We start from the raw sequence: 43,931 nt of genomic DNA, 5'->3' as shown, positions 1-43,931 counted from the left end.
TTCAGCCAGCTCCGCGGTCAATTTGAGTGATTGAATCAACGCCTGGCGTTCGCTAAGAGGCACAATTTTGTTTTCAGAAACAGCATAGGCACCAGTTTTCCGAATTGACGGTAATACCTCACGTTTAATCCAACGTTTGAACTCTTTTGCTTCTTGTTTTTTGCTTCCAAGCACTAACTCGTAAAGGCCAGATTCGTTTACTGCAGCCATTTCTTGAACTCCTCCAGGGGTATCAGTTGAAATGACCCCCTTTTCATCATCATCAAGGCGAACCAAAGCTTGACTTGTGTTCCCGATTTCCAAAATTGCGCACACATCGCGCGCCACAAACCATGGTTCTCCATCCTTCACGACAACCCGTACCTGCTTTTCCTGAAAGCTGAAAACATTTTGAAGTGCTTGCATAATCGCTCCTCCTATCGGGCTTGTTTTTGTTTTTGGCGAAGTTGCTCAAGCATGGCTTTTAACTCGGGATAATCATCGATCGTTTTAGGCTCTTCGGTGTTTATAGGCTGCTGTACGCTTTGTTGCTCAAGCTGCCATTGAACGGATGCTGGAAGCTTATCCTCTCTGAGAGGCACGACCTTTCGCGATTGTTTTTGCTCTTGCTGTTGATGGAATGCTTGGTTTGCCTGCTCTGCTTGCTCCGCCGTTCTTACCCCTTTTGCAAAGAGTTTCTCGATAGCTCCCTTTGCATAATCCCAAGCTTTGCCCTTTTCTGCGGCTTGACGCATTGCCCAAGCCAGCATGTCCATTTGAACTCCATCGTCTAGGTAGCTATGTAGTATCTGCCTGATGGTTTGATTCGGCTCGTAGACGAAATAATGCTTGTATTGGTCAAGCACGCTCTTGTATACGTGAAGGTCTCTACCACCGACCACGACGACTACCGATTCATGTCTTTCCCCTTTGGAGGGTAAGGGTGGTAGTAATTCTATATCTGCTTCTGTATCTAAGTCTGTATCTGTATCTGTATCTGTATCTGTATATATGGCGTGACACGGCGTGACATCGCGTGACTCAGGCGTGACATTAGCGTGACCTTTTAGACCGCCGTCTGAAAGAGTTGATTTATCAAGCTTTTGGGGGGGCTGTTCTTTTTTCTGTTGAGCTTTCTTTGCTCGTTCTTTCTGTTTCCTTTCACGTGTTTTGTCAGGCTTGTCAGAAGGTTTCTCGTACTGACGATTAATGAAATTTAGGAGTGTCACGCCACCATCCGCGTGACGTTCCATCATTTTGAGCGTGACACACATGTCGATGAATCCCTTTGCTTGCTCCCACTCGCCAGAAGGCAATCCAGCGGCTTGTGCCAGGTCTTCGTCGGTGTACTCGATGCCATCGGCGATAAATAATTTGCCGCGCTCGGACGACTGTGAAGCCTCACACATCGCCGTAATCCAGAGCCACTTCTGGACAGTTGTGAATCTGCGAATCTTGGGGTCTTTTAGAATCTCTGGATACAACCTAAACCACGGCATCATCTTTCATTTCCCTCCCCCGCCTTTCAACTAGAACTCGGTAGTTATTAATCTTGATCGGTTCCCACTCCGGGTAGTAACGCCTCATGTAAGCTGCAGCAAATCTTATTAGGGTTTCCGGATCGTCAAGAGTGCGATACAGGTCCGGCAGTGGAAACCATTGTCTCTGATTGTTCATTGATCGTTGAATAATGTTGCACTCTCATCAGTGTTTTCTTCCTGCAGTCCGTCGGTTGTATCATCCATGGGAACCGACTCTGCAGTGGAAACATTGATATCAATCGCATCACTGTACACGCTAACTGGTTCGCTTGTGATATCCTTTCGAACCACCTCGTCTTGAGTAGCCTGCTGTTGGATCTCAATACTTATCGGTAGGTATTTCCACATGTGGCGGATGACCGTTTTCTTTGCCATTTCTTCATAGTCCGTCACCCAAGGCCCATTCTTAGCAGCTTTAGAGCGAGAACGACGCTTCTCGATCTCCTCTTTGTCCATCACTTCAAACTGGTAGCCGCCGTCTTTAAAGTGTGCAACAGCGTATACGTACTTCATTTCACCTCGCCGGCCGGTTGCAGGTTTGTGATGCAGTTTTGGGCGTAAACCAAGCTCATAGTCAAACTCGTCAGCTTCGTATACGCAATGAGCGTAGATGCTTTCGATGTTGCCAGATCGGCGGGCTAGGTCGATCATTCCTTTGTAACCAATGATGAACTGTGCTTCCCGACCATAGGGGATAATGTAGCAATGGCCAATCAGGCCCGGCTCCAGACCCAGCTGAGCTGCCTGCATGACCGCACCAAGCAGCGACGGCATGTTGCATTCCAATAGCTTTGGTGTGGTGCGAATCGTTGTGAGGGCAATCCTGGCCATTCGGTCCGCATTCATATGGGACGGAAGTGCCTTTTCAATTTCCGGAGCCATTCGTTTTAGGTAAGCTGCGATCGTCTGCTCAGGTGACTGTGGTTGTTGTGCCGGTTGGCTCGCTCTGGTGGCCAACTGATTTTTGATATCTTGATTGGTAGCCATGTAGATCCTCCCTCCCTACACTGCCTTCACGCCGAACCGGCGGGAGACTGATGGTTTCAAGTACTTCTGGTAGATGTCTGGGTGGTCTTTGGCCAGAGCCGTACTGTCTAAGCGGTGCGTCGTGACGTTCTTCCAAGTGACCATATGATTGTTGGCAAGGCCCGTCTCATATTTCCCAAGCATCGCTTTCAGGCGATTTTCCAACTCCGTCACCCGTTCACTTGCGACCTTCTCTTCCTGTTTCGCCTGTTCCAGCTGTTCAAGGAGCATGTCTGCTTCCAGTGGTAGCTCTATCTCGCTTTCAGGTTCTCCTTCTGAGTACATGGTTTTGAGTAAGTCAGTGGATGCGTCAGAACCATCTATCGTCGGTGGCACTTGCTGCAAAACATGATTGTTCCAGAAATTCCCTTCTAGCTTGATCAGGTACTGGATGATTTCTTCGTCTCGTTCAATCTTCTTGTGAACGAACTTGTTCCCGCCGATCAGTACCGCAATCCACCAAGCATCATATCCGGTGACTGCCATGTAGTGCTGACACTGGATCAGGTATGGCGCTGGGATCTCTTCGCCTTCCCATTCCGATTTGAGGTATTCGCTGGCCGTCTTGCACTCCAACCCTGTCTTCTCTCCAACGATCAACCGATCGACGTTAGCTAGCATAAACGGATACTCGGGGTGCTGAAGGATTGCATTTCGCCGCTTTACTTTCTGTCCAGTCCGGCGTGTAAATTCTTGCGCGACCACATCCTCCAGGATTGTTCCAAAGTGGGCTGCCTCGCTTCGATTCTCTTCCAGTGGTGTTTGCCCGATCTTTTCTAAGTAGACAGCAACAGGTGACTTCCACTTGCTCAGACCAGCAATTGCCGCAGCGTCACTTCCTCCGATTCCCTTACGTCGGTACTGGAGCCACAATTCGCGGTCCATGTCTTTTGTTGAAACAATCGCTAATGCCATACTTATCTCTCTCCTCCCTCTTGATTTTTAGAGGCGGAATCGGTATGCTCTAATTACCAGAATCTTGCAAGGCGCATCACCAGAGACTCAGCGTTCCCGCGCTGGGTCTTTTGCTTTTATTGCCGCCTTGATGTCATCCAAGCACCAACCGGTACGGCTCTTTTCATATGACTGCCCATCCTTGCAAGTGGCAATGATTGTTGATGTGCCGTAAGCTTCCAGGGCTTCCTTTGGCGTTTCCATCGGTAGATATACAAAGCATCGTTGCCCGCAAAATTTGCAATATGGCCCCATAGTTTCCCTCCTTTCGTTTAGTCACGAGGCAGCTACCGTCCCAACCTCTACGGCAGCCGTTGCAGTTCCATGACTGCGCCACGCTCTTGCCTCGCTATGTAAGGCCTGTCTCATCAGTGCCGGGCGGCCAAGTCCGGCAGACTGAGGCGGAGAGCCCCAGTTTCGACTATTTCAAAAGACGTTTCGCCTGTTCCCGGATTTCCTCCCTAAACTCTTCCGAAGCCATCGTCGCCCGTGCGTCTATTATCAACTCCAATTCTTCTATCACGTCCCGAGCGGTCCATTCCAATTGGTCGCCGTCTTCGTCTGTATCAAAAGCTAATGGCTGGAGGTACTTCTGTCTGATCGGCTCCGTTTGTTCCACGTATGTCGGAAAATCAGGCAATTGCTGACTCATGATGTTCACCCTCTTGCAGTTTTTGTATGTCGTTCAACGTATCGTCTGTAGACATTTGCCACCAGTTCACATTCCTTTGTGCTTCTTCGATCTTCTTTTCAATCGCATCACGGACAAATTCAAGGCGTTCCAGTTCCCTAGTAGCGTCGTTGAGATTCTCTTGACACCTCTTTAACTGGCGTTGCAAATCAGCCAAAGTCATAGGGCTTGTCCTCCTTTATTCAGGTGTGCTATGCTCTTTGTAACGAATACTTGTTTTATGCCGTCTGTTGCGAGCAGGCGGTTTTTTCTTGTTTTTTTATCTGTTCAGTTAGTTCACGAGTAATTTGCCTATAAACCTCATGTGCAACCAAGTCGCCGGCCGTTTTCGCAACCATCATCATCCTTTGATAAAAGTTCAGCTTTTTCCGTAAGGTCTGTTCATTCATGCCGTTACTTCCCTCCCTCTACCTAAAATCCGCTGCATCCAGACTTCCTCTCGTTTTCGTTTAATCTCCATGACCTTCTCAGCGGTTATTTTTTTCTTTTGAGCGTCTACCAACATCCCGCACTGTTCACTCCGCCTTGCAGTATCCATGAGTGCGTCAATGATATGGATTAGCTGCTCTTCGTCCAGTCCATCCAGCATTTCCCTAACCTCTGTCATAGGAGCGTCCCCGCAAATAAGGCTTCCTGACGCTCCCGTCGCATCAGTTCGCGTGGATCACTCACGACGATCTCTTGCGCCCTGGCTTCGATCAGCCAGTTCTGTTGGTGAATAACCGGATCGATTCCGTACCTCTCGTCCATCAGGATATGTACATCGTCACCAGATTGGAAAAGGTCTTCGATTTGCTTCCCGAGATGGGTCAGCATACGCTCGTCGTCCTCTGTGAGCGGCTGCCATGGGCGCCTACTACGTTCCCACTCAATCGTTTCCTTTGCTGCCTCGATCACGTCCTCGCACTGCTTGATCAGGTTGTACAAGGCAACCGTTAGGCTTACCATCAACCGTGGGTCAGTCGGCGGCGGAGCGTCACCATACAGGTGTTTTAGCATGCGAGTTGCACGGTGATTCCCGCACACTTGGACAAATGCCTCTGCATCCTCACGCATCGGTGTAGCACGGCCGTTAATTACGTCGGAAACCCAACGGGCCGACCGGCCGATTTTCTTTCCAAGTGACTCGTGCGTCATTTGTTCCCCTGTTCTTTGGTGGCGGAATGCGTATTCGCAGATATCACTGATCCGCGACCGCGAGTAAATACTTACTGACACGTTACTGTTCCCCATGTGTTCGCCTCTCCTTTATGTGATTTTCAAAGTACTATTAGGGTGTGCTCATCTTTCAGACCCCCCCTCGTTTTCACGATGGGGCGTTCTTTTTATCTAGGTACTCTGTGTAAATCCTGATAGATCTAGCACCGATTCTATTTGTCTCAACGGGTGTGTAATGTAATCTGCTCGCCAGACATATTTGGTGGAAATGAACCAGTTCTACTTCATCAGTGAGCAACACACTTTTTATGAACAGATCGTCCGAGAGAGCTGTCACTTCATTTGCTAGCGCGACAGCTTCAATGTTTTTTGCAGTTAGGCTGTTCAAATACTCTTCGACCGCTCGGTCTAACTCAGGGAACGGCACAATTCGGTTTTCAGACATCATCTTCACCTCGCTTTCTTCGGGGAAGAAACAACTATTTTCGTACAAGATAAAAACTGAGTTGGCCAAAGTTGTTTGAGATATAGAGCACTTGCCAACCCTGTGCTAGTTTTTCATTTGCCTCCTTTGCGCATTTCGTGAGGCAAATTCCTTTGATCTCGGATACGTCCAAGCTTCACACCTCCTTTGCTTCACACAACTGCATACAGCGTCGAGTCCTGGCGGTGACCCAACCGTTTCCTTGCCTGACCATTGACCTTGTTCAGACAGCCCGGTTTGATGTATTCCGGCGCGGCTCCCTGTTCAGATCTTCGCTCGCTCCCGCTCTTCGGCGCTCTATGCAGTTGTGTGATTGTATTGTTAGGCTCGTCCATCATCCTTGGGCTCTTACAAGGCCGATCATTTGAGAGTCATTTCCCGATTGGACTGATAGCGTTTCCTGGTTCGCCATCCAACGGTCCAGGGTTTCCTTTCGAAATAGAATACGGTTGCCAGCGCGCAGATGCGGGATCTCCCCTGCTTTGCACATCATGGTCAGTTTCCAGTAGCTGATCCCGAGATAGGCGGCTGTGTCTTTGGCGGTCATCGTAATTTGGTCCATTTTGTTGCCTCCTTTCATTTGAGCCACTTCAGTTTTAGGATGACGAATGTCGAATCGACATCCAAAACTCGGAAGCATTTGTAGATAGATGTGCCGTTAGGTTCATATCGTTTGTTGGCTTAGAATTGTTTTACGACGGATAACGAGACGCCCGCTTTTTCGGTAGCTGCTTCTGCGTGCATCCTAGTTCTTTTCGCCGGTTGCGAATGAAGTCCGGAATCCTCAATATGAATCCCCCTTTTAAGCAGGCTCTGAAATTGACGTTTCGCCAACATTTTCTTCAAAAAAAACTTGTAAATCAACTCCGAGAGCATTTGCGAATGAAGGAAGCAGTTCAGCTCTGATTGCTCTAGAGTTTTTTTCATACTTGCAGAGAGTGGATGGGCTAATACCAACCTTATTAGCTACAAACCTTGCAGTAATCCCCTTTTCACTCCTGATTCTCTTTATTTTTTCGCCAAGGTTCGGTGTACGTTTCAAACAAGCACCCCCTTTCTGTGTTGGCGTATCGTCAACTTATGGTTTTATTTTACTTTGGCGTTTTGCCAATGTCAACACATTAATTGACTTTTCGCCAACTTTTATTTCCGTTCCGTCAACTTAGGCTATAATTACCTTTGAGGTGGAGTGTATGACAGACTCGAAAAAGTTGTTGGGTGAACGGCTACGTACCGCTCGCGAGAAGAAAGGCTTGAAACAGAATAGAGTCGCTCTATCTCTGGGGATTCATAACAGCACGTTGGCAAAATACGAATCTGGGGAACGGGAAGTTGACCTAGACACTCTTAATAAATTGGCTGAGATATACGAAGTCTCAGTGAACTATTTGATTACCGGAAATTACGATGACCTACTTTCCACTTCCGATAAGAAGGACAAGCCTGACGAACTCACCACCATCATGTATCACAAGTGGGATCAGTTAGATGAAAGAAGACGGAAACAAGCGCTTAAGCTGATTGAGATCCTGGAGCAAGAAGCTGACGAAGAAAACAGCAAAGATTGACATCACGAGGCATACCTTCGTTAACATATAATTGTCTTTTTGACGGAGGTTTCCCATGAGTTTCTGGAAGAAAGTATTTGGTCTAAATAACAAAGGGCAAACGGATACACTCCGCACTACATCCCAGACCTCTCATAAATCGTCAAATAACACTTTTCAATCAGATACAGAAGCACTCTCGGGTACAAGCGAAACCGTCACCGATCAGGAGCGCAAAAAAATCACAGAGCTCGTTTCCGAGTTAGAAATCCCAAAGGCCAGCATCATGGGCGTTGAGCTAGATATGAAGGAAATGTTAACAAATGCGCTCATTGAGCAACTTGAAAATGAAAGGAACGGAATTACGCCCCCTCCATTAAAGGATATAGACATTTCTGACAATTGGCTCCGAATTCAGTCCTTGGATTTCTTTGGTAAAGGGCATTATTCCAGTGATGGCACCTTATTCGTGGCGCATGGTAAGGATGGGACGATCTTGTTGGTTGATGAAGAAAAACAAGACGTCCTTCTTACTATTAAAGATGCCTCTAACATTTCATATCCCGGTCCCATCGTATCGAACAATGGATCTGTCATGTTCTTTATGAATAAAGAAGGTCTGCAGTGTCATCTGTTCATCATATCAGTAGATGGTAATATTCAAATAGACCTGGTAATAAATGCAAATGTATACAATTACGCAATTTCAGACTGCGGTAGATACGCAATCTGTCAAATGGCTAGCAATCCGAACCACGATGATGATGAGAAAGCGTTCATTTTCGATATTCAAACTGGATCTACGATCGCCTCGTGGTGTCCAGATACAGGTCGCGCTTCTTCCTATTCTTTTGAAGCCGATTCTTATATCGTGACATTTCACTATAACGACGGACATGCATACAGGTATTTGTTATCGGGAGAATTAGTCGATGAGGATAAGTGGCGTACAGAACGGCTAAAAACTGCAAGTGGATATAAACTTGAGAGTATTGGTTTTAGACGATTGGCTGAAATAGACAGCACTTCACCTTCCTCGATCTCTGATTACAAAGAAGTATTTGAACTGTTTGAAGCTGCTTGCAACAAAATGATTTCGAGCAATCACAAAGCAAATATGTATAAATCTATCGGTGAGGTTTACTTAAAATTCAACCTAAAGGTTGAGGCTATTGCTGCGTACAAAAAGGCAATTGGGTACAATCCAAAAATCGGCTTGAAGCGCGCTGTTGCATCATTAGAGAAAGAAATATCGTAATGGCTGAATATCGTTTAAAATGAGCCCTTTGGGCTTTTCTTTTCAACCATATATACGAACGTACATTCTTGTTTATGAGGAGGAAACTCATGCTGCAATGGACTTTTTACAAACCGACCGAAATCGAAAAGCGGATCAAGACACTCTACCAATCGATTGGGATTGAATCCCCTGCTGACATACAAGAGGAATTGATCGCATCATTACTTGATATCAAACTCCGCTATGCAGATGCTCCGTCACTCTCGTTTGAAAAGGGTAAGTTCCGTTGCATTGTGATCGATAATACGTTGCCGGAGGATGAGCAGCGCAAGCATTTCTTCCACGAACTCGGACACCTTTTCCGCGGTCACTCTGGAGACCAGTCTCGCTTTCCAGACCTTTTCAAGGGTCTCCTGGAAGAGCAAGCAGAACACTTTGCCAAAAACGCCATGATGCCATATCACATGATCCAGACGTTGCCGCTGCCTGAATACGAAAAAGATTTCCCTTACCTCATCGCTTGCGAATTTCATGTTTCCTACTCCCTGGCAAAGGAGCGATGGGAGCAGATCAAGCGCCGAATATCTGCAGGGAGATGGGAACAGGCTTGTATAGAACATGAACGCCATCGGTATAGAAAAGCATCCCCTGATAATTGGTGCGATCAGGCGAAGGAAATGTTTCGGCTAGCAATTGACCGAAAACTTCGAAATGGACAAGGAGTGATTATCCGATGAAAATTCGAGTGTTTTATGACTACCATGAAGGCGTACTTGTGCCACAGAAGTATATGATCGGCTTCAGAAAAGGAGAGCTCCCATGGGATCGGGAAAAGGTTTTCGTCTCCGTCTCAGCTCCATTTGAAAGTCTCGGTATCGAAGATTTTCTACCGGATTCATTAGCACTAACAGTAACTCAAGGAGACATGATCTTAAGCGCGGAAAAGCCCGGCAAGTTCGGAATTCTCCTTCCGCCACTCAGACAGCGAGCTGTTGAAGCTGGGGTCGACTATTGGGATGTCGAAAACCTTGTTATCCAGGTCGCTGATCTGGAAGAACTTTTGCAGATGAGTGTATTTATTGCTTAGGAGGAATAAACATGGCTGGATCAATAGAGAAGCGTGGGGAAAATAGTTGGCGTTTGACGGTTAGCGCGGGATTTGATGCAAATGGGAATCGTGTTAGATATAGGGAAACTGTGAAAGCGAAGAGTCGGCGGGAAGCTGAAAAAATTCTCGCCCAATTCATTGCAGAAGTAGAGGCTGGGACTTACGTGGCACCCGCAAAAATGACGTTCGCACAGTTCGCGAAGCGCTTTATGGCTGATGCGGAAAACAAACTTGCCATGCGGACCCGCATAAATTACCAACAGATGATTGACCTGGCTGTCCCAATAATTGGGCACCTAAAAATGGAAGATATCAAACCACTACACATCCAAGATTTTGCGAAGTATCTGGAGACTGTTCCGAAACGCGCTCGGGGCAATGGCACTTTATCCGCAAACACTATCCGGCTTCGTTTGCGCCTCCTTCGCAACATGTTCACTGTTGCTATTGATTGGCAAATGATCAAGGAAAACCCTTGCCGCAGGATAAAGGGACCGAAGAAAGAGAAGCCTCGACAAACTTATTACGATTTGCCGGACATCACCAGCCTTTTATCTGCGCTCCGAAATGAGCCGCTCCAGCTCCAGATTTTTGTGTGGCTAGCAATCACAACAGGAGCCAGATTGGGTGAACTATCCGCATTATCTTGGCCCGACTTTGACTACGAGACGTCCACAGTACAAATAGAACGCGCTGCTAAAACCTACACCGGACAGGGTGTAAAGATTGAGTCAACAAAGACGGCAAACAGCGTCCGAACTATATCCATCCCTCGCTTTGTCCTGGATATTCTACGTCTTTACCGTAAAGAGTGGACGGAACTTCGATTGTCGCTGGGGAGCTTATGGAAAGCAGATGAGTATTTGTTTGTAACTACTAACGGAAAACTTCGGTACCCTGAACACAATGGAGCCATTTTCCGTCGCTTTATTCGTCGGCATAATTTAAAGGAGCTAACGACTCATGGGTTACGCCACTCTTCAGCTTCTCTTCTGATTGCAGCCGACGTTCAAATGAAGGTGATTAGTGGTCGTTTGGGACACACAACCATGGCAACAACAGCTGATGTTTATAGTCATCTGCTACAGACCGTTGATCAAGTTGCAGCTGAAAAGTTAGGAGCAATCTTGGAAGCTGCCGCTGGGGACAGTTTGGGGACAAACTTTGCTTCTGGGGACACAAAATAACAGGTTCAAACCCTATTCTCCCCCTGCAAATCCTTGTCCTACCGAGCACCACAAACTCACACCAAACCCCATTTCTACTCCACGAGGTAGTAGACATCCTGAGCCTTCGCTTCAATAGGAGGTTCAACATATTCCCGAATCAAATGGAGCTTTAGTTCCTTTACATCTTTTATGCTCATCTCACGACGTGCCTGTTCCGGCGTCCACATTTTTACTTGCTCTATCGCATATCGAATGACTAGCTGAACTTTTTGTTTGCGATACTGCATATCCTCAAATTCGTACGGCGAAAAGCGCTTTTGTGCTCCACTCAGGATGCGCTTGTACCGCTCGACGATTGTTGACGGCACGGCTCACTCACTCCCACACTTTTGTAATTTGGAATTTGAATCCAAATTACCACGCAAAGGTAGGACAAAAATAACAAGATTTACAATATTGACCAATCTAAAAGTCATAAATTCCGGATTGCGAAACCCTTCGGAAGGTCACATCCGACTCTCCCCACAGATGATGCAGCTTCTGTCTAGCCTCTATTCTTACATGGTAGATTCCTTGTCCATACAAGCTTTTCCGTTCGCCCTTCTGATGCACCACGGTCGCTGACTCCGCCTGCCGCTCCACTGCCGGGCGATTCAACTCCCATAGCAGTCCGGCCTCTTCGCGAGCTCCCCGGACAATATCGGCCTCGTACCGTTTGGCCTCGCTGCTCGTCGCGACCAGTATTCTCTTCGTTTCCCCGTCCGCATCCTGATACTCCCATGCTCCCGCCGCTCGCGCCCCTTTTGACATGATGTCAGCCGTCTGCTGGACGCGCATACTCGCCAGGTTGGCCTGGCCTTGTATGAGCATGATCGACAATAATCCTCCCATACAGATGAGAAAAAAGAGCGCGGCAACCGTCATTGTCCCGCGCTCCTCAGCCAGCCGCTCTATCATCCAATTCTTCTTTTCCTCGTCCTTTCTCATCATTGGCTGCCACCCTTCTCCGCGTTTTCAACCATCAGATGATAGCTCTCTTTCAATTCAAAAGGCCTTCCGGTAGCGAGCAGATGAAATTTCATTGTCGCCTCAGCTTCAAAGTGATTTCCTTTCTTCCATCCCCCTTGCACATAAAGGCGAACTTGGCTATCCGTCATACCGATGCCCTGCTTCAGCTCTGCTTGGCCCATCTCTGCCGCGTGATAGTTGGCTAAGCCGAAATTCGGCTGGACGGCAGCGATTCTTCCCGCCTCATAAGCTGCAGCCAAAACCTTTTGCCGGTTGTACAGGATGGAAAATTGATCAAATGAAAAGATAAACACAAACCAGAGCAGCGGCAGTGCAAGGATGAGCTCCAATATTTGCGTCCCTCGCTCATTGCGGATCCAGCCGAACCAATCTCTTTTCATTTGCCTACCTCCACAAGTGCTGCACCAGATACGCACCCAAAAGGGGCACGGCATAGGGAAAAGACAGGGCGGCTTCTTTATTTTGGGGAAGCCAGATTTTCCGATGTGCGATCCAGCCCGCAAAGATCGCATGCATATTTCTTGCTAACCGCCTCCAGGTTCCAGGGAGAAAAACAACCACCGCCAGACAAACCCAGAGCGAGTGTAAAAAGAGCGGGTACACTCCCGACCAGCCCACCCACGCTCCTACCGCCATCAGCAGCTTTTGATCGCCCATCCCCATGCCGCGCAAAACAACCGGGACCACCGTCAGCAAAAAGGCTCCCGCAACTCCTGCAACGGCTGTCCACCCCATCCCCGCCTGCCATTGATAAACAAGGCCGGCAGCCAAGGCCGGAAACGTTACCGTATTTGGAATCTTGCGGCATTTCCAATCAAAGTATGCGGCGATACCCAGAAGCAAAAAGATTACAGCTTCCGTCATTTGCTGAGTTGGGTCTCCAGTTCCTGAATCCTCGCTTCCTCTGCGCTGCCCAGATTTTGCAGTGTCGGAATCAGGACGATCAGAATAATGGCGATGATGATCACCATCTCCACAATCGTCACGCCGTCTTCCTCCTTTGCAAACCGGCGGATGTAATCAGTGATCAACGTCATGGCAACCACTCCTTTTCAATTTGTACTTTTACTTTGTCAAAAGACAGAGCCCTCGGCAAAAAAACTTTACAAGCGTTCCCCAATTCCGATAAAAATAGGGCCCATGACCAGAAACAGCAACGGAACCCCCATCAGAATGATTACGAACGGAAGCAGACGCACATTAAGCCGATTCATGTGGTCGGATGCCTCGTCCTCCTGCTGACGGACCTGCTCCTCCACCTGCGCGGCGATCATCTTGGCTATGCTGACGCCCTTGCTCATCGCCTCATTTATTTCCATCGAGATCGCCGACAGAGTATCTACCTCCCATCGAAAAGCCAATTCCTCCAGCGCTTTGCGCCAGGTCCCATAGCGTCTTTCCTCCACTTCCAGCCGCGCCAACTCCCTTCCCAGTCTTCCGTCAAAACGGCGAGCCGTCTGCTTTACGGCAGCCTGGATCGGCATGCCCGCCTCAACCAGAGACTGCACAATACCAAAAAAAATCGGAACCTGCTCGCGAATCTCCGCTTTGACCCGTTTGTCAGCCACGTCCAGCAGCATCGTCGGCAGCAGAAACAATAAAACTGCGATAATCAACGGCAAATATGCCGTGGTATTCAATGGCTGCCCCCCTGTGTACGCAATCGCCAGTTGGATCACGACCGCCAGCATCACGATTCCGCCAACCGCCTTGGCCAACGCGACCTCTGCCAAGGAATAGCGCGAGTTCAGCCGGAAGAGGACATCGGCTGTATGGGTACCGTTGATTCCGGTCCACTTGCAAACAAGCTCCAATAAATCATCATGCTGCTCCAGATAGCGGGCCAGCTTCCAGGGGGAGATCGTCTTGCCGAATGCCCTCTCCAGATGTGAGTGACGTTCCTGCTCAATCCGTCCCAAAAGAGTCGGGACACCCTCCTCCCTTCTTTCCAAGCAAGCCGGCAATCCCCAGAACAATACCGCGATCCCTGCCAGTGCTCCGAGCCACAGCATGGCTTCACCCTCCTTTATGAATGCCTTTATGTGCAAGGTGGCGTACAACCTCTCCGCCAATCAAAATCGATCCGAGGGACGCCAATATCAAAAATCTCCCGGAAAGGGTGGCTGTCAGCGGGTCAAAATGGCTTGGGTTGTTCACATACAAAGCGATGATAAACACAAACGGCATCACACTGAGCAGATTCACCTGAGCCGTGATTTGGGCCATTGCGGCTCGCTGTCTTCGCAGCGACTGCTTCCTTCGGAGTATAGTCGATGAAGCAAGGTCAAGCGTTTTGGCCATGTCCCCGCCCATCTCTCGCTGGATGTAGACGATCGTCGCCAGGTAGCGGACATCTGCTGAGCCTGTTCGCTCGTAGAACATGTTCATGACTCGCTCCAATGGCACTTGAGCACGCAACAGCTCCACGATTCTGCTGTATTCCGTCGTTACGCATTTGTCCAAATAGGGACTCGCTGCCACCTGCTCAAATGCATGCAGGTAAGAAGGCGATGTCCGCAGAGAACTGGCCATCAAACGTATTGCCTTTACGTTGTCCACCTCAAATCTATCTTTTCTCCTTGCCCCCAGAATGCTCACGATCCGCTCTACGAAAAGAACACCGGCGAATAAAGCGGGCAGCGCCAGAATCCATGACTGCAGGAGCTTTTGTGTCACGCCAAAGGAAACAAGTCCCAGCACAAACGCAAGTCCAACGTACTGATTGACGCCAAATCCGGAGCCAGATTGCTGCAGCCTGACGCCAAGCCTGTCCCAGATCGTCTGTCGATCCCGCCGCAGTTGATGGACAATCTCATGCTCGTCCTGATGCTCCCGGTAAAAAAAAGAGCGCGGCACAGCCACAAGCACAATTCCTGCTCCCAGCCCTGCCGCAACCAGCGTACTCTCCAATGCCACGCGCAACCTACCTCCTACATCGGAATCGGCGTCGAAAAGAAAACCCGTTCCCACTCTTCTGGCTGCAGTCCTTTTTCCGCCCAACGCCTAACCAGTTTCTCCGGTTTATACCCTGTCCACCTATACTGTCCTACTACCCGTCCGTCCTTTATTGCCGTAGGCTCGTATACGTAAATATCCTGCAAGTAAACGCGGTCCGGATGGATTTGCCTTATGTTGCAGGCTTGGCGGATGCGGTCCTCATGTGACTGGCCTGTCCCGATCACTTCGGTAATCGCCACCACTTTGCGGCTCCCGTCTTCTTCAAATCGCTTCACCTGGACGATCAGGTCCAGCGCCGACCCGATCATCAGATTTCTTTCTGTCGTATTGTATGACTCCTCCGCCTTGGCAAACAAAATCGGCAAGGTCGAATCGATCAATGCCCGCGGAGAGTTGGCGTGAGCGGTACTCCAGCTGCCCGGGTGGTCCGTGTTCATCGCCCAAAGCATATCCACGATTTCTCCTCCCCGCGTCTCCCCGACGATGATGACATCCGGCCGTTTTCTCAGAGAAAGCCGCACGCAATCTTTAATAGAGAAGCCTCCCTTGCCCTCATAGTTGGCGGGCTTGGCCAAAAAACGCCGGACAAACGGATGCTGCAGCTTCATTTCCAGCACGTCCTCAATCGTAATGATGCTGAGGTGATGCGGGACGTACTGCGAAATCAGGTTGAGCAGGTGCGTTTTCCCTGAACCGGTACCTCCGCTTACGATGCCGGAAGCGCGAGAGAGACCGATCGCCCATTTTAAAAACGTAAGCATAGGCTCGCAGATCGAACCATATGCGAGGTAGTCCGCCTCCGTCAGCAAATCGCGGTGCTTTCGAATCGTCAGCATGTGGCCATCCGGAGAAATAGAGCGATGAGTCGCCGCTATCCTGGAACCATCCGGCAGTTGGGTATTCAGCTCTGCCTTTGTCTCGTTAAACTCGCGGCCCATAGTGGCGGCAATCTGCTCGAGAAGGCGCAGCATCTCCTCTTCATCGCGGAAGACCGGTATGTCCGGCACTTCTAAACGCCCCGTGCTCTTTCGCTCGACGACCAGGTGATCGTAGCGATGAAACATGATTTCCGTAATATCGGGGTCCTCCAGAAGCGGATCAAGCGGCCCCCAGCCAGTCAAGGAGCGGATCAGCCGCTCGACCTCCGCCTCAATTTGAACCGAAGCGAGCGGAGTTCCCGTTTCCAAAAGGAGGCGAATATCCCGTGCCAGCTCTTGGAGATAGGCTGCTTGTCCTTTTTCCTCCCACAAACGTTTTCCGTGCTTCTCCACGATCTGCGTTCGAATGGCTGCCTCTGCCTCGAAAGTCAGCCTTCTGTCTACAGGAGCATGCTGCTTCATCTGCATTCTTTCCTGCAGCGTTTGCGATTCACGAGCCGATTCTTTTGCCTTTGTTCGCAGATCAATCCGTTCCCGGGTGACAGCCTGAATTCCGAGCAAAGTCTTTTTGTCAAAGTTCATCCAGCTCTCTTCCTCCTTCCTATCTCCTCAACCACTTCCACAGGGAGGCGCGTTCCTTCTCCTTCTTTTTTCCCGAACCGTCGGCCTCTTCTTCCAGAGGCAAAAGGGCTTTGCCCAGCGCTTCAATGGCATCCTTGGCCGCCAGCTTTCCCGGATGCAGCATGACAGGATTGCCCGTGTTGATCGATTTTTTCACTTCCTGGTCATCGGGGATTGGAAATATCTTTTTGCTGGGATGCAGTTGAAAATAGGCGCGTATCTCATCGAGGGTAAACATCTCTTTTCGCTGCAAACGGTTCATGCACAGAGAAATGCGTTCTTCCGGATAATCCGCTTCCCGCAAGAGCTTTAATATACGTTGAATATTTTCAATAGAATCAACTACAGGATTCCCGACCATCACGACTTGCTCGGCAAAAAACAGTGCCTGGATCGTGGCATCCGTCGTATCTGGAGCCGTATCGATCAGGATGACATCATAGTGGCTGTTCTTGAGCGCATCCAGGATCAAATACAGATGGTAGTCTTTGATCTCAAAGCTGTGCCGGATATCGCGCGGAGAGGTCAAAACATACAAGCCGCTTGCCTCGTGGACAACGATATGCCTGTCCACTTCCTGCGGCGAAAGCTGTACACTACCGATCTGGACCTGCCACTCCTCCTGGCTCAAATCACCCGGTTCCCGGCCTTGGGAGCGAATCCAGTCATGCAGCCGTTCGTCAATATCCTGGACCCACGAATACAGATTAGGAGTACGCGGCAAATTCAATGCAGTCGCAAAGGTTCCCAGGTCCAAATTGAAGTCGACAGCCAGAACCTTCAGAGGATTTCCGCCAAGCTTCCGTTGCGCAAAATAGATGGCAAGCTCGCGGGAAAGAAAGGTTTTCCCGACGCCCCCTTTTGGACCGTACACGGTAATGAGCCGTTTTTTTGCCTGTTGGCCGCTTCCTGCAACATAGGGGTGGTGGGGCTTGGCCTCCGCGACTCCAGAAAATCCAGCCGCCTGCATACCTGCTTCCACGCCCGGAAAAGCCGCTCCGCCCATACCGTTGCTTGTCGTTCCGATACCGGTCAGACCTGTTCCCGTCCCGATCATTCCTCCCATCGCCGCACTGCCTGCCGGCATGCTGGCATGCATCGAGGACATGGCTGTCATGGAAGAGAGCTGCATCGCGAGCGCTTCCAATTGGCCAGAATGGATCGGCTTGGCGATCACCCACATGCCCAAATTGCGGAAAAATGGCTCCCATATCAGCTCCTGTTCACTGCAAGCGGCGATAAACAACAGGTGCGGAAAAGCAAGTCTGAACTGCTGGCACAAAACCCCTCTTTCCGCTTCCTGCACTCCCCCGAGCAGCACGATGTCCGGTTTGTTTTCATGAAGGGCCCGCCACGTCTCCTCTACCCCTGTCGTTTGTCCGCACACCTCCAGCCACCGGCTTCCGGCCGTCTGTGTTTGCAAGGCTGCGCCGACAGCGGGATCATCATCCACGATCAGCAATCGCTTTTTCACTTACTGCTCCTCCTCTCCCCACCGTTTTTTCGTTTTCATCAGAGCCGCTGCAAAGCTCGCGTCACCGACTCCCGCACTGTTTTCTTCCTCCAGGAAAGACGCCTTTCCCAAGCGGATCTTTCCGTAATGAAGGGCGTGGGTAAGCAAAACGGCTTCCCTCAGCTGCAGCGAAAGCGTGACCGCCTCCAGTCTGGGAATATCGCCGTCCATCTCTCTCTGCACCCCGATCACCGGCATGTTCCGCAGGAGCAATCCGGTATGCGCGCCGCTGTCGTCTTCAAACGATGCGTACACATGCACCCGCTCGCCAATCGCTACATGCGGATTAATGCCCGTGACGTTGTTAACCGGAATGCTGATGCCCGTCATCGACCGCTCCAGCTCCCGCCCTTTCGCAACTTCCCCCGCCTCCTCAACGTCTCCCGGCAAAAGCGGTCTTCCTCCTTCTACCCTGCGGGACAAAGGGCGGTTCAGATAACGCGGAGCTTCTTCCCACGGGATCAAGCCGAAAGCCTCCGCAGACTGCTCCCGGGCAAGGCCGCCCACCTGAATCTCGCCGCGCTCAAGATCGGATGCAGTCAGCTTTTCTCCGCTCTCCTTCGCCACATTTCCCCTCAGCTTGACAAAGACAAAGGTTTGCGGCTGCAAAAAGTGATATGCTCCCGCCGCCACGCAAGCAGCCAAGAGCAGGATGGCAACCAGCCGCAGAGGATGGATGGACATGCCTTTGCCTCCTTTCTCTGTTTTTGCCAGCGTACAAAGGATGGACGGGACAAAAAAAGCCGGCTTTCCAGCAATAGGGAAAGACGAGTCTATCTCCTCGGACTTTTGCTTCGCATATATGACATTAGATGTCATACCTTGGAAGCTACACTTAGTTCCATCTAGGGAATGAATGGGGGATTCAGTATGAAAAAATGGCTTCGTATTGCAAAATGGACTCTGTTATCTGTAACCTGCTTTTATTTTCTTTTCATTGGTTTCTTTAAATTAAATGGAAATCCGGACATTACACTCGCTTTTCAACAGTATGGATATCCTTATTGGTTTCAGATCATAATCGGTCCTGGCGAAGTGCTGGGGGGCCTCGGATTGTTATTTCATAAGCTTTTCCGCTACGCAGCCTTCGCATTGGCTTTTATTACGTCTGGCACCCGATACGGCTAAAGAGTTTAACAAACGGCAGCGACTGTGGGCAAAAGAGGATCTGGGCGGCTTTACGAAATCGTTTACTGCCTCCCAGCAAATAATGGAGAGTGACGTTGTTCGGAGAACGGGACACGAACATGGCCGTAAAGCTGGCTACCTTTCTTGAACAGGGAGGGAAATCCACCGCCTTTGTCGTCATTGGCGCCGGACATTTTGTTTTTGAGAACATGGTAATTGATCAATTGAAACAAGAAGGCTATTACGTGGAGTTTATTCGGTAGCTTTTTTGAAAAAAAAGGACGCATGATTTCCATGCGCCTTATACATTGCTCGCCCCACCTATTCTTTTCCAAAACGCTATAAATGTAGACATGAATAAACTCTCTAAAACTTATTTTTTCGATTCTTTTCCGTTGTCTCCCATCAATACGATGGGTTACGTTTAACCCTTTTCCAGAAAAGGAGTAGCATAAACTTGCGTATTTGGATAGATGTCGCTATAAACTGTAGCAATCACTCTATCCTCGTCCTTGGAGTTGTAAAAATGAGGGGCTTTTTCAACTGAAACTGCTTTTCTTCTCCTGGTGATAACCCCACAATTACCACATTTCCCTTGCTTTCATTCTTTGAAACTGTAGTCCAATCTATGGTTGTTTCTGTCCACATCGTTTCAAATTTGATTCTTCGCTTTTTACGTCTGTCCGCTTCTTTACTACCTAAATGCAGGTTCCCAAGTTGTTCCAACTAACTTCACCGAGTTACCGTGGCCGTGAAAATACAGATTAATTTTATCTCTGCTAAAGCATTTTTTTTTGGCTTTGTACACTTTATGCATTCTATTAGCATTCTATGTCCCGCTTTATACATTTAATGTAAAAAATGTATTTTTTATAAAGTTAATATATTACATTAATCCCATAATATTAGAAAGGAGCTTTGCTATGAAAAAAACAATTGGAAAACTTGCAGTTCTCTCTTTATGCTCTGCTTTTCTGCTCACCTCAGTACCAACCCATGGCTTTGCCGCATCATCCTTAAGTCAAGTTGCCGTTAACGATCAACAGGATAACGCATTCGTGAAAAAAGTTGACCCTTTTGTCAAATTAGACGCCAACACTATGCGTTTCTTCTTAACAAGTGATGCAAAAAAACATTTGTCTTCGAATGAGTATTCTCAAGCAGTAGCAGCCATTAATCAAACGAATGCTTTGATTAAAAAGAACAAAAGCAACTTGATAGCAAATGGTAAAAAAGTATCAATTAACCAAAAGATGGTTGCCAATTCAATTGATACTAATGCATACTGGGATTACGAACTTTTCTGGTGGGGACACCGCTTTTATCTCTCTCATGAGTTATGTCAAGACATTCGAGCTGAAGCAATGGGAATTGGTGGAGCTGGCACCATAACGGCAGGAATCCTTGTAGGTTTAGGGGTTCCGGGTTGGGTGGCTTCAATCATCGTTGGTTCTGGAGTACTAAGTCTTTACGTCGTCACCAAGATTGACAAAGGAAATGGAGTTTATATTGATACCTTTCATGTAGGGGTTCCGGGTGTTCCTAACGTGTACTCTGCTTAATAATTTCGGTTAAATGGGTAGAACACTCCGTTCTACCCTTCATACATAGAAAGGGGGTGACGGTACTTGATAGCAACCCGCTTTATCACTCATAACGTATTTGGCTTTCTTGCCATTTTGCTAATTTCTCATTTACCACTTTCCCCCTTTCTCGGAGTCCTCTTGGTAAGTATAATATGGATGGTCTCTGCTGCCTTTTTTACAATGGACTATAAAGAAACTAAACAAATTAAAGGAATAGTTCTTGCCGCACTAACACTTTATGTCATTATGGATCTATTGGTCCTTATAACGCTTTTGGAAAACTGAAGCCCATAATAGGAATGCCCTCTTGCAATATTCGCTGGAGGGCATTGGCTATTGTTTTTCTGTTATCCGGTCTAACATCGTAAACATAAGCCAAGGTGATTTGCTTTAGTATGCCTGCCGGATCGTCGGCTAATTGCTTTTTCCAACTGTCAGGATTGTTCAATAATCATTTTGTAGTAAGGCTATCGATTGCCTTCAATTTTACTTGCTCCCAGTCATCAAGCTTCAAAGTTTCTTTGTAAATCCACAATTTTATCCCCGACTTGTTGACAACATCGTATTGTATAACTCGAATTTTCTATCAGGCTGATCAGCTTTTCGGGATAATTCGGATCGTTTGCGTAGCCGCCCTTCCAGATTGCTGGCAGGCCGTCATGTAATCTGCACCAAGTACGTCATAGTAACGTATGGCTTTCCCTCGTACCGTTCAGGATTAACTCGGAGTGATCAGCGATAGACTCAGCGCAAGGTTTTGTTTTCGTAAAAGTGTTTATTACATCTATGAATAGTGTAAATAATACACCATCTTCATCATAATATATTGGGGTATAATCCCTCTGAAAGGGAGAGTATTACATGAGACTCAGTAAATGGAGTAAACTACAACGCCTACTCGCCAGCGGCTTGCTCGGCATAACCGCGATACTCGGAAGCGTATTGACCGTACAGGCGAACGAAGCGCCTGCCGCAGCGCCTGCAATCAGCCCCTGGGCCGTCCAGACCCTTCACGAAGGCGAAAAATACGGAATTTATCCGCTTGCCTGGTATCAAGACGGCACCTTTCAGCAGCCGATTACCACGGACAAATTTCAAGCTTTGCTGACCAGCACGGCAGCGAAACTGGATAAGCTGGGCTTCAGCAAGAAGACTGATTTCAGCGGCCCGAAAGCAACAGATACAATAACGAGAGAAATGGTCCTGAACTCGCTGTACGGCGTCCTCACACAGTACGAGCTGCCGGAAGCTTTCGAAATCGGCAAGCTTTCCCCGATTGATTATTTGCAAAAGAAAGGCATCGTGAGCGGAACCATTAAAAGCCTGGGACTGAACCAGCCATGCACTGTCGAGCAAGCCGCCGTCTTTGCAAGCAGGCTTGTAACCTATACATACGATACCGCCCAGGGAGGGGCAAAAGGGCTGCTCTGGAAGGCCACCAAGGGAGGCAACACGCTTTACCTGCTCGGTTCGATTCACTATGGCACTCCGGATATGTACCCGATGCAAAAAAACGTCAGGGACGCGTTCGCCGCATCCGATACCCTTTGGGTGGAGCTGAATCTCCTCTCTGACGATGAAGAGGCGTTGGAATACTTTAAAGAATCCATGATGTACACCGACGGCACAACACTGAAGGATCACGTATCCAAAGCGACGTATGAGAAGCTGCAGAAGGTTACCGACAAGCTGAAACTTCCCCGGGATGCCTTCGACTCCTACAAGCCTTGGGCCGTATCCACCGGCCTGTCCCTGAATTCCACCAGAGTCTCGCCAAGCGAGCAGCCTCAGTCTTCGGCTTTGGGGGTCGACATGTACTTCCTGCAAAGCGCGCTTCTTTCCGGGAAACCGATACACGAGTTGGAAGGCATAAAGCTGCAAGCCGATCTTTTCAACAACGCACCGCCTGACCTGCAGGAAAAAGAATTGAATGAACTGCTGGACTCGGTTTTGAATCCGGATGCCGCCTCGCAGAACACGGCGAAACAGCTTATCGAGTGGCAGCAGCTATGGGCAAAAGGGGATCTGGACGGCTTTACGAAATCATTTACTTCCTCCCCGCAAATGATGGAGAGCGCTCTTGCGAAGGGGTTGTTCGGGGAACGGGACAAGAACATGGCCGCAAAGCTGGCTGCCTTGCTTGAAAAGGAAGGGAAATCAACTGTCTTTGTCGTCATTGGCGCCGGGCATTTTGTGGTCGAGAATATGGTGATTGATCAATTGAAGCAAAAAGGCTATAAAGTGGAGTTTATTCGGTAGCTTTTTTGCGGGTAACAGAGAGGGCGCATGGATGTCATGCGCCTCTTTCATTACCGTATATAGGATCAAGCTAGTTTATATTTTCAAGGTATTTAATAAATTTCGGGTAAAAATTCAGTGTTATGTAAATCTCTGGAGTGGTCTGCGATAAGTACAATACTCGCATTTAGTTCTTTACCTGAAAAATTATAGATAAGAAAATCAGTATTTGGATATATCTCACTGTATCCTTTTGTGATTCCGCTATCTTCATTCGTCGCATTATAAAAACCAGATGAATAGGATAATGCATTTTTCCATTGGAATTTTTCTTCTATACCGGGAGAAAGCCCAACCATAACAACGATTCCTTCACTCTCATTTTTATATACTAAAGTCTTGTTGTTTTCTTGAAAAAGGCTATGCTCTGAATCGGAACTGTCTTTAAATTTACGAACGAGATTGGTAATAGCCCAGTCTTCGGTTATTTCAATATAACCATCCATTGAAAAATTAGTCTTAATATCCAGATACCTTTTGTTAAATTTGTCGATGTCTATAACTGTTGAATTACTGCTAACGTGATTACTCTGGCATGATATTAGCAGAAGGATTATGGATAAAAACATTAGGTATTTTACGTGCACTCTTTTTCCAATTTCCATACAAACCACCCTTTTTTAGAGGTTGGACACGCAAATAATAATCGAGAGACATTATAGTTTGCTTACTAAGAACATATCGCTAAAGTGCCCTTAAAACCTTACTCCGAGACCAATAGCTAGTTGGTCCTAAAGCCATCCGCAAAGTAATTGCAAACAACATCGGTTATGTCTCGCTCTCTCTTCGCAAACGGAGTCCGTAAAGGGCTTCCCCAGCCTTATGTAGTTCCTGCGTTGGAAGATCCTTCAATATTTTGCAATCGTAACATTCCCTGCCCTTCTGAGTGCTTAACAATGCTCTCGAACGCAAGCTATGCGTTCTTTATTTGTGTCGGTTTTTTGGTCACTGCTGAACCTGTATTCTTGGGAAAAATGGGTATAGAAGTAGAATATATAGCAAGCATAAGGCAAATATACCATACATTGGTAATCTCTGAATATAATTTTTAGTTTACAGAAAATGCCTATATATTTGCATTCGTCTGTCATCTATCAATAAATCTTTCACAATCTCCTTGGCGAAATTAAAAGAAGGTAGACTTGTCTTTAAAAACAAACAGACGCTTTTCTATTTTATAACAGGCTTAAATCGAACCATTCACGCATATGGACTTAACAAAGGGGGGACAGGTGAAACCAGGTGAGCAAATGAGGAAAACAAGGGGGAGACAAAATGCCTGAAGTGCTGTTCAAGGTGGATTTGACCAAACCGATGGAGGAGCAGGATTTACCCGGGCACAACCGCTGGCATCCCGACATTCCTGCCGTGGCTGCGGTAAACCCGGGGGCTGTGTTTCGCATCGAGTGCAAGGACTGGACGGATGGACAGATCCAGAACAACGACGATCCGAGCGACATCCGCGACGTCAATCTAAAGCGCGTCCACGTGCTCAGCGGACCGATCTGGGTAAACGGGGCAGAGCCGGGCGATTTGCTCGTCGTTGACATCCTCGACATCGGCCCGCTGCAGGGGGCGGAGTGGGGCTTTGCCGGCATTTTCGCCCGGGAAAACGGCGGCGGCTTTCTCACAGAGCATTATCCCGAGGCAGCCAAGTCGATTTGGGATTTCCACGGTATCTACACCACCTCGCGCCACATACCCGGAGTCAGATTTGCCGGGATTACCCACCCCGGACTGATCGGCGTTGCCCCTTCCCACGAGCTGCTTGCGAAGTGGAACAAGCGTGAGAGGGAGCTGGTCGCGACAGACCCGCATCGCGTGCCGGAGCTGGCTACTCTTCCCGATCCGACGAGCACTGTGCTCGGTTCGCTTACCGGTGCCGAGTATGAGCGAATCGCAGCCGAGGGGGCCCGTACCGTGCCGCCGCGGGAAAACGGAGGAAACTGCGATATCAAAAACCTGTCCAGAGGCTCCCGCATTTACTTCCCCGTCTTTGTCAAAGGGGCGAAGCTGTCGATGGGAGACATCCACTTTTCCCAGGGCGATGGCGAAATCTCTTTCTGCGGCGGGATCGAAATGGCGGGCTTCATCGATCTGCACGTGGACATTATCAAGGGCGGCATGGCCAAATACGGCATCGTCAACAATCCTGTTTTCAAACCAGGTCCGGTCGAGCCTCACTATTCCGAATTCCTTGTCTTTGAGGGCATTTCCGTCGACGAATTCAGCGGTAAGCAGCACTACCTTGACGCTCATCTCGCCTATCGTCGTGCCTGCCTGAACGCCATCGAGTATTTGAAAACGCTGGGATATACCGGCGAGCAGGCCTACATGCTGCTTTCCACCGCACCTGTGGAAGGGCGGATCAGCGGCATCGTCGACATTCCGAACGCGTGCTGCACGCTCGCCATACCGACGGCGATCTTTGACCGTGATATCACACCGAAATAACAAACCTTCACTTTCTTTTTAGGAGAGGATGCAGTCATGCCGACCTACTCGTTTGTATGTGAAACCTGCGGCGTCTTTGATCTGTACCGCAGCATGGCACAAGCCGGGGACCCCGGGCATTGTCCGGAATGTCAAAAGCTTGCGGTCCGGCTCTATTTGCCCACCGGGTTGATCACGTCGTCCAAAGCGCTGCGGACCCGCATCGAGCAGAGCGCGGTGCCGAAAGTGGTAAAAAGGGAGACTCCCGGCTGTTCCGGGGAAGGCCAGAGACGCGGCAGCGCTCAAGCTCACGGGCATGCTTGCGGATCGCATGGACACAGCCATGCGGGCCATGCCTCTCGTCCCGGCAAGCCGGCCTATCGTTCGCACGCACCCAGCCGTCCGTGGCAGGTGGGGCATTAATCCGTTTGAAAAGAACATCTGCGAGAATATCAAGCCCAGCACCGTGGCGTGCTGGGCTGTTTTTGCTTACGTTTGACCATGCATGTTTTCAATGATTTTATTTGATTGACTTAATTTTCATTCTGTTTTGATACTGGACAATATACTGGTCCAGACGCTGGCTCAATTCTACAACTTCCCCGTTGTCAAAGCCTTTTTCCTGAACAAGTTCAACTAATTGTCCCCGCAAGCTCTCTATAATCCTTATTAAGTCCGTCTCATTATGCCGATTTTGTTCTTGTTCACCTACCAACCGGATCATGCACCTGCCTTTAGGAGCAAGCGATTCCCCTTTTGTAGGCATTCCTTTTAACGGGCACATAAGGGGAACGTCCCATTCTAGAATTTTCACAGCGATCGGATATCACACTTCCTTATTATGTAATACAAGGGCATTTATAACTATACTAGATTCTCCAATAAATACGGCTTTGAAAAAATAAGGAAATATAAAAAGCCAGTACCCGTTTGAAGGTACTGGCCTTTTGATTATCCACCCATTCCGTGTGTGTAGGTTTGCACTGTTTGGGTGACTGTAGTAGTTGACGTTTCATTGTTTGCAATACCGATGCACAAGCTTACAATTAGCGCGAGTGATAACGAAAACAACTTTCGTTTCATTCTTTGAACCTCCCTATTATTTCTTGATATATTCGTTCATGCTGCTCCGATGCATGGTGTCGATGTTCCCAAAACAGTGCAGTACATCGTTTAAATGCTTCTTGATTCTTCAACTTATCGGCTAGGTCCAAACAACATAATATTTCTTCAAGTGCATTGGTAATGCGCCCTTTCTTTAACTCATAGACGACTTTATTATACCTGAAATTATAATGTCTGCCAATATTAACCGGATCCTCATATTTATAAAAACGTTCTATTTCTAGAGAATACTGTTCTAAAATAGGTTCGATAATAATGTCATATTTACTGGCCGCTTCCATGAGAGTCAAAAGCCCCGCTGGTATTTCCGCTGGATGATTGGCTAAAAACTCCAAATACTCAGGCAAAATATGGGTTTCCCCCATCAGCAAATTATACGTGTACAAATTGGCTTTTGCCCACGTCTTGAAATTCTCAACCTCTCTTTTTCCCATATCATCCAAGAGTTCGAACCATCCAAGATCAGCATAGCCTTGAACGTATTTTTTCGCTTCGTTATACAACCCTTGCATTTGTAATGCGACACCTTTTGCGAGAAACCCTTGTCCATAGTACACAACCAAATGGCGTTCCGTTCTTAACTGCTCACAGGTCTTGCCGTTTTTCCGTTTACGCAACTCATCCTGATAGACCTTCATGGCTAGTGATCGTAGTTCGTCTGCGTACTTCTCCACTTCCCTCCACTTTTGCTGCATAAAACACACATTCGCCAATTGCAGCAACCCGTCCAACTGAAAATTTTCCGGTAAACGCTTCCGATAAGGTTCAAACCGAATAACCGCCTTCCAGTTCTCTTCGGCATCTGTCCCTTGTGCTGCCCGGAACAACCGGTACTGACTGATCAAAAAGCGGTCGGAATGGCTGTCCTTCTCATTTTCAATTACGAACTCATAGAACGGAACAGACTCCTTCCGTTTCCCGCCCTCAAAGAGCTGCTCTGCCACTGAAAAAAGGATCCCTACATTTTTGGGGTCATCCAGCAATTTGGAAACGATCTGTTGAATACAATCCTTCAGGCCAATTTCTGCGCACCGGATCAGGTAGGGAATCACTCGCGGGCGAGATACCCTCTCTTTTGCGAAACACTCTTCTGTGTACAATTCATAGAGCCACCCTAAAGGCTTCCCAAAAACTTTAGTCAACGCATCCAATTGTCCTATCGTCATCGGGCGGTTGCCACGTAAAATATCACTAAGGTGTCCGTGATTTATACCGGACAATTCGCTGAGCTTGCTTAATGTATAACCGTTTTGCTTCTGATGCGTTTCTATCTCTGACCGCAACGACCGTTGCACCGTCTCTTGCAGCCTCATAGAAAAACACTCCCCCTACTCACAAAGTGATTACTATTCAGTACGTTAAGTCACTCTTGATAAAGAGATATCTTTTTGATATTTCTATATTTTACCATATGATACACATAGAGGTAAACTATAGAAGTATTTCTCCCAACATATCTTCTCATTTTGTTGAAGATTACCCCCGGCAGACAAAGAAAGGGTATCGAGCGCCTGTCTCTTCAGTCGAGGCGAAAACAAGAAAAGCAGTAGGACTCGATGAATCTTAAAGGCTCCCATTATAAAAGAGAGCAACCCTCCTGCCGATTTCCCTGCAAGAGAACTGCTCTCTTTTTATGAACAAGCTAACATCTCACTGATTCCGTTCGTAAATCAAACGAAGGCCCTTCAGCGTCAAGTCGCCATCAACAACATCGATGCACTCTGCTTCGTTTGCAATCAAAGGAGCCAAGCCCCCTGTCGCGACCACAGTCGGCTGTGTGCCGTACTCGGCCTTGATCCGGCGGACAATGCCCTCCACCTGACCGACAAAGCCGTAGTAAATCCCGGCCTGCATCGCTGATATCGTATTTCGCCCCACCACGGACGAAGGCTTCGCGATCTCGATGCGGGGCAGCTTGGCAGCGCGGCTTACCAGCGCCTCCGTGGAAATGCCGATCCCCGGGGCTATGGCACCGCCCCAGTACTGTCCGCGCTCGTCCACATAGCAAAAGGTGGTGGCCGTGCCAAAATCGACGACGATCAGCGGGGTTCCGTACTCGTGAATCGCGGCCACCGCATTGACGATGCGGTCTGTCCCGACCTCGCGCGGATACTCGTACTTGATGTTGAGGCCGGTCTTGATTCCGGGTCCCACGATCAAAGGCTTATGGCGCAAGTACTTCTCGCACATCCGCTCCATCATCACGTTGATCGGCGGCACGACTGAGGAAATAATGACACCGTCCACGCTGTCCAACGTCAGGCCGACACTGTCAAACAGGCTGCGGACGAGCATGCCGTATTCGTCTTCTGTTTTGTTGCGGTCCGTAGCCACGCGCCAATGATGACGCAGCGTTTCTCCCTCATACAGTCCCATCACGATGTTGGAATTTCCGATGTCCATCACCAGTAGCATAAGGCTTCTCCTACCGTTTCCGGGTGTTTAAATCGAGACTGATATCGAGCGCTTTTACCGAGTGCGTCAGCGCTCCGACCGAGATGACGTCCACCCCAGTTTGGGCAATGCCCCCGATCGTCTCCAGCGTGACGCCGCCGGAGGCTTCCACGACAGCCCGGCCGCCGATCATGGCGACGGCTTCACGCATCGTCTCGTTTGGCATGTTGTCCAGCATGATGATATCGGCTCCGGCAGCCAGTGCCTCCTGCACCTGCCCCAGCGACTCCGCCTCCACTTCGATTTTCATCGTATGCGGAATGGCGGCACGGGCCGCCGCGACTGCCTGAGCAATTCCGCCCGCTCCCTTGATGTGGTTATCCTTGATCATCACGGCATCGTACAGTCCGTAGCGGTGGTTGTGTCCGCCCCCGACGCGGACTGCGTATTTTTCCAGCATTCTCAGGCCCGGGGTGGTTTTTCGCGTATCCACCACCCGCGCCTTCGTTCCTGCGACTGCGTCGGCATACTGCCTGGTCAGCGTCGCGATGCCGGACATGCGCTGAAGCAGATTGAGCGCCAGACGCTCACCGCTCAAGATCGAGCGAACCGAACCGCTGACGTCTGCGATTTGCTCTCCTTTTTCGACACGCGCCCCTTCCTGGACGCGGCTTGTAAAGGACAAGGCTGGATCTACGGTCGCAAACACCTGCTCCGCCACGGACAATCCGGCAATAATCCCTGCTTCCTTGGCGTACAGAATGCCCGTCCCTGTCTCCGTCCCGGGAATCGTGCTCATTGTCGTCACGTCTCCGAAGCCGATGTCCTCTTGCAGCCACTCTTCAATTTTGCGTTGCAATTCCCGCTTATTCCACATCGTACTGGTCACTCTCCTCACGTACACCCTCATCCATCGACTGGATGATGTGCTTGCGCCAAATCAAATCGTCTTTGTTCGGGAAATCATTGCGATAGTGTCCGCCCCGGCTTTCCTCCCGCCGCAATGCCGCGCGTGTCGTCAGCACGGCCGTACCGAGCAGGTTGAGGAATTCGAATGCCTCGATTTCATGGTGCTCGCAGGCGTAAAACCGCTGCATGCGCTCCAGCTCTTCCAACGCCTTTTGTAGTCCCTTTTCCTGCCGCTTTACGCCGACGTGGCGCAGCATCAGCTTTTGCAGCTTGACCCGCTGCTCTCTCGTGTTGACGGTCCGATTCCCCCGTTTTTCTGCCTTTGCCTGCAACGGACGTATTTCGGGCAACGGCGGAAGCTCCCGGATGCGATGAACAATCCGGTGGCCAAACACAACCGCTTCCGACAGCGAGTTGCTCGCCAGGCGGTTCGCTCCGTGCACACCCGTGCAGGATACCTCGCCGCAGGCAAACAGGCGCTTGGTAGAGGTCTCTCCGTTCAGATCGGTCTGAACTCCGCCCATGATATAGTGGCAGGCAGGCGCGACCGGAATCCAGTCGGTTACCATGTCCAGCCCGTATTGGAGGCAGAACTGGTAAATGTTTGGGAAGCGATGCTTGATCAGCTCCTCCGACTCATGCGTGATATCCAGATAAACATAAGCCGAATGCGTGCGCTCCATCTCGGAAACGATCGCCCGGGCTACGACGTCGCGCGGCGCCAATTCCTTTTGCGGATGGTACTTTTCCATGAAGCGCTCCCCGCTCGTATTGCGGAGAATCGCCCCTTCCCCGCGTACTGCTTCCGAGATGAGAAAGCGCGGCGCACCCGGATAATACAGCGCTGTCGGGTGAAACTGGATAAACTCCACATCCTTGATCCGCGCTCCGGCCCGATACGCGATCGCGATTCCGTCCGCTGTCGCGATCTCCGGGTTGGTCGTGTAGCGGTAGAGCTGACCCGCTCCCCCGGTCGCCAGCACCGTGGCCTTTGCTTCCAGGAAAAAGCGTTCACCGTCCGGCTTCATGGCGATCACTCCGACGCATTCGCCGTCCTGTGTCACAACATCAATCGCAAAGTGGTCTTCCAGTACGGTGATGTTGGACTTCTCCCGAACGCGTGCGGACAAGGCGCGGACGATTTCCGCTCCCGTTGCGTCCCCGTGGGCATGCAAAATACGACGCTTGCTGTGCGCCCCTTCTTTGGTCAGCTCGTACCGACCCTCGGCGTCCTTGTCAAACTCTGTGCCGTAGGCGATCAGTTCTTTTAAGCGTTCAGGCCCTTCGTGGACGAGGACTTCCACCGCTTCGTACGAGCACAGGCCCGCACCTGCAATCAAGGTGTCTTGACGGTGCAGCGCAGGCGAATCGGACTTGGCCGTGACCGCGGCAATCCCGCCCTGCGCCCAGCGCGTATTGCTGTCGTCGAGTTTCTTTTTGCTGATCAATACCACTTCATTTTGTTCACTGGCTTGCAGGGCCGTATACAGCCCGGCGATGCCAGCGCCGATGACCGCCACTTCCGTTTTCATCCGCGGCAATGTTTGCAAATCAAAGTCAGCAATATAGCGGGGGATCATTCCCTGTGTCCCTTCTCTCATCCGTGATCAAATCTATGTTTCACCCATTATAACAAATACGTCTTGGTAGCAAAATGAGTTGGCGCAGCTCTTTTGTAAGCCTGAAGCTTTGCGAGTCTTAGCAAGCTTTACGAGGCTTTCGGGTTTTGGGCGGCGTTGTCCGGGCTGCGGTGGCGGAGATGAAACAGGAGAAAAAGGCTCCAGGTTCGGTGGGACACTTGCTTGGAAGCTTATACTGTCCGGCTCCATTCCAAAAGGGAAACCGCGTCCAAAAGCAGCCTGCCCGAGGATGCGTCTCAGAGGTTGGACGCGAAAAGCGTGTTCCCCTTTTTCCATTCCTCCTGGGCCGGTGTCCCAAAGACCTTCGCCTTTTTCTCCTGTTTCATCTCTACAGCGATTGTTTTCGCCCGGTCTTCCTAAAAGCAAAAGATAAAAAAGCCTTTGCTTCGATGAACTTGTCATCGCTGCAAAGGCTGAAAGGAAATCTGCGGAATCTTTATGAATGAGACGGCACGGACGCACAGTCGGAGCAGGTGCCGTATACTTCGAATTTGTGGCCGGTGACCTGGAAGTCCTCGGGGATCGACGACATGATGTTCATCGGGCAACCGGGGAGTGAGGAGGTCTTGCCGCATTCGGTGCAGATGACGTGGTGGTGATGGTGGCCGTCTGCCGAACAAGCGAGCCTGTATTTTCCTTCCCCATCCAGCTCCGTCTCCTCCAGAATGCCCAGATCGACGAATGTCGAGATGTTGCGATAAACGGTGTCAAAGCTGAGATTGGGGTAGTCGTCCTTGATCCGTTCCATGATATCCTTGGCTGACAGGTACCGTCTCTCTGCCGCGCAGATGCGGATCAGCTTTTCCCGTTTACCCGTGTATTTATATCCTTTTTCCTTCAATATCTGCAACGCTTCTTCTACCTTCATCATCCTTGCTCCTTCCCGCATTGGTCACATGCTATCGCAGAGCCGCTTTGATTTTCTTCACACCGAGCACGATCAACAAGATGCTTACGGCTACCAATACAATTGTACCACCAGATGCCCAATCTAGCAGATAGGCAAAATAGAGTCCGGCCAAAACGGATGTTTCGGCGAAGACGATCGCGTACAAAATCGTTTGGCGGAAGCTTCCGGCAATCTGCAGACTGGCTGCTACCGGCAGCGTAATCAGGGCGGAGATCAACAGCACGCCCACGATCCGCATGGAGGCGGCAATCGTCAGCGCCACCAGAACCATAAACCAGAGGTTGATCGAGCGGCGTGCCACTCCGGAGACGCGGGCGAATTCCTCGTCAAACGATACGGCAAACAGCTCCTTGTAAATGAGGAAAACGGTGCCGAGAACGACTGCCGCCACGCCGATCAGGGCGTACAAATCTTCCTTGCTGACCGTCACGATTTTACCGAACAAGTACGAATACAGGTCGGTGTTAAAGCCTTTGGCGATGCTGATCAAAACAGTAAACAGCCCGAGTCCGGTCGAAAGGATGATCGGAATCGCCAAATCCTGATACGATTTGTACACCTTGCGCAGCCGCTCGATAAACAGAGAGCCGATCACCGAGAACAGCATCCCGAAAAACAGAGGATTAACAGCCTGAAACAGCGCAATCTTTTTTGAGATCAGCATGCCTGCCGCTACACCTGAGAGCGTTACATGCGAAAGGCCGTCCGCCATCATCGACAGGCGGCGCACAATCAAAAAGGTCCCCAGAATGGGACAAATCAGTCCAATCAGTATCCCTGAAAACAGGGTATACCGCAAAAAGTCATACTGCCACCAGTCAGCCAGCATGGTTCTACTCCTTCTTTCGTTCCAAATCTACTCAATGGTGGTGAGCGAGCATTTTGATCGAATCACCGTACATCTGCTGTAAAATCTTGTCGTGATTGTGGGCAAAGTCGTGCGCGGAGCCGTGGAAGTGGAGCTTCCGCTGCAGGCAGGCTACCTTGTTGACCCACTGCGTCATCACGCCTACATCGTGGCTGACGATCATCATCGTCATGCCGTTTTCTTCTTTCAGCGAGCGAAGCAGCTCGTAAAACTGTTCAATTGACTCCTGATCCACACCGACGGTAGGCTCGTCGAGGATCAACAGCTCCGGCTCCGCCACCAATGCCCGGGCGATAAAGACCCGCTGAAGCTGCCCGCCGGACAGGTTGCCGATCCGCTGGTCCAGCTTTTCTGTCAAGCCGACGCGTTCGACGACTTCTTCGACTTTTTGGTGGTGCTTGCCTTGCAGGCGGCGGAACAAACCGACCTTTCCCACCAGACCGGAAGCAACTACCTCCCGTACGGTAGCCGGAAAGCCGCCTGCCCCGTGAGCGACCTGCTGGGCCACGTAACCGATCTTGCTCCAGTCCCGGAACTTGGACAAAGGCTGCCCAAACAGCTCCACCGTCCCCTTCGTGGCGGGAAGCAGTCCGAGCAGCAGCTTCATCAGCGTCGATTTGCCCGAGCCGTTCGGTCCGACAATGCCGACGAAGTCTCCGCGTTCCAGAGAGAAGTTTATGTTTTCCAGCACGACTTTCTCTTCATATTGAAAGAATACCGACGTCAGCTTGACTACGGCATCCTCATGTTTCGCTTTCATGACGCCATCCTTCTTCCTTTAAATCGGATTTATTCTGATTTACTACGTTACATCGTACTACGATTCGGCAAAAATCTCAAGAAGTCAAATGCGGCATTCCGCTTTTCCGCCGTCAACTCCCAGAACATCCTCTCCGCTCTTAAAGACCCGCACGTTCTGACGGCGGGTCGCAGAGCGAACGCCAAACACAGTACGGCAAGCAGGCATTAGAAGCCGCCAGAATCAACGGTCAACTGATTCGTGTTGACATATCGGAAATCGTCGATATAATGATGATTATGGAGCCAATCGAAGTGTTTAAAGCATTGTCTAACGAGTCGAGGTTGCAAATTTTGCAATGGTTAAAGGAACCGGAAAAACATTTTGTGCCCCACGAAGGGATTGATATGAGAAAAATCGGGGTTTGCGTGAGTCAGGTCACAGAGAAGCTGAAGATGACTCAATCAACGGTTTCCCAGTATTTGTCCATACTTCAACGAGCCGGTCTGATAAAAACAGAACGGATCGGCAAATTTACGTACTATAAAAGGAATGAAGAGAAAATACGTGAATTCGCTGCTTTTTTCAATAGTGAGCTCTAATTCTATAACTGAATGCCGAAAATGTATTCGGTTTTTGTTTTGTTTGTCAAATCGACATATCGCGATATGTATTATCATATAGTTTTGTCTTTTGTATCTACATTTTTCAATTTATCGATCTAAAATCGACAAAGGAGTTGTGATCTCATTGACCAGTACGTGGAAGGTTTACTTTTTGGCATTAGTCAGTTTTTTAGTCGGCACATCCGAGTATGTCATTTCAGGCATCTTGGATAAGATTTCGGAGACCCTGGGTATCTCCGTCACTTTGACTGGGCAGCTTGTGACGATCTTTTCATTTGTTTATGCTGTCTGCACGCCGCTACTCATGGCTTTGACGGCAAAATGGGAAAGGCAAAAGCTGCTGGTTTCTGCAATGGGCATCTTCGTGTTAGGGAATGTTTTGTCTTTTGTCCTGCCTGGGTTCGAGCTTTTTGTTGCAGCCCGTGTCATCATGGCTTTAGGCGCGGGAATGGTGGTTGTCACCGCCTTGGATATTGCCGCTAAAATTGCCGCCCCGGGCAAACAAGCAAGTGCCCTTGCCACAGTGGTTATGGGATTTACTGCTTCGTTGATTATCGGGGTTCCTCTTGGACGAGTTGCAGCGGCCGCGTTCGGATGGCGGTCTGTGTTCGGCTTCCTGGCACTGGCAGGCTTGCTGGCGATGTTTGTTCTCTACACAGTATTGCCTCGAGTCAAAGGAGACGATCCCGTTCCCTTGTCCAGGCAGCTTGCTTTTTTGAAAAACGGAAAAGTAGCGCTAGGGCTTGCCATTACCTTCTTCTGGTTGGGCGGATACTCCATCGCCTATACCTATATCTCGCCTTATCTTCTCGATGTCGCCGGCTTGAAGGAAGACATGCTGAGCGCAGCTTTATTGGCGTTCGGAATCGCCAGCTTGGCCGGATCCAAATTCGGCGGGTTCAGCACGGACAAGTGGGGCGTGTTCCCGACGCTGACCGGGGGCATGCTCCTGCACGCAGCAGCCCTCATCTTGCTATCCGTTTCCGTTTCCTTGCCCCATTCGTGGCTTCTTGTTGCTGGCTTACTGGTTTTGTGGTCGTTTGCGGCCTGGTCTACCGGTCCTACGCAGCAATTTAATCTGGTTCGGATTGAACCAAACTATTCGGGAATCATGCTGGGCCTTAACCAATCCATGATGCAATTGTCCATGGCGGCTGGTGCAGGAATGGGAGGCATCATTATCGATCAAGTGTCGTTGTCATCGGTTACATGGTTCGGCATGATCGGAGTGGTCCTGGCGATCCTTGCAGCGTTTCTGTTGAGGCTGCGGATGAGTGAAGGAAAGCAGATGGCTCAAGCAAACGAATAAACGAATACAACCGGAATCAGGAGGGCCGAACCGATTCCGGTTTTTTTGTGCTTGGCAGCTCTACAAGCCCATCCTTCGTGAATCAGGAAATTTTGAGGATTATTTATCTCTCTTTTGCGAAACAAACCGGTGTAATTACCGTCATACTAATTGTAAATACAGGGATAAATACCAGAATTGAGGGATTATTATCGAACAAAGGTGATTATCGTAAAAATGAACTCCCCTTTGTTTGTTATATAAAACAGGTGTTTTGGCGACAATAACCATCCGTAAAACAAAACGTAAAATTTCGAAAATACATGGGGTGAGATTTCGCTGTGAGTATATTTCGCCTATATACTCTTGGAATGCTACTGCTGGTCATATTGGTTGGATGCTCTCCCCCAAAGCCGCAAACGGAAATGCCAGATCATGCACCCCCGCATTCAACTCCTGCCGGGCAAGTCAAACAGGGCAAGCCCTCAAGCGAAGACGACGCGCTTTTCCCCATTAGACAAAGGGACCATGCAGGATATATCAACCGGAGCAGACAGGTCGTTATCGAGCCGTCATTTCTCCAAGGTTTTGCCTTTTCAGAGGGTCTCGCCATTGTAGAAAATGACGATCGGAAGCTGGGGTACATCGATAAACAAGGAAGCGTTCGAATCGATTTTCAATTTCCCGATGCACAGGATTTTTCGGAAGGGCTGGCTGCGGTACGGGTCCCGAACGGAGAAGGATGGGGTTATATTGATCGGACCGGCAAAGTCGTCATCACACCGCAATTTAAATTCGCCGGAAGCTTTCACGAGGGGCTGGCTGCTGTCCATGATCACGACTCCTTCCGCTTTATCAACCGATCTGGAGAACCGGCTTTCGAGATCCCGTTTCCGAATGTACAAGAACTGGGGGATTACTCCGAAGGCTTGGCTTTTATAAAAACAGGGAATCTATACGGCTTTTTGGACAAAAGCGGAAAGGCAGTCATCCCGCCCACCTTCCAGAGTGCACATTCTTTTCAAGAGGGATTCGCAGCGGTGAAGCTCGACGGCAAATGGGGATTTATCGATCGACAGGGTACGATGAAAATAGCCCCCGCGTACGAATTGGCCCATGCTTTTTCCGAAGGATTGGCCGAGGTCAAGACAGGGCAAGGGTGGGGATTTGTCGACAAGACGGGAAAGACAGCCATTGCCCCGCAATTTGCGGAGGTGGGTTCCTTTTCCGAGGGGCTTGCCGCAGTAAAGCTTAACGAAAAGTGGGGGTTTATCAACGCACGCGGAGAAATCGTCATTCCGGCTCAATTTGATTTTGCTTACGACTTTCATCATGGCCTGGCTAACGTGCAAACGGGTACAGCATGGGGCTATATCGATCAAAGCGGTGGAGTTGTCTGGCCCCCGCAACAGTAAAATCCGGATATAAAAGATAGAAAAAAGGAAGCTGCCCCTTTGGCTCTATGGATCGCCAAGGACAGCTTCCGTTCCTTTTTCCTATTTCAATGCCGTACGCAGCATTTCGAGGTTGTCTTTCATAATAGAGAGATAGTCTTTCCCCGCTTTCGCCTCTTCCTCCGTCAAGCCTTCCAGAGGATTAAGCGTTCCCGTTTGGACGCCTGCTTCTTTGGCAATCACTTCGGCTACCTTCGGCGACGCCAGGGTCTCAAACAGGACATACGAAATGTTGTGTTCCTTCACGTGTTCGACGAGCTCCTTCATCTCTGACGGCGACGGCTCGTCGGCTGGATCAATCCCTGAGATTGCTACCTGCTCCAGTCCGTAACGCTTGGCCAGATAGGCAAAGGCGCTGTGGGCGACCATAAACTCTTTTTTGGAGGATTTGCTTACCATATCCGCAAAGTCTTTGTCCAGCTGATCCAGATCGGCGGCCAGCTGCTGGTAGTTCTTCTCGTAGGCATCAGCATGCGCCTTGTCCTTTTCAACCAGAGCGGACTTGATTTTCTCCGCCTGTGCTTTCAGCATGGTCGGATCGAGCCACACGTGGGGATCGGTACCGCCGTGATCATGCTCGTGCTCATGGGCATGCTCCTCGGTAGAGCCAGTGGCAGCAGCCGCATCCTGCTTGTGTTCTTCGTGACCCTGGGCTTCGGAACCTTCCTTGTGTTCCTCATGTCCTTGAGCCCCGGAGCCTTCCTTGTGGTCGTCATGTCCTGCTTCGGCTGCCTCGCCCTCGTGTCCGTGATCATGGTCATGTCCCCCCGCAGCTTCCAGCAGGGAAAGTCCCTCCGTTGTATTGACCACTGTCGTCTTGTTTTTGTCCATGCCTTTTACCGCGTTGTCCACCCATGCCTCAAACCCGCTCCCGTTGTAAATGAACAGGTCGGCACTGCTCAGAGCGACCATATCCTTGGCAGTCGGCTCAAAATCATGAGGCTCCACTCCGGCTGGTACGATATTCGCCACGTCGGCATATTCGCCAGCGATCCGCTTGGCCGCATACTCCAGCGGGTAAAGCGTCGTATATACTTTTATTTTGGATGTTCCCTCATCCGTTTGCGGAGACGTATTGGCAGTATTTGCTGTGCCACAGCCAGCCATAGCCAATGCGGTCACAATCGTCAGCGTAGCCAGCATCGTTTTTTTCATCCTTCTTCCACTCCTCTTACAATTCATAATCATTCCGATTTGTATCTCAACCGTTTTTTATTATACGGGCAGCTGCCCATAAAGTAAATAGGATTTATTCCGATTTGCGCCGGTTTCTTCACAATTTCTTCATCGCATTATGATATGATACCGGTAAGGAGGTCTGTCCAGGATGAAACGGAAACATTTCTTTGTAATTGGTCTTATGGCTGCAGCCCTTGTCTCCGGCTGTGCCTCTCAAGACAAAGCCCAGGGCGATCATGCAGCGCATCAGCAGCACGCCCCAAATGGAGACCTGCAGGAGATGACCGCTTCGGTGGATCAACTGCCCAGCTTTTTGGACAACCAAGACCCGCAAATCGTCGCAGCCTATAAAGTCGCTGCAGCCAATCGCGAGCTTCTCAAGGTGATTCCTTGCTACTGCGGCTGCGGTGAAAGTGCCGGCCACCAGCACAATGGAAACTGCTTTATTAAAGAGGAAAAAGAAGACGGCTCCATCGTCTGGGACGATCATGGCACCCGCTGCGGCGTATGTATGGAAATCGCCGTCGTCTCTGCCAAGATGAAACTGGATGGAAAAACCGATAAAGAAATCCGCACGTTTATCGACGATACGTATAAAGACGGCTATGGAAAGCCGACTCCGACTCCCATGCCGTCGTAAGATTCGGTTGCAGGAGCATATGACAAAACCCCTTCCAAGCGCAGGAAGGGGTTCTTGTTTTCCGCTAGTTTTCTTCGCCGAGGTTCTTGATGCCATTTGCCAAAAGCGATGCGTAAACCTTGGCTCCTTCGGTGGTGAGATGAACGCCGTCTTTTACAAAATACTCATCGTGGTTGGCGCTGGCCTCATGCCAGTTGATCAGCGAAATTTGCGGAGAGCTGTCGGCCCTCTCTTTCAGTGCTTCGTTGACCGTACTCTCCCATGGACGAGGGACACGGGTGTTGATCAGGACGATCTGCCGGTTTTTGCCGAGTGTGTGCAAGAGTGAATCCATCTGCTTCTTCGTGAAAGCACCGTTTGAACCAAGCTCCAGCACCACGGTTTTGCCCAGTTTCCCTTCCGCATGGAGGCGGTTGGCCACTTCCAGCGCTTGGGACATCTGTCGGCCAACCTTTCCGTCGATGACGATTCCCGGCAGCATCTCTTTTAAGTAAGGCTCCGCGTCGAGAATTACGGAATCCCCAATGACGGTAATGCCATGGCCGTTCCCGATGACAGGTGTTTCCGCTTTTCCCTCCTGGCCCTTCTGCTGTTCCGCAGCCGAACCGTCGGGTTGGTCTGTGCTCGTGCCTTGGCTGTTGCCCGCTGATTGCTTGTCGCCCGTTGCGGCATCAGCATTCGGAGATTTGTCTGCTGCTGAAGGGGTCTGCTTCTCCTTTGACGCATTCTTTCCACCAGCAGGAGATTGCTTGCCGTCCTTGGCGCCGTTCTTTCCGGCCGCCACCGTATCCTTCGCGCTTTCTCCACTGCCGGGCTGATTGGTTTGCTTTCCATTCACTGCCTGATTGCCTGCCGGCTTTGTTGCATGTCCGCTTTTATCAGCAGCAGCACTGTCTGCACTGCCTGGGGTTTGGGGTCCCTTTCCATCGCCGGGCGTTTGTGCTCCCGCAGCAGCTCCAGACCCATGCGCTTGATCAAGGGACGCTGGATCTGCTTCCGTTTTGCCATAAACCTTGTCAGGAGTAGACGAACTCGCGGTAGCTATCGGGAACAGATGCGTCATCCCGGCAAAGGAAAGGCTGATCACGAGCAAGGCCCCAATCGAAGCAATCCATGCGACGCGTCTGCTCCTCCCCGACCGTCCTTTGATGCGTTTCCACAACCGTCCCAACCCGCCGTGGCGAATCGGTTCTTCAATGAATCTCCACGACAGGGCAGCGAGCAGGACGCTTGCCGTTACCTGAACAAATGCCAGCGGGACGTTCACTCCCCCTGTATTTACCTCTGGGCTGGTCAGCACAATGACGGGATAATGCCACAGGTAGATGCCGTACGAGCGAACGCCAAACCACCGCAGAGGCTTTGCGCCCATCAGCTTGCCAAGCAAAGAGGCGGGGTGGGCAAGCACAGCTACTACGACAGCCGTTGCCAGAGAAAGTACGACCAATCCGCCTTGATAGAGAAACTCGTCATACTCATTTATATGGAAGATCATCGAAATGACGACCAAAAGACCTGCTCCCCCGACCAGATCGAGGGCCAACCGTACGCCAGCCGAGACGTTGTGGGAAAGCTTCCTGCTCGGCCATACCATCGCGAGCGCAGCCCCGATGAGCAAACCGAAAACTCTGGTGTCAGTCCCGTAATACACCCGGCTCGGATCAGCCCCCGGCTCATAAAGCAGCCCCATCGCCAGTGCTGAAGCGGCGGCTCCCGCCAGCGTCAGTCCGAGCAGCTTTCCCCGTTTTCTCAGGAGGCTAAGCCCAAGTACGAGCACCAGCGGCCAGATGAGGTAAAACTGTTCCTCTACAGCCAATGACCAAAAATGGCCCAGCGGAGAAGGCGGACCGAAGCTCTCGAAGTACGAAACCTCATGAAAGATCAGCCACCAGTTGCTGACATAGAGCAGCGCCGATCCGATTTCTTCTTTCATCGCCAAAAGTCGGGAGGGATCCTTAATGGCAAGCCATCCAACTACCGCTGCCATCATGACAAGCATCGCCGGCAGGAGCCTTCGCGCCCTCCTCAGCAAGAAATCGCCCAAATGGAGCCTGCCGCTTCGTTTCCACTCGGCGATGAGAATGTCCGTAATCAAATATCCGGACAAAACGAAAAATACACCGACCCCCAGCAGTCCTCCGGGTGTCCAATCCAGATGAAGGTGGTAAGCGATAACGGCCAGCACTGCCAAAGCTCTAAGCCCATCCAAGCCAGCCATGTAGCGGCCGTTTGCCTTGATCGGCTTAGGCATCTCGTCCACCCCCTCTGCGTGTTGCTGCTCTTGCTGTAATTGACTCTTGCTGCCCTCTTGTCATGATCAGTCTGCCTTCCCCTCTAGTGTACTTGTATATATGAAAGGAAAATCCTCGATTGAGGCGATTTCACCAAAAAACGACATTGTTTTCACACGAAGACAAACGCTCCTTCCGTCCCTCATATGAAGAGCTTTCCTATGTACGTTCCCATTATAAGAAGTACAATCGCAAATGTATTTACAAATCGTTAAAAAGAAAAAAGTTATTTTTTTCCGCAAGATAAAAAGAATCGACAAAAATGTTAAACCCCACGTAAAAGCTCGAAAACATACTTCGACAGCTATACGGTATGTTGATTGCAAAGCGTTTGATAAAATGGAAGTAACTCTCTGTCCACTGGAGATAAAAAGGGGATATTGCCCATGACGGATCAGCAATCACGTTGCTCCTCATTGATTTGCAGGTTGGACCACTTTGGGGAACTTACAAGACCGAAGAAACCTTTGCGGTGATTCAAACCTTGATCGAAAAAGCACAAGAAGCGCACATTCCGATTTTTTACATCCAATACGAAGGAATACCCGGAGATATGATGGCAAACGGATCGATGTTCTGACAGTTTGTCCAGGGGATTTCGCCTTGCGACTCCCGACAGGGGAATGACCGTCATCCCGGCAGAGCAGGTGCGATTTCAGACAGCGGCCATCTGGGGCTGCTGTTTTTTGTTCAGGCGACTGAATGGAGACTATCCAACATAAAGTTTGACGAAAAGGAACCAAAAACGTTTCGACCGATTCTTGCCATTCCCCCTTTACGAATGCGGCTGGCTTCTTGTATGATTATACATAGATATTCGATGTATCGAATTCCAATGCAAAAGGAGGCTATCATGAAAATCAACAAGGAGCTGATGAAGGGCAGCACGGTCATCCTCATTCTGACCCTTCTCGAACGAAAAGCGATGTACGGCTACGAGATGAGCAAAGAAATGGAAAAGAGCTCAAACGGCATCCTTTCCTTGAAGGAAGGAACCCTGTACCCTATCCTCCACACGCTGGAATCGGAGGGACTTGTCGAATCGTACTGGAGCGATGGCGAAGGCGAGCGGAAGCGGAAATACTATCGGATCACCAGAGAAGGAAAAGCACGGCTGCAGGAAAAGAAACAGGAGTGGGTCGCGTTCCGCACCGCTGTTGATCAGGTACTTGGGGAGGGACGGGCATGACGCCAAACGACAAGATTCAGGCATACATACGGCAGGTCTGCTCTCAGATTCGCTGCAAGGACGTGCATCCAGCCGTAACGCTGGAGCTGGAGAGCCACATCGCCGATAAGGTGGAGGATTTGATGGAGTCCGGCAGCACGGAAGCCGAGGCTGTCGAACGAGCCCTGGCGGAAATGGGAGATCCGTTCGCGGTGGGAAAACATCTGCATGAAGCACACAAGCCCCGGATGGAATGGAGTGTCGTCGGGATGGTGGCGGCATTGATTGGGATCGGACTCCTCGTTCTGCTCTCACTTATTGCGGGCAATCCCGAAGATATCAAGTTCCTGAAGAGACAGCTCGTCTTTATCTGCTTTGGAATTGCTGCGTTTGTCGCCCTGCTTTACGCCAATTACAGCAAAATGAAAGCTTACGGCCTGCTCATGTATATGGGTACTCTCCTCGCAGTTTTTTTTGCGTTTACACAAGGAAAGACCATGTCAGGAAAACCGTACTTGGATATCGGCATACCCATCGATATTGTCAGACTGAGTCCGTTTTTGCTGATCATCTCGCTCGCGGGAATATTTTCAGACTGGAACTGGCAAAGGAAGCTCTCTCTGTGGCTGGTATTGGGGCTGTATTTTGTTCCTTTGCTGTTTTATGTCAAGGCACCTGACTTGTTTGCCGGGATCCTTTTTTCCGTCGGTTTTTTCGTTCTGCTTTTCCGCTCGCCGGCGAGTAGGCGTCAAGCTTGCATCAGCCTAGGCACACTCTTGATTGGAGCCGTGGCATTACTCCTTCTGACGATGGAACGCTATCAGCTAGACCGCTTGTTGTACTGGGTCAACCCGTATGAAGAACCTATGGGGAGAGGATATATGCTGATTCGGTCCCTGGAGGCAATCAGATCCGCAGGCTTGTGGGGACATGGTTTCGGTACCAAGCTGGAGGGGTTGGGTTATACCGCAGCACTGGGGTCCGATTTCATTTTTGTTTATCTGGTGTACGCGTTCGGGCTGGCTGCAGGGGTCGGCGTCCTCTTGATCGGCATGCTCTTGCTGATGCGACTGTTTCGAGCCGCCAAGCAAACGAACGACCGTTACGGAGCACTGCTTATGTGTGGACTTGCGGCCATGTTTTTTACCGAGTATTTTTGGGGGATTTTGATGGCAATCGGGTGGGTCCCATTTTTTTCCGCACCCATACCGCTCATCAGCTACGGCGGTCTTACCTTCATCAGTCACATGGCAATACTGGGTCTGGTCCTTGGAATTTACCGCCAAAAGGACGTGAGACAGCCGCTCTCCTCTTAAAGCTTTTACAGTGAATACTTTGGCTGTAGAGTAGAGAACTGAA

51 protein-coding genes, 1 other RNA gene and 1 pseudogene are annotated in these 43,931 nt (G+C 49.9%); 18 read left to right on the top strand and 35 right to left on the bottom strand.

All coding sequences use genetic code 11. From position 1 onward, the window contains the following. From EDM54_RS12990 to EDM54_RS12920, 13 genes are all read right to left on the bottom strand, one after another. On the bottom strand, positions 1–405 hold a 405-nt coding region (locus EDM54_RS12990; protein ID WP_259676342.1), incomplete at its 3' end, for a BRO-N domain-containing protein. Positions 406–416: 11 nt separating this feature from the next. Then, positions 417–1,481 (bottom strand): DnaD domain protein, encoded by a 1,065-nt coding sequence (locus tag EDM54_RS12985; RefSeq protein WP_122958298.1) that lies wholly within the window; start codon positions 1,479–1,481, stop codon positions 417–419. 171 nt (positions 1,482–1,652) lie between these two features. Continuing rightward, complete coding sequence (gene recT / locus EDM54_RS12975; RefSeq protein ID WP_122958296.1) at positions 1,653–2,507, bottom strand: recombination protein RecT; 855 nt, start codon at positions 2,505–2,507, stop codon at positions 1,653–1,655. A 15-nt stretch (positions 2,508–2,522) separates the two neighbouring features. Further along, entirely contained in the window at positions 2,523–3,461 is a 939-nt protein-coding gene (locus tag EDM54_RS12970; protein ID WP_122958295.1) for a YqaJ viral recombinase family nuclease, read from the bottom strand. 393 nt (positions 3,462–3,854) lie between these two features. Continuing rightward, positions 3,855–3,923, bottom strand: an RNA gene (locus tag EDM54_RS12960) — hammerhead ribozyme type II. Further along, positions 3,922–4,152, bottom strand: a complete 231-nt coding sequence (locus EDM54_RS12955; RefSeq protein WP_122958293.1) for a hypothetical protein — start codon at positions 4,150–4,152, stop codon at positions 3,922–3,924. The genes EDM54_RS12960 and EDM54_RS12955 overlap by 2 nt, the downstream gene beginning before the upstream one ends. Next, on the bottom strand, positions 4,133–4,354 hold the full coding sequence (locus tag EDM54_RS12950; RefSeq protein WP_122958292.1) for a hypothetical protein: 222 nt from the start codon (positions 4,352–4,354) through the stop codon (positions 4,133–4,135). The genes EDM54_RS12955 and EDM54_RS12950 overlap by 20 nt, the downstream gene beginning before the upstream one ends. Before the next feature lie 55 nt (positions 4,355–4,409). Continuing rightward, positions 4,410–4,580, bottom strand: a complete 171-nt coding sequence (locus tag EDM54_RS26465) for a hypothetical protein (protein ID WP_170208428.1) — start codon at positions 4,578–4,580, stop codon at positions 4,410–4,412. Then, entirely contained in the window at positions 4,577–4,798 is a 222-nt protein-coding gene (locus EDM54_RS12945; protein WP_122958291.1) for a hypothetical protein, read from the bottom strand. Before EDM54_RS12945 ends, EDM54_RS26465 begins: the two co-directional genes overlap by 4 nt. Continuing rightward, the gene (locus EDM54_RS12940) at positions 4,795–5,424 is read right to left on the bottom strand and encodes a helix-turn-helix domain-containing protein (RefSeq protein ID WP_122958290.1); all 630 of its coding nucleotides are present in this window, start codon (positions 5,422–5,424) and stop codon (positions 4,795–4,797) included. The genes EDM54_RS12945 and EDM54_RS12940 overlap by 4 nt, the downstream gene beginning before the upstream one ends. Before the next feature lie 561 nt (positions 5,425–5,985). Further along, a complete protein-coding gene (locus EDM54_RS12930) occupies positions 5,986–6,168 on the bottom strand; it encodes a hypothetical protein (RefSeq protein WP_148040232.1) in 183 nt (60 codons plus the stop codon). Continuing rightward, positions 6,168–6,395, bottom strand: coding sequence for a helix-turn-helix domain-containing protein (locus tag EDM54_RS12925; RefSeq protein WP_122958287.1), 228 nt, complete (start codon positions 6,393–6,395; stop codon positions 6,168–6,170). The genes EDM54_RS12930 and EDM54_RS12925 overlap by 1 nt, the downstream gene beginning before the upstream one ends. Before the next feature lie 240 nt (positions 6,396–6,635). Continuing rightward, the gene (locus tag EDM54_RS12920; RefSeq protein WP_122958286.1) at positions 6,636–6,875 is read right to left on the bottom strand and encodes a helix-turn-helix domain-containing protein; all 240 of its coding nucleotides are present in this window, start codon (positions 6,873–6,875) and stop codon (positions 6,636–6,638) included. A 151-nt stretch (positions 6,876–7,026) separates the two neighbouring features. Between EDM54_RS12920 and EDM54_RS12915 the strand changes: the two genes are divergently transcribed. From EDM54_RS12915 to EDM54_RS12895, 5 genes are all read left to right on the top strand, one after another. Then, positions 7,027–7,401: a helix-turn-helix domain-containing protein gene (locus EDM54_RS12915; protein WP_122958285.1), complete on the top strand. Its 375-nt coding sequence runs from the start codon at positions 7,027–7,029 to the stop codon at positions 7,399–7,401. A gap of 55 nt (positions 7,402–7,456) precedes the next feature. Further along, the gene (locus EDM54_RS12910) at positions 7,457–8,638 is read left to right on the top strand and encodes a hypothetical protein (protein ID WP_122958284.1); all 1,182 of its coding nucleotides are present in this window, start codon (positions 7,457–7,459) and stop codon (positions 8,636–8,638) included. An 89-nt stretch (positions 8,639–8,727) separates the two neighbouring features. Beyond that, positions 8,728–9,357 (top strand): ImmA/IrrE family metallo-endopeptidase, encoded by a 630-nt coding sequence (locus EDM54_RS12905; RefSeq protein WP_170208401.1) that lies wholly within the window; start codon positions 8,728–8,730, stop codon positions 9,355–9,357. Further along, complete coding sequence (locus tag EDM54_RS12900; protein WP_122958282.1) at positions 9,354–9,707, top strand: hypothetical protein; 354 nt, start codon at positions 9,354–9,356, stop codon at positions 9,705–9,707. The genes EDM54_RS12905 and EDM54_RS12900 overlap by 4 nt, the downstream gene beginning before the upstream one ends. Before the next feature lie 11 nt (positions 9,708–9,718). Beyond that, on the top strand, positions 9,719–10,915 hold the full coding sequence (locus EDM54_RS12895; protein WP_122958281.1) for a tyrosine-type recombinase/integrase: 1,197 nt from the start codon (positions 9,719–9,721) through the stop codon (positions 10,913–10,915). A gap of 74 nt (positions 10,916–10,989) precedes the next feature. Here the strand turns inward: EDM54_RS12895 and EDM54_RS12890 are convergent, their stop codons facing one another. The 10 genes from EDM54_RS12890 to EDM54_RS12845 all read right to left on the bottom strand — a co-directional run bounded on the left by EDM54_RS12890 (position 10,990) and on the right by EDM54_RS12845 (position 18,580). Beyond that, positions 10,990–11,265: a hypothetical protein gene (locus EDM54_RS12890; protein ID WP_255320369.1), complete on the bottom strand. Its 276-nt coding sequence runs from the start codon at positions 11,263–11,265 to the stop codon at positions 10,990–10,992. Positions 11,266–11,362: 97 nt separating this feature from the next. Further along, the gene (locus EDM54_RS12885) at positions 11,363–11,884 is read right to left on the bottom strand and encodes a hypothetical protein (RefSeq protein ID WP_255320368.1); all 522 of its coding nucleotides are present in this window, start codon (positions 11,882–11,884) and stop codon (positions 11,363–11,365) included. Beyond that, positions 11,884–12,306 (bottom strand): TadE/TadG family type IV pilus assembly protein, encoded by a 423-nt coding sequence (locus tag EDM54_RS12880; protein WP_122958279.1) that lies wholly within the window; start codon positions 12,304–12,306, stop codon positions 11,884–11,886. Before EDM54_RS12880 ends, EDM54_RS12885 begins: the two co-directional genes overlap by 1 nt. 4 nt (positions 12,307–12,310) lie before the next feature. After that, complete coding sequence (locus tag EDM54_RS12875; RefSeq protein WP_122958278.1) at positions 12,311–12,790, bottom strand: A24 family peptidase; 480 nt, start codon at positions 12,788–12,790, stop codon at positions 12,311–12,313. After that, on the bottom strand, positions 12,787–12,963 hold the full coding sequence (locus EDM54_RS12870) for a pilus assembly protein (protein ID WP_122958277.1): 177 nt from the start codon (positions 12,961–12,963) through the stop codon (positions 12,787–12,789). The genes EDM54_RS12875 and EDM54_RS12870 overlap by 4 nt, the downstream gene beginning before the upstream one ends. Positions 12,964–13,029: 66 nt before the next feature. Beyond that, positions 13,030–13,938 carry a type II secretion system F family protein gene (locus tag EDM54_RS12865; protein WP_122958276.1) on the bottom strand — a complete coding sequence of 303 codons (909 nt, stop codon included), beginning with the start codon at positions 13,936–13,938 and terminating at the stop codon, positions 13,030–13,032. 4 nt (positions 13,939–13,942) lie between these two features. Beyond that, entirely contained in the window at positions 13,943–14,842 is a 900-nt protein-coding gene (locus tag EDM54_RS12860; RefSeq protein WP_255320367.1) for a type II secretion system F family protein, read from the bottom strand. 14 nt (positions 14,843–14,856) lie between these two features. Further along, positions 14,857–16,344: a TadA family conjugal transfer-associated ATPase gene (locus tag EDM54_RS12855; RefSeq protein ID WP_122958275.1), complete on the bottom strand. Its 1,488-nt coding sequence runs from the start codon at positions 16,342–16,344 to the stop codon at positions 14,857–14,859. Positions 16,345–16,363: 19 nt separating this feature from the next. Then, complete coding sequence (locus EDM54_RS12850) at positions 16,364–17,857, bottom strand: CpaE/TadZ family protein (RefSeq protein ID WP_122958274.1); 1,494 nt, start codon at positions 17,855–17,857, stop codon at positions 16,364–16,366. After that, entirely contained in the window at positions 17,858–18,580 is a 723-nt protein-coding gene (locus EDM54_RS12845; protein WP_122958273.1) for an RcpC/CpaB family pilus assembly protein, read from the bottom strand. It lies immediately after the preceding gene. A gap of 186 nt (positions 18,581–18,766) precedes the next feature. Between EDM54_RS12845 and EDM54_RS12840 the strand changes: the two genes are divergently transcribed. From EDM54_RS12840 to EDM54_RS12825, 4 genes are all read left to right on the top strand, one after another. Beyond that, positions 18,767–19,024, top strand: a complete 258-nt coding sequence (locus EDM54_RS12840; RefSeq protein ID WP_003390299.1) for a DoxX family membrane protein — start codon at positions 18,767–18,769, stop codon at positions 19,022–19,024. A 95-nt stretch (positions 19,025–19,119) separates the two neighbouring features. Next, positions 19,120–19,287 carry a TraB/GumN family protein gene (locus EDM54_RS27000; RefSeq protein WP_003390298.1) on the top strand — a complete coding sequence of 56 codons (168 nt, stop codon included), beginning with the start codon at positions 19,120–19,122 and terminating at the stop codon, positions 19,285–19,287. A 660-nt stretch (positions 19,288–19,947) separates the two neighbouring features. Then, complete coding sequence (locus EDM54_RS12830; RefSeq protein ID WP_024984063.1) at positions 19,948–20,586, top strand: hypothetical protein; 639 nt, start codon at positions 19,948–19,950, stop codon at positions 20,584–20,586. A gap of 66 nt (positions 20,587–20,652) precedes the next feature. Next, entirely contained in the window at positions 20,653–20,895 is a 243-nt protein-coding gene (locus tag EDM54_RS12825) for a hypothetical protein (protein WP_003390296.1), read from the top strand. 296 nt (positions 20,896–21,191) lie between these two features. Here EDM54_RS12825 and EDM54_RS27375 read toward each other — a convergent pair. After that, positions 21,192–21,356 (bottom strand): annotated as a pseudogene (locus EDM54_RS27375) (glucosaminidase domain-containing protein); the annotation flags it as partial. Between the two features lie 115 nt (positions 21,357–21,471). On the opposite strand from EDM54_RS27375, the gene EDM54_RS12815 reads away from it, so the two are divergent. Beyond that, on the top strand, positions 21,472–22,869 hold the full coding sequence (locus EDM54_RS12815) for a TraB/GumN family protein (protein WP_122958272.1): 1,398 nt from the start codon (positions 21,472–21,474) through the stop codon (positions 22,867–22,869). Positions 22,870–22,961: 92 nt separating this feature from the next. On the opposite strand, the gene EDM54_RS12810 is transcribed toward EDM54_RS12815, so the two are convergent. Then, complete coding sequence (locus EDM54_RS12810) at positions 22,962–23,513, bottom strand: hypothetical protein (RefSeq protein WP_122958271.1); 552 nt, start codon at positions 23,511–23,513, stop codon at positions 22,962–22,964. 670 nt (positions 23,514–24,183) lie between these two features. Between EDM54_RS12810 and fmdA the strand changes: the two genes are divergently transcribed. After that, a complete protein-coding gene (gene fmdA / locus EDM54_RS12805) occupies positions 24,184–25,362 on the top strand; it encodes a formamidase (protein WP_122958270.1) in 1,179 nt (392 codons plus the stop codon). 36 nt (positions 25,363–25,398) lie between these two features. Continuing rightward, positions 25,399–25,764: an FmdB family zinc ribbon protein gene (locus EDM54_RS12800; protein WP_024984720.1), complete on the top strand. Its 366-nt coding sequence runs from the start codon at positions 25,399–25,401 to the stop codon at positions 25,762–25,764. A gap of 97 nt (positions 25,765–25,861) precedes the next feature. Here EDM54_RS12800 and EDM54_RS12795 read toward each other — a convergent pair whose 3' ends face one another. From EDM54_RS12795 to EDM54_RS12755, 8 genes are all read right to left on the bottom strand, one after another. After that, the gene (locus EDM54_RS12795; protein WP_051567418.1) at positions 25,862–26,065 is read right to left on the bottom strand and encodes an aspartyl-phosphate phosphatase Spo0E family protein; all 204 of its coding nucleotides are present in this window, start codon (positions 26,063–26,065) and stop codon (positions 25,862–25,864) included. Positions 26,066–26,420: 355 nt separating this feature from the next. Next, the gene (locus EDM54_RS12790) at positions 26,421–27,779 is read right to left on the bottom strand and encodes a helix-turn-helix domain-containing protein (protein WP_122958269.1); all 1,359 of its coding nucleotides are present in this window, start codon (positions 27,777–27,779) and stop codon (positions 26,421–26,423) included. Positions 27,780–28,116: 337 nt separating this feature from the next. Next, positions 28,117–28,881, bottom strand: a complete 765-nt coding sequence (locus tag EDM54_RS12785) for a type III pantothenate kinase (RefSeq protein ID WP_122958268.1) — start codon at positions 28,879–28,881, stop codon at positions 28,117–28,119. A gap of 10 nt (positions 28,882–28,891) precedes the next feature. Continuing rightward, positions 28,892–29,737, bottom strand: a complete 846-nt coding sequence (nadC, locus tag EDM54_RS12780; protein ID WP_024984723.1) for a carboxylating nicotinate-nucleotide diphosphorylase — start codon at positions 29,735–29,737, stop codon at positions 28,892–28,894. Then, complete coding sequence (nadB, locus tag EDM54_RS12775; RefSeq protein ID WP_003390284.1) at positions 29,727–31,349, bottom strand: L-aspartate oxidase; 1,623 nt, start codon at positions 31,347–31,349, stop codon at positions 29,727–29,729. Before nadB ends, nadC begins: the two co-directional genes overlap by 11 nt. Positions 31,350–31,845: 496 nt before the next feature. After that, positions 31,846–32,277, bottom strand: coding sequence for a Fur family transcriptional regulator (locus EDM54_RS12765; RefSeq protein WP_024984725.1), 432 nt, complete (start codon positions 32,275–32,277; stop codon positions 31,846–31,848). Between the two features lie 31 nt (positions 32,278–32,308). Continuing rightward, positions 32,309–33,148, bottom strand: a complete 840-nt coding sequence (locus EDM54_RS12760; RefSeq protein WP_003390281.1) for a metal ABC transporter permease — start codon at positions 33,146–33,148, stop codon at positions 32,309–32,311. A gap of 31 nt (positions 33,149–33,179) precedes the next feature. After that, positions 33,180–33,947: a metal ABC transporter ATP-binding protein gene (locus tag EDM54_RS12755; protein ID WP_003390280.1), complete on the bottom strand. Its 768-nt coding sequence runs from the start codon at positions 33,945–33,947 to the stop codon at positions 33,180–33,182. Between the two features lie 278 nt (positions 33,948–34,225). On the opposite strand from EDM54_RS12755, the gene EDM54_RS12750 reads away from it, so the two are divergent. From EDM54_RS12750 to EDM54_RS12740, 3 genes are all read left to right on the top strand, one after another. Further along, positions 34,226–34,528 (top strand): ArsR/SmtB family transcription factor, encoded by a 303-nt coding sequence (locus tag EDM54_RS12750; RefSeq protein ID WP_003390278.1) that lies wholly within the window; start codon positions 34,226–34,228, stop codon positions 34,526–34,528. Between the two features lie 148 nt (positions 34,529–34,676). Further along, complete coding sequence (locus tag EDM54_RS12745; RefSeq protein WP_122958266.1) at positions 34,677–35,861, top strand: MFS transporter; 1,185 nt, start codon at positions 34,677–34,679, stop codon at positions 35,859–35,861. 404 nt (positions 35,862–36,265) lie between these two features. Next, positions 36,266–37,255, top strand: a complete 990-nt coding sequence (locus EDM54_RS12740; protein WP_024984727.1) for a WG repeat-containing protein — start codon at positions 36,266–36,268, stop codon at positions 37,253–37,255. A gap of 81 nt (positions 37,256–37,336) precedes the next feature. On the opposite strand, the gene EDM54_RS12735 is transcribed toward EDM54_RS12740, so the two are convergent. Continuing rightward, on the bottom strand, positions 37,337–38,449 hold the full coding sequence (locus tag EDM54_RS12735) for a metal ABC transporter solute-binding protein, Zn/Mn family (protein WP_031933430.1): 1,113 nt from the start codon (positions 38,447–38,449) through the stop codon (positions 37,337–37,339). A gap of 172 nt (positions 38,450–38,621) precedes the next feature. Here EDM54_RS12735 and EDM54_RS12730 point away from each other — a divergent pair, with 172 nt between their 5' ends. Next, positions 38,622–39,113: a PCYCGC motif-containing (lipo)protein gene (locus tag EDM54_RS12730; protein WP_122958265.1), complete on the top strand. Its 492-nt coding sequence runs from the start codon at positions 38,622–38,624 to the stop codon at positions 39,111–39,113. A 64-nt stretch (positions 39,114–39,177) separates the two neighbouring features. Here the strand turns inward: EDM54_RS12730 and EDM54_RS12725 are convergent, their stop codons facing one another. Beyond that, positions 39,178–41,364: an acyltransferase family protein gene (locus tag EDM54_RS12725; RefSeq protein ID WP_024984729.1), complete on the bottom strand. Its 2,187-nt coding sequence runs from the start codon at positions 41,362–41,364 to the stop codon at positions 39,178–39,180. 893 nt (positions 41,365–42,257) lie between these two features. Between EDM54_RS12725 and EDM54_RS12715 the strand changes: the two genes are divergently transcribed. Together EDM54_RS12715 and EDM54_RS12710 are read left to right on the top strand one after the other, a co-directional pair. Further along, positions 42,258–42,593 carry a PadR family transcriptional regulator gene (locus EDM54_RS12715; RefSeq protein WP_003390271.1) on the top strand — a complete coding sequence of 112 codons (336 nt, stop codon included), beginning with the start codon at positions 42,258–42,260 and terminating at the stop codon, positions 42,591–42,593. After that, positions 42,590–43,888 carry an FtsW/RodA/SpoVE family cell cycle protein gene (locus EDM54_RS12710; RefSeq protein WP_122958264.1) on the top strand — a complete coding sequence of 433 codons (1,299 nt, stop codon included), beginning with the start codon at positions 42,590–42,592 and terminating at the stop codon, positions 43,886–43,888. The genes EDM54_RS12715 and EDM54_RS12710 overlap by 4 nt, the downstream gene beginning before the upstream one ends. Positions 43,889–43,931: the final 43 nt, after the last annotated feature.

Source organism: Brevibacillus borstelensis, assembly GCF_003710865.1.
GTDB lineage: Bacteria > Bacillota > Bacilli > Brevibacillales > Brevibacillaceae > Brevibacillus > Brevibacillus borstelensis.
The sequence above is the reverse complement of the archived record's forward strand: the minus strand, read 5'-3'. Positions and strand labels throughout refer to the sequence as shown.

What these genes read in the sequence shown, in the direction of transcription:
- EDM54_RS12985 (WP_122958298.1), bottom strand. Translation starts at nt 1,481, where the DNA reads ATGATGCCGTGGTTTAGGTTGTATCCAGAGATTCTAAAAGACCCCAAG.
- recT (WP_122958296.1), bottom strand. Translation starts at nt 2,507, where the DNA reads ATGGCTACCAATCAAGATATCAAAAATCAGTTGGCCACCAGAGCGAGC.
- EDM54_RS12970 (WP_122958295.1), bottom strand. Translation starts at nt 3,461, where the DNA reads ATGGCATTAGCGATTGTTTCAACAAAAGACATGGACCGCGAATTGTGG.
- EDM54_RS12955 (WP_122958293.1), bottom strand. Translation starts at nt 4,152, where the DNA reads ATGAGTCAGCAATTGCCTGATTTTCCGACATACGTGGAACAAACGGAG.
- EDM54_RS12950 (WP_122958292.1), bottom strand. Translation starts at nt 4,354, where the DNA reads ATGACTTTGGCTGATTTGCAACGCCAGTTAAAGAGGTGTCAAGAGAAT.
- EDM54_RS26465 (WP_170208428.1), bottom strand. Translation starts at nt 4,580, where the DNA reads ATGAATGAACAGACCTTACGGAAAAAGCTGAACTTTTATCAAAGGATG.
- EDM54_RS12945 (WP_122958291.1), bottom strand. Translation starts at nt 4,798, where the DNA reads ATGACAGAGGTTAGGGAAATGCTGGATGGACTGGACGAAGAGCAGCTA.
- EDM54_RS12940 (WP_122958290.1), bottom strand. Translation starts at nt 5,424, where the DNA reads ATGGGGAACAGTAACGTGTCAGTAAGTATTTACTCGCGGTCGCGGATC.
- EDM54_RS12930 (WP_148040232.1), bottom strand. Translation starts at nt 6,168, where the DNA reads ATGGACGAGCCTAACAATACAATCACACAACTGCATAGAGCGCCGAAG.
- EDM54_RS12925 (WP_122958287.1), bottom strand. Translation starts at nt 6,395, where the DNA reads ATGGACCAAATTACGATGACCGCCAAAGACACAGCCGCCTATCTCGGG.
- EDM54_RS12915 (WP_122958285.1), top strand. Translation starts at nt 7,027, where the DNA reads ATGACAGACTCGAAAAAGTTGTTGGGTGAACGGCTACGTACCGCTCGC.
- EDM54_RS12910 (WP_122958284.1), top strand. Translation starts at nt 7,457, where the DNA reads ATGAGTTTCTGGAAGAAAGTATTTGGTCTAAATAACAAAGGGCAAACG.
- EDM54_RS12905 (WP_170208401.1), top strand. Translation starts at nt 8,728, where the DNA reads ATGCTGCAATGGACTTTTTACAAACCGACCGAAATCGAAAAGCGGATC.
- EDM54_RS12900 (WP_122958282.1), top strand. Translation starts at nt 9,354, where the DNA reads ATGAAAATTCGAGTGTTTTATGACTACCATGAAGGCGTACTTGTGCCA.
- EDM54_RS12895 (WP_122958281.1), top strand. Translation starts at nt 9,719, where the DNA reads ATGGCTGGATCAATAGAGAAGCGTGGGGAAAATAGTTGGCGTTTGACG.
- EDM54_RS12885 (WP_255320368.1), bottom strand. Translation starts at nt 11,884, where the DNA reads ATGAGAAAGGACGAGGAAAAGAAGAATTGGATGATAGAGCGGCTGGCT.
- EDM54_RS12880 (WP_122958279.1), bottom strand. Translation starts at nt 12,306, where the DNA reads ATGAAAAGAGATTGGTTCGGCTGGATCCGCAATGAGCGAGGGACGCAA.
- EDM54_RS12875 (WP_122958278.1), bottom strand. Translation starts at nt 12,790, where the DNA reads ATGACGGAAGCTGTAATCTTTTTGCTTCTGGGTATCGCCGCATACTTT.
- EDM54_RS12870 (WP_122958277.1), bottom strand. Translation starts at nt 12,963, where the DNA reads ATGACGTTGATCACTGATTACATCCGCCGGTTTGCAAAGGAGGAAGAC.
- EDM54_RS12865 (WP_122958276.1), bottom strand. Translation starts at nt 13,938, where the DNA reads ATGCTGTGGCTCGGAGCACTGGCAGGGATCGCGGTATTGTTCTGGGGA.
- EDM54_RS12855 (WP_122958275.1), bottom strand. Translation starts at nt 16,344, where the DNA reads ATGAACTTTGACAAAAAGACTTTGCTCGGAATTCAGGCTGTCACCCGG.
- EDM54_RS12845 (WP_122958273.1), bottom strand. Translation starts at nt 18,580, where the DNA reads ATGTCCATCCATCCTCTGCGGCTGGTTGCCATCCTGCTCTTGGCTGCT.
- EDM54_RS12840 (WP_003390299.1), top strand. Translation starts at nt 18,767, where the DNA reads ATGAAAAAATGGCTTCGTATTGCAAAATGGACTCTGTTATCTGTAACC.
- EDM54_RS12830 (WP_024984063.1), top strand. Translation starts at nt 19,948, where the DNA reads ATGAAAAAAACAATTGGAAAACTTGCAGTTCTCTCTTTATGCTCTGCT.
- EDM54_RS12815 (WP_122958272.1), top strand. Translation starts at nt 21,472, where the DNA reads ATGAGACTCAGTAAATGGAGTAAACTACAACGCCTACTCGCCAGCGGC.
- EDM54_RS12810 (WP_122958271.1), bottom strand. Translation starts at nt 23,513, where the DNA reads ATGGAAATTGGAAAAAGAGTGCACGTAAAATACCTAATGTTTTTATCC.
- fmdA (WP_122958270.1), top strand. Translation starts at nt 24,184, where the DNA reads ATGCCTGAAGTGCTGTTCAAGGTGGATTTGACCAAACCGATGGAGGAG.
- EDM54_RS12800 (WP_024984720.1), top strand. Translation starts at nt 25,399, where the DNA reads ATGCCGACCTACTCGTTTGTATGTGAAACCTGCGGCGTCTTTGATCTG.
- EDM54_RS12795 (WP_051567418.1), bottom strand. Translation starts at nt 26,065, where the DNA reads ATGATCCGGTTGGTAGGTGAACAAGAACAAAATCGGCATAATGAGACG.
- EDM54_RS12790 (WP_122958269.1), bottom strand. Translation starts at nt 27,779, where the DNA reads ATGAGGCTGCAAGAGACGGTGCAACGGTCGTTGCGGTCAGAGATAGAA.
- EDM54_RS12785 (WP_122958268.1), bottom strand. Translation starts at nt 28,881, where the DNA reads ATGCTACTGGTGATGGACATCGGAAATTCCAACATCGTGATGGGACTG.
- nadC (WP_024984723.1), bottom strand. Translation starts at nt 29,737, where the DNA reads ATGTGGAATAAGCGGGAATTGCAACGCAAAATTGAAGAGTGGCTGCAA.
- nadB (WP_003390284.1), bottom strand. Translation starts at nt 31,349, where the DNA reads ATGATCCCCCGCTATATTGCTGACTTTGATTTGCAAACATTGCCGCGG.
- EDM54_RS12765 (WP_024984725.1), bottom strand. Translation starts at nt 32,277, where the DNA reads ATGAAGGTAGAAGAAGCGTTGCAGATATTGAAGGAAAAAGGATATAAA.
- EDM54_RS12760 (WP_003390281.1), bottom strand. Translation starts at nt 33,148, where the DNA reads ATGCTGGCTGACTGGTGGCAGTATGACTTTTTGCGGTATACCCTGTTT.
- EDM54_RS12755 (WP_003390280.1), bottom strand. Translation starts at nt 33,947, where the DNA reads ATGAAAGCGAAACATGAGGATGCCGTAGTCAAGCTGACGTCGGTATTC.
- EDM54_RS12750 (WP_003390278.1), top strand. Translation starts at nt 34,226, where the DNA reads ATGGAGCCAATCGAAGTGTTTAAAGCATTGTCTAACGAGTCGAGGTTG.
- EDM54_RS12740 (WP_024984727.1), top strand. Translation starts at nt 36,266, where the DNA reads ATGCCAGATCATGCACCCCCGCATTCAACTCCTGCCGGGCAAGTCAAA.
- EDM54_RS12735 (WP_031933430.1), bottom strand. Translation starts at nt 38,449, where the DNA reads ATGAAAAAAACGATGCTGGCTACGCTGACGATTGTGACCGCATTGGCT.
- EDM54_RS12730 (WP_122958265.1), top strand. Translation starts at nt 38,622, where the DNA reads ATGAAACGGAAACATTTCTTTGTAATTGGTCTTATGGCTGCAGCCCTT.
- EDM54_RS12725 (WP_024984729.1), bottom strand. Translation starts at nt 41,364, where the DNA reads ATGCCTAAGCCGATCAAGGCAAACGGCCGCTACATGGCTGGCTTGGAT.
- EDM54_RS12715 (WP_003390271.1), top strand. Translation starts at nt 42,258, where the DNA reads ATGAAAATCAACAAGGAGCTGATGAAGGGCAGCACGGTCATCCTCATT.
- EDM54_RS12710 (WP_122958264.1), top strand. Translation starts at nt 42,590, where the DNA reads ATGACGCCAAACGACAAGATTCAGGCATACATACGGCAGGTCTGCTCT.